Below are 55,838 nucleotides of genomic sequence, written 5' to 3' on the forward strand. Positions count from 1 at the left end.
AATCCCTCCCCGACGACCCACCCGCCCCCTCGCCCAGCGAGACGTCTGGCCCTTCGTCCAGTGAGGTGTTCGACTCCACACTGGCCGGGACGTCTACTCCTTCGCGTCCCGAGGCGTCCGATCCCGCATGCCCCACGACAACCGGCCGCTCGCCAGCCAAGACGCCCGACCCGACGCGATCCGAAGCGTCCGATCTCGCGCGCTCCAAGGCATCGGCCTCTGGGCACTCGAAGACATCCGGCCCTTCGCGCAGTGAGGTGTTCGACTCCACTCCGGCCGGAACGGCCACTCCTCCCCAAGGCGATGCATCCGATCCCGCGCGCTCCAAGACATCCGACCGTTCGCCAGCCGCAACGTCCACCTTCACGAGCGGTGAGGCGTCCGCCTCTTCGTCGGCCGACGCGTCCGGCTCACCGGAACGCGGGGCGTCGGGGCGGGGCGCCGGCGACAACAAAGGCGCTGTGGCGGAGCAGCGGAGACCGGGACGGGGACAGCGACATGGATGCGGTGCGGACTGGGCGACGCCCGGCGGGCTCGTCTCGGGACGCACGCTGCCCGGGCTGCTGCTGGCCACCGGACAGTTCCTCCCCGTCACCGACATCCACCGGCTCGCCCAGACCTCCGGCCTCACCCGCCTGGTCATGGACGCCGACGGATGCGTCCTCGACGTGGGACGCACCGCCCGCCGCGCCACCCGACGGCAACGCCGCGCCATCCTCGCCCGCTACACCCGATGCATGGTCGACCACTGCCCCATGCCCGCCCACCTCTGCCAGATCGACCACATCACCAACTGGTCCGACGGCGGCGCCACCGACCTGAACAACCTCGGCCCCACCTGCCAGTTCCACAACCGCGACCGCTACCGGAATCCCGAGCACTACCGGCTCCACCGCGTCGGCAAGAACCGCTGGGGCTTCACCTACCTCGGCCCCCGGAACAAGCGGAGGTGAGACCTCGCACGGCCGTGGTGAGCGGCGACGCCTCCCCGCCCACCCCCGCGCTTCGGCGGTTGTCGCCGGACGCCGGTGAGACGAAGCACCTGAGCACGGTCACCAGCGCGGCCCGATGATTGCTCCCGGCAAGCGCCGCCGGCCACGCGCTCGGCCTGGCGCTGGCTGCGCTGGGGCAACGATCTCGATCCATACGAAGCCGGAAGCGGAAGGGGGCGTCGTGCTCGCGCGGGGAGGCCGCCGAACGTGTCGTGGGTGGCCCAAAGCGTGATCACATCTGACGTGATCACGGCCTGTCCGCCGCCGGCGGATACTCAAACAGTGCGCGCCGCGGATCGGCGCGGGCCCCGTCGTGAACCCGCTCGGCGGCGTGCCGCGCCTCCCCCGGCCCGGACGACAGTGATCCGCTCAGGGGACCGCGCCGGTTTGCCCCCGTTCGCGAAACTCTTTGAAGGCAGCACCATGGCCCCCCATCCGCCTGGACGTCACGGGCACGACATCCAGGCCGAGGCCGCCCGCTTCCGGGCCGCTGTCCTTCGGACACGGCGTCCATTACTGCCTGGGAGCGCCGCCGGCGCGGGCTGGAGTCCGAGGTGGCGCTGGCGACTCTCTTCGACCGCCTGCCCGGCCTCGCCCTCGCCGTCCCCCGGCGGAGCCGGCTCCATCCCTCGTTCCTCAGCTACGGCTGCCGGACGCTGCCGGTCGTGACCGGTTGGCCGGGCCGGACATACGCCGGCCCCGGCCCCGTGAGGGGGCCGGGGCCGGCGAGGGGTCAGCGCAGGCAGGCGTCGAGTTTCTGCTCCAGCGCCCGCTTGGGCGCGGCGCCGACCCACGATCCCCTGGTCTCGCCGCCGGAGTAGACGACGAATGCGGGGACGGCGGTGACGCCGTGCCGGGCCGCCAGTTCGGGCTCCTGCTCGATGTCGACCTTGACCACGTCGAGCGTGTCCGCACGATCGGCGGCCAGCTCCTCCACGATCGGGGTGACCATGCGGCACGGATGGCACCACAGGGCCCAGAACTGGATCAGGACGGGCCGCTCCGCCCGCAGCACGCGGGCGGAGAAGGTCTCTTCGGTGACGCTGTCCACGGGGGTCGCGGGCATGCGGGGAATCTCCTTGTCCGAGGTACGGATGGGGTTGTCGCCGCCACGGTGTGACGGCGGGGCGGGGGCTCAGCCCGTCTGTCCGCCGAGCGCGACGACGTCGGCGAGCGGCCGAGGGAGGGCCGGGGACGCCGCATCCGCGACGCGGTGGTTCGCGACGTCCCGGGCGATCTCCTCCTCCACCAGGCTGTTGTTGACGGCGATCGCGGCCGCCGAGGCCATGCCGGCCGCGGTGATCACCTGCGCCCGGCGGTCGGCGACATTGCCCACCGCCCACACGCCGGGAACGCTCGTACGGCCCGACGGGTCGGTGATCGGCCAGCCGCTCTCGTCCCGGGCGCAGCCGAGGCCGGTCAGCAGGTCGTCGTGGGGCACCATGCGCGGGAAGAGGAACACCGCGCCGCGCGGCACCACGCTGCCCTCGGCCAGCTCGACCCCGCGCAGCCGGTCGTCGTCCACCACCAGCCGCTTGACCAGGCCGTCGATGACCCGCACCCCGCGCGCGGCCAGCCGCTCGCGCTCCTCACCTGTCACGTCCATGGTGTGCGGGAAGAAGACGATGTCGGCCGACCACTGCCGCAACAGCAGCGCGTGCCGCACCGCTTCCGGGTGGGTGCCCAGCACTCCGATCGGCTCGTCGCCGACCTCGTAGCCGTGGCAGTACGGGCAGTGCAGCACGTCCCTGCCCCACCGCTCACGCACTCCGGGGATGTCCGGCAGCTCGTCGCGCAGCCCGGTGGCCACCACGACCCGCCGGGCGGGGAGCGCCGGGCCGCCGGCCAGGTGCACCTGGAAACCGTGCTCGATGTGGTCGACCCGGCCCTCGATCACGTCCACGCCGTACCCGGCCAGCTCGGTCCGGCCCACCTCCAGCAGGGCCGCCGGAGGCATCCCGTCCCGGGACAGGAAGCCCTGCATGTGGGAGGCCGGGGCGTTGCGCGGACTCCCGGCGTCCACCACCGCCACCCGGCGGCGAGCCCGGGCGAGCACCAAGGCCGCGCTCAGGCCGGCCGCGCCCGCGCCGACCACCACCACGTCGTATCCGAAATCGTTCGTTGCCACGTTGTTCGTATCGCTCACGGCGACCACCTCCGCCCGTAGGCTGCGGCTGCCGGGCCTAAAGTGCCAACCTTTGTTGCCGATTCTGGGAACGCCGTCGTGCCGGCCCGCCTCAGTACGGCAGCCGCCGCCCGCCGGGCGTTCGCAGGTCCAGCGGGGCCATGGTGGACTTTCTGCCCTTGGCCTTCCTGATCCGCCGCATCGTGGCTCCTATCCCAGCTGCTCAGCTGTCCGGTCTCGGGCGTCCAGCTCGAACCAGACGGCCTTACCCTCGCCCGTATGCTCGACGCCCCAGTCGCGGGACAGGGCCTCGACGAGGAGCAGCCCGCGTCCGCACTCCTCCTCCTCGGACATGTGCCGCACCTGGGGGAGCACGGAGCCGGCGTCGGCGACCTCGGCGCGCAGGACGCCGTCCCAGGCCGAGAGTGTGACGACCGGCTCTCCCGAGCCGTGGCGCAGCGCGTTGGTGACCAGCTCGCTCACGAGGAGTTCCGCGGGCTCGATGTGCTCGCCGTACCCCCAGGCGGTGAGCTGGGCGCGGACGAGTCGCCGCACGGCGGGTGTCGAGGACACGTCGCGCGGGAGGGTCCACGAGGCGCGCCTGTCACACGTCACCGTGGCGACGTGGGCGGCTTCAGCGGCGGGTCCGGCGGGTCCGGCGTACGCGCCGTGTCCGCAGTGGGCCGGCGGCCGCACGCGATCACGCGGCCTGAGCATAGGAAACCCTGTGTACGGGAACGCTGCGCCCGTCGGGCAGCAGCTCGCCGGTGTCCTCGAAGACCACGACGCCGTTGCAGAGCAGACCCCAGCCCTGCTCGGGGTGGAAGGCCACGAGACAGGCGGCGCAGTGATCCGGAGCGTCCGCGGACGGACACGGCGGGTTATGCAGGCACATGACGGTCACCTCGCTCATCCGATGCCGGAGAAGCCGGAGAGTTCGTGGAAGGCCGACGGCCGGGCGACCCGGCGCAGCAACTCCCCGAGCGAGGAGTTGACGGTGCGCGGCCTTTCGAGCATCAGGTTGTGGCCGGTACGCGGGAGGACGACGAGATCGGCGCCCGGCAGCGTGTACGCGATCGCCTCGCTGTGCGCGACCGGGGTGACCATGTCGTCCCCGCCGACCAGGACCAGCGTGGGCACGTTCCGCAGCACCGCCAGGGCGGCCCGCCCGTCGTGTGCCAGCAGCGTCGCGTAGAAGTCCCCGATCACCTCGATCGGAGTGGAGTCGATGATCCGGACGGCGGCCGCCCACACCGCGGGCGACACGTTCGACGCGAACGAGTACCGCCGCACCAGCAGGTGCAGGAGGTCGGCGACGGCGCGGTACCCGTGCCCGCCCATGATCGACGTCCCCGCCAGCACCTTGAGCAGTCCGGGGACGAACGGCTGCAGCAGCCGCGCGCCGTACGCGGGCAGGCCCAGCGTGACGTGGTCCAGCCCGCCCGCCGAGGTCGCCAGCAGCGCGACCCCCGCGACGCGGTCCAGGAACAGGTCCGGGTGCGCCTCGGCCAGGGCCATGATCGCCATGCCGCCCATCGAGTGCCCGACCAGGACCACCGGCCCGGACGGGACGATCTCTTCCAGGACCCGGTACAGGTCCCGGCCGAGCTGCGCGATGGTCGCCGATCCGGCGGGGCCGCGGCCCGACCGGCCGTGCCCGCGCTGATCGTACAGAACGAGCCGGGCCTGGTCGGCGAACGCGATCCGCTGGTCGCTCCAGCAGTCAAGGTGGAGCGCCAGACCGTGGCAGAAGACCATGGTCAGCTCGGCGTCGGCCCGGCCGCCGACCTCCACGTACAGCTCCAGGCCGTCGTCGGCCGCGACGGTGCACACCGTGCGGGCGGCCGGAACGTCGGTCCCGCCGTCCCGCGGTGCGTCCGGCAGCACCTCGGCCAGGGCAGAGGTCAGGGCGTCCGTCAGGGGGCCGTCAGGCACGACATTCGGCAGGGCGCCATCCGGCACCGCATTCGGTACCGCACTCGGCACTGGATTCGGCACTGGATTCGGCACTGCTGGATTCGGCACTGCTGGATTCGACATTGCGTCCGACATGGCATCCGGCTCCGCGTAGGCGTCGTCCCGGCGCCCGATGTCGATCCCGTCCGCCGCCCGGGGGCCGAGCCCGCGGATGGTGGTGGGGTCGTACGTGTCCGACGACGGTCCGTGAAGGCGATCGCTGAGCATTGCCGCCTCCCTTCGCTTGCCGGTCGGGTCGCTGGGCGACGTCATCGATGGCCTGCTTTCGACTCCCACAATCGCGCCGTAGGTCCCGGCCGTCTGCGCTGGCAGCCGCCATCTTGCGGGCATGCCTGCGGCCATCCCGGCATTCCTGGTAGCTGCAATGACGGGGCGGCGACCGGCTGCCACCCTGGAGGTGTGTCGTTGAGTTGCCTCATCGTGGACGACAGCGATCACTTCAAGGAGGCCGCCCGCCGACTGCTCGAAGCGGACGGCGTCGTCGTGGTCGGCGTCGCGTCCACCTCAGCCGAAGCGCTGCGCCAGGCCGGCGAGTTCCGGCCGGACTGCGTGCTGGTCGACATCGACCTCGGCGAGGAGAGCGGGTTCGATCTGGCCCGGCTGCTCACCGACGCGACGGCCGGCGGTCCGCCGTACGTCATCCTGATCTCGACGTACGACGAAGGGGATTTCGCGGAGATGATCGCGGCCAGCCCGGCTGTCGCGTTCCTCCCGAAGCCGAACCTGTCGGGCTGGGCGATCGGCTCGATCCTGCGCGCGGCCGTCGGCGAAGGGGCGTGACCCCGGGGACTCCCGGTGCTACCGCGACTCAAGGAAGGCGAGCACCGCGAGGACACGGCGGTGGTCGTCCTCCGTCTCCGGCAAGCGCATCCGGGACATGATGCTGCGCACGTGCTTCTCGACGGTGCCCTCGGTGATCCAGAGCTTGTGCGCGATCCCGGCGTTGGAACGCCCCTCCGCCATCAGGGCGAGCACCTCGCGCTCGCGGTCGGTCAGCAACTCCAGCGGGTCGTGCCTGCGCCGCGCGGTGATGAGCTCCGTCACCAGGGCGGGATCGACGACCGAGCCTCCGTGGGCGATCCGTTCGAGCGTCTCGACGAAGTCGGCCACGTCGGTGACCCGGCTCTTGAGCAGATAGCCCACCCGGTGCCCGGCGGCGAGCAGCTCCATGGCCTGGTCGACCTCGACGTGCGCCGACAGCATGAGGACGCCCGTCTCGGGGAACTCCTCGCGGATCACGCGGGCGGCGTCGAGCCCCTCGGTCGTGTGCGTGGGGGGCATCCGGATGTCGACGACGGCCAGCACCGGGCGGCGTTCGCGCACCAGGGCGAGCAACTCGTCGGCGTTCCCCGCCTGACCGACGACCTCGAACCCCGACCTCTCCAGGAGGCTCGCCAGCCCCTCCCGCAACAGGACGTCGTCGTCCGCCAGGACCACCCGTGTCCGGTCCTCGTCCACCGCATCGCCGCCATTTCCGTGGTCGGCCGCGCCCGCGGGACGCAGTGGACGGAACGCCGCGCCGTACCGGCCGGCCACGGGCGCTCTGAGCTGCGTCAGCGTCGAACGTGCCTCCGGTTCCGTTCGGAGTAAAGTGGAGGCATGCGCGCGCGGCTGATGTCGTTGCTGCTACGCCCGACGCGCCTGCCCGTCCTGTGGGGCATCATCGTCAGCGCCTTGTTCGTAGCGGCGGAGACCTTCCTGACCGACCCGCTGGAGAGGTGGGCGCCGGGCAGTTCCCTGGGGATAGTTTACCTACTCGGCGTTCTCGTGGTCTCGTACGTCTGGGGGCTGCGGCTGGGAATCGTCACCGCCGTGGTCAGCGGCTTCGCGTTCGATTACTTCCACCTTCCACCTGAGCACACGATCACGCTCTTCACCAGCTGGTCGTGGATCGCGCTCCTCATCTTCATCGTCGTCGCCCTGCTGGCCGGCTGGGCCGCGGCGCTGATCCGCTCCCTCGTCATCGAGGCGGACAATCGGCGCCGCGAGGCCGACACCGACGCCAAGATGTCCCGGCTCCTCCTGCGCACCGAGCGTGTGCGCTCGGCGCTGCCGGCCGCCTCCCAGCGCCTGGCCAAGGGGCTCGGCCTGCCGTTCCTGACGATCGAGGCCGACGCGGTCCCGGGCGACGAGGAGCGCACGGCGCTGCCGCTGGTCGAAGGCACCACCAGGCTCGGCACGCTCCTCGTCCCCACCGGCCTGCCGGACACGACCATGCGCCGCCTGCGCGAGCGTGTCGTGCCGTCCCTCGAGGCGCTCCTGCACGCGGCCCGCGACCGCGAGGCGATCAGCCAGGCGCTGGAGACGAGCCGCGACCAACTACGCCGGATCGCCGACGTGCAGGCCGCGCTGCGCCGGGTCGCGACGCTGGTCGCACGCGGAGTCCCGCCGTCGGGCATCCTCGACGCCGTCGCCTGCGAGGCCGGCCTCCTCCTGCGTGCGGACTACACGGTGATCGAACGCTACGAGCCCGATGACACGGTCGTCATCGTGAGCTGGTGGAGCAAGGAGGGCTCCGCCTCGATGCCGCCCGTGGGGTCGCGCTGGCCGGTCAGGGAGCACAGCATCGCCGACCTGATACGGAGGACCCGGCGTCCGGGCCGGGTGATGGGGTACGAGGCCGCGACCGGGGAGCTGGCCGAGTGGGCCCACACGCAGCGGATCGTCTCCGCGGTCGGCAGCCCCATCGTCGTCGAGGCGCGGCTGTGGGGCGTCATGGTCACCCTCTTCCGCGCCCCGGAACCCCCGTCGCACGCGGACGAGCAGCACACGCTCGAGTTCACCGAGCTCATCGCGACCGCGATCTCCAACGCCCAGGCCCGCGACGAGCTTGCCGCCTCCCGCGCCCGCGTCGTCGCGGCCTCCGACGAGACCCGGCACCGCATCGAACGCGACCTGCACGACGGGGCCCAGCAACGTCTCGTCTCGCTCGGGCTGGAACTGCGGACCATGGAGTCCGGTGTGCCGGAGGAGCTGGTGGAGCTGAGACAGCAGCTGTCCCACGCCGTCGAGGGGCTGACCCTCGTGCTGGAGGACCTGCGGGAGCTGTCCCGGGGCATCCACCCGGCGATCCTGTCCAAGGGGGGCCTGGGGCCCGCGTTGAAGATGCTCGCGCGCCGCTCCCCCGTCCCGGTCGAGCTCGACGTACATGCCGACCGGCGGCTGCCGGAGCGGGTCGAGGTGGCCGCCTACTTCGTGGTGTCGGAGGCGCTGACGAACGTGGCCAAGCACGCCCAGGCGTCCATGGCCCGGGTCGAGGTGGACGCGGACGACGCGCGCATCAGGATCTCGGTCCGCGACGACGGGGTCGGCGGAGCGGACACCCGCGTCGGCTCCGGGCTCATCGGCCTGAGCGACCGCGTCCAGGCGCTCGACGGCACGCTGGAGATCGTCAGCCCCTCCGGTCAGGGCACCACGCTGATAGCGACGATCCCCCTCGACAACAGCGGCTGACGGCCGTCGAGCCCATGTTCAAGGGACGTCGGGACGGTCGGCGAGTGGCAGGCGGACGACGAAGCGCGCGCCGCCCGCCGCCGACTCCTCCACCGTGACGGTCCCGCCGTGGGCCTCGGCGATGTCGCGGACGATGGCGAGGCCGAGACCGGCGCCCCCGTGGCTCCGGCTGCGGGCCGTGTCCAGCCGGGCGAACCGTTCGAAGACCCATTCACGCTCGGCCGGGGGGATGCCGCAGCCGTCGTCGGCCACGACCAGCTCGGCGTGGCCGCCGGCCTCGCGCACGTCGACCTGGAGCACGTGCTTGCCGTGCCGCTGCGCGTTGTCCAGGAGATTGGCGACGAGTCGCCGGATCTCGCGGCAGACGACCTCGACCGTCGTTCCCGGCGTGAGCCGCGGCAGCACCGGCAGCGGGTCGGCGCGCGTGGCGATCTCGCTCTCGACCAGCTCCGCCAGATCCACCCGGGCCGTCTCACCGGACGCCCGCATCCCGACCTTGGCCAGCACGAGGAGGTCGGAGACGATCGCCTGGAGGCGGTCCACGTCCCGCAACGCGCGGCCGAGGAGCTTGTCCAGCTCCGTCGTGTCGGGGTGAAGCTGGGCCTCCTCGAGCTGCGTACGGAGGCCCGCGATCGGGGTGAGCAGCTCATGCGCGGCGTCGGACACGAACTGCCGCTGCTGGGCGAGCATCCGGTCCATCCGGTTCCGGGGGCTCTCCGCCTCGTCCGGCATCGCGCCGTTCACGGCCTGGGCCGGAGCGGCCACCGACGTGCCCTTCGTGCCGTCGACGGGGACGGGTCTCGGGTCGCACTGACACATGACGCTCATCCAGAATCCTTGTCACGTCCAAGAGCGGCACCGTCCGGACCGTGTCGAACCGGCGGTTCCATCGGTTCGCGCTGCGAGGCCCGTCCGCCCGCTCATCCGGGCCTGCTCATCCGGGCCTGTTCATCCGGGCCTGTTCGTCCGCTCGTCCGGCCCCGCTCGTCCGGGGTCCGGAGAGCCGAGGGTGCCTTTCTTCAACGATGACGTCCCGTCGCCGCGCTGTCTGTGCGGGCAGCCACCATTTCCGCCCCCATGCCAGCCGGGTTCCCGGCATTACCGCCAGCCGGTATGCCGGGACCGCCGCGCGCGAACGACGCGGGCCGGCCTAGCCGCTTCGCGGGCCTACGGCTCGTCCGTCCCGTGCGCCGGGACGGGCCGTGTGTTCGGGGCGGGCAGCACGCCGGTCCGGTGGAGGTGGTCGCGGGCGGCGGCGATGGCCTCGGGCGTGGTGGCGAAGACGTGGCCGGCCCGGTCGAGGTCGGCGATCACCCCCAGCGCGTGCAGGGGCTGGTGGTGGCCGTCCCTGATGCCGGAGATGTAGACGGTGATGCCGCGCCGTCGCAGCCGGGTGACGGCGTCGCCGAGGACGAGGGCACCGCTGGCGTCGATGGCGGTGACCCGGGACATGCGCAGGATGACCACGGACACGTCGGCGACGTTGGAGAGCTGCAGCAGGAAACGGTGGGCGGCGGCGAAGAACAGCGGCCCGTCCAGGCGGTAGGCGACGATGTGCTCGGCGAGCAGGGCGTGCTCCTCGTCGGTGTGGTCGCCGGGCAGGTCGGGGCGCAGCGGCATGGCGTCCAGGCGGACGTCCCGCGCGATGGCCCGGAGCGCGAGCGCCCCGGCCACGATCAGGCCGAGGACGACGGCCTGGACCAGGTCGAGCGCGACGGTGGCCAGCGCGGTCAGCACCAGGACGACGGCGTCGCCGCGGGTGGAGCGCAGCATCGCCTTGACCGAGCCTGCCTCGACCATACGGAAGGCGGTGGCCAGCAGCACACCGGCCAGCGCGGCCAGCGGGATCTTGGCGACCAGCCCGGAGGCGGTGAACACGATCACCGCGAGGATCGCGGCGTGGGCCAGCGCGGCCAGGCGCGACTGGGCCCCGGACCGGACGTTCACCGCCGTACGGGCGATGGCGCCGGTGGCGGGCACACCGCCGAACAGCGGCGTGACGAGGTTGGCCAGGCCCTGTCCGAACAGCTCCCGGTCGGGGTCGTGCTTGTGGTTGACGCTCATGCCGTCCGCGACGGCGGCCGACAGCAGTGACTCCAGTGCGGCCAGCGCGGCCACGGCGACGGCGGGGGCGATCAGCGAGCCGAGGGCGGAGACGTCGAGAAACGCCAGGGACGGCGCGGGCAGGCCGGCGGGCAGCTCGCCGATGCGGGGCACGTCCAGGCCGGCCAGCTCGGCGGCCAGGGTGGCGGCGGCCACGGCCAGCAGGGAGAAGGGCACGGTCGGGCGCAGCCGCGCGCCCGCGAGCATCAGCGTGGCCACGGCGCCGGCGATCGCCGGAGGCCACCAGTTCGGGTGGGCGAGGAAGTCACGAGCGGCCTGCCAGGCCACCGCGGTGACCTTGTCGCTGTGGGAGGCGGGCACGCCGAGCGCACCGGGGATCTGCTGCAAGCCGATCACGCAGGCGATGCCGAGGGTGAACCCCTCCACCACCGGGGCCGGGACCAACGCCATGTACTTGCCCGCGCGCGCCAGCGCCAGCGCGATCAGCAGCAGCCCGGCCAGCACGCCGACCGTCAGCACGCCGGAGGCGCCGTGCGCGTGCATGATCGGCACCAGCACGACCGTCATCGCACCGGTCGGTCCGGACACCTGCAGCCCCGAGCCGCCGAAGACCGCGGCGATCGCTCCCGCGACCACCGCCGTGGCCAGCCCGGCGGCCGCTCCCAGCCCGGACGAGATGCCGAACCCGAGCGCCAGCGGCAGCGCCACGATCGCCACGGTCAGCCCGGCCAGCAGGTCGCGGCGCGGACGGCGGGCGTAGGCGGCGATCTCGGCCCGCTCTGGCAGCAGCGAGCGCAGGCGGGCCCGGCCCGCCGACATCAGCGTGCTCACGAGGCGCCGCTGTTCGCTTCGTCCGCCAGCAGCTCGCTGAGCAGCTCGTTCTGTCCCGTCAGCTTCTCGGTGAGGAGGACGCGGGCAGCGCGCAGCAGCTCGGCCACCCGCCCGCCGGCCAGGGCGTACACCATGGTGTTGCCCTCGCGCTGCGCGGTGACCATGCTCGAACGGCGCAGCACGGCCAGGTGCTGCGACAGCCCGGTCGGCTCCACCTCGATGGCGGCGAGCAGCTCGCGCACCGACATCGGCCCGTCCTGGAGCAACTCCAGCACCCGGATCCGCACCGGGTGGCCCAGCAGCCGGAACAGCTCCGCCTTGGCCTCGTACAGCGGCACCGACATCACACGTCCGCCTTTCCGTCCGGCCCCGCGTCGCCGTCCCTGCCGGGGCGCGGCCGGGCCGCACCCTGTCTCCTCGCCGGCGGCTCCTGGCCGGCCGCGCCGGCGAATGCCCTGTTCACGTCACTCCCGTGGTCCCGTCATCGCATAAGCAACACAATGCAATTGCGCAGTTTCGCAATTACGATACATCTGAGCACCGCCCGCCCCACGAGCAGGGGCACGGCGACAACGGAAGCTCGCCCCGCGATATCGGATGCCAGCCGCGTACGGCGCTCAATAGGGTGATGTGATGACGATCTTCGGCTCGGCCATCGACGTGCGACCCCTGTTCCCGCGCGAGCGGCGGGCCATGCTCGACCTGCTGCGCGCCCTCGACCCGGCCGACTGGGCCAGGCCGACGGTCTGCCCGGGCTGGGATGTGCACGACGTCGCCGGCCATGTGCTCAACGACTACATGCGGCGCCTGTCCGGCAGTCGGGACGGGTATGGCGGCGCCGTCTTCGGAGACGATGAGACGCTTCCCGCCTATCTCGCGCGTGTCAACGAGGAGTTCGTCCGGGCGACCCGCCAGCTCAGCCCACGGCTGCTGATCGACCTGCTGGAGCACCTTGGACCGCGCCTGGACGCCGTCTGGGCGGCACACGATCCGGAGGCGCCCGCCTACCTGAACGTGTCATGGGCAGCGGAGGACGTCGACAGCCCCGCCTGGCTGGACATCGGACGCGAATACACCGAATTCTGGGTCCACCAGCAGCAGGTGCGCGACGCCGTCGCCCGTCCCGGCGCGACCGATCCGGAACTCATGGCACCCGTCCTGGATGTCTTCGCCCGCGCCTTGCCGTACGCCCTGCGAAGGCACGACCGCCCAGAGGGCACAGCCGCGCACCTGGAGGTGCTCGGACCGGCGGGGGGCCGATGGAGCACGGTGTGGCAGGGTGGCCGGTGGCGGATGGCGACGCCGGCAGATGAGCCGGCGGCGCGCGTCTCGATGAACCAGGACACCTTCTGGCGGCTCGCGACCAGGGGCATCACCGTCGAGGAGGCCCGTCGGCGCGCAGAGTCGAGCGGCGACCCGGAGCTCACCGCCGCCATGACGACCCTGCTCGCGGTCGTCGCGTAGAACGGCGATGGCCGAAGTGCCGCCGGGACCGCGGTTCGCGCTGCCGTGCCGGGACAGCGGGTCTCGGTGGGTCGGAGGTGGACCCAGCGGTGTGGTTCCGCAGCTCTGGCACTGCCCATGCGATCGCCGCCACGGTCACTGTCGTGAGCAGCCCACCGGCGCAGATCACCACTCGGGGACCGAGGAGTGACGCGGCGGCCCCATGCAGCAGGTTCGCGATGTTCGGGCCTCCGACGAGGACCACGGTGAGCGATCCCTGGATCCGGCCGCGCATGGCGTCGTGGGTGTGTGCCTGTGTGATGGCGTTGCGGAAGGTGCTCAGCACGAAGTTGACCGCACCGCCGAGGACGAGCGCTACCAGTGCGACCCACAGCTGTGCGGCCAGTCCGAGGAACACGACGGTGAGGCCCCACGCGGCGGCGGCCGCCGCCATGAGCGCTCCGTGACGTCGGGCGCGCGTGAACGTGCCCGACAACAGCCCGGCTGTGACGACCCCGGCCGGATAGGCGGCGTAGAGCAGTCCCAACTCCACGCCGCCTCCGGCGGCGCCGCCGTAGGTGTGGTGGGCGAGTTCCGGAAACACGGCCACCGGCATACCGAAGACCATCGCCGCGAGGTCCACCGCGAGCACCGCCACCAGCAGCCGGCCGGCCGCCAGGTACCGGAAACCGGCCACCACCTGGCCGATCGTGGGGCGACGCCGTCGGCACTGTACGGCCGGATCGTTCGGTGATCCGGCCGGGTGCGGCGGCAGCGGCGGCAGCTTGACGACCGCCCACACAACGGCCAGCAGTGCGACGGCATCGAACAGGTACAGCGCGCCGAGCCCGACAATCGGGATCAAGACCCCGGCCACCACCGGTCCGAGGATCGACCCGGCGTAGCGGGTCAGCGAGCTGAGGCCGTTCGCCGCCGGGAGAAGCTCAACGGGGACGAGGCGGGGCACCACGGCGCCCATCGTGGTCATGATCGCCGCGAAGGACAGGCCCTGGCAGGCGACCAACACCATCAGGACCGGGACGGAGCGCCCGCCCAGCACGGCTTGGATCCACAAGGCCGCGTACGTGAACGCGAGGCCGCAGTGGGCCGCCAGTAGCACTCTCCGCCGGTCCATGACATCGGCGACCGCGCCGATCCCCAGCGCCGCAACGACCAGCGCGACGAACGACACCGCCGCCGCCGCGCCCACCGTCGCCGAGGATCCGGTCATCGCGTACAGCTGCGTCGGCACGGCGACCACGCTGAAGGAACCGCCCACCGCGCAGACCGCCGATGCCGCCCACAGTCGCCGGTACGCCGCGACGGCCAGTGGGCGGCGGTCGACCGCGTAGGCGCCGAACGATCGGACCCCTGACATGGTCACAGCCCGGCGCCCGCGGCCGGTGTCTCCAGGCTCACCACGTCGGCGACGACGCAGGCGATGTTGTCGGGGGCGCCGGCGGCGTAGGCGTGCGCGACCAGTTCGTCGAGCACCTCCTGGGGTGCGCCGGGCCCGGTCAGAACCTCGCGCAGCGACTCGGCGGGGACGACGGTGGACAGCCCGTCGGAGCACAGCAGGTACCGGTCACCGGCCGCGGCCTCGTGCAGCGACAGGTGCGGCCGGGCCCCGCCCGTGCCGGTCAGCGCTCGCGCGAGCAGCGCGCGTCGCGGATGCGAGGCCGCTTCCTCCGGGGTCAGCCGGCCCTCGTCGACCAGCGACTGGACGTAGGTGTGGTCATGGGTGATCTGGAACAGCTCCCCATCACGTACGAGGTAGGCCCGGGTGTCACCGATGTGCACCAGCGCCAGCCGGGAACCCGACCACAGCAGTGCGGTCAACGTGGTGACCGCCTCGCCCGACGGCGTCGACGCGGCGATCTCCCCGATCGCCCGGTCGGCTTCACGGACCGCGTCGGAGAGAGCGCCGAGCAGGTCCTCGGCCGGGACGGCCATGGTCTCCAGCGGTTTGAGCGCGTCGACGGCCGCCGCACTCGCGAGGTCCCCGGCCGGGCCGCGGACCCCGTCGGCCACCGCCAGCAACCGGGGACCGGCGTACGCGGTGTCTTCGTTGCTCGTGCGCACCAGTCCCGACTCTGACCGGGCGGCGTAGCGGATCCCCAGTACGGTCGCCGTCTCTTCCACGGTGCTTCCTCTTCCCGACAGGTAGTCGATGAGGAACGTGGCCAACTGCCCGCGGGCGGCGGTTTCGGCCAGCACCTGCTCCCAGTAGCCGGCGATCTCTTCGGCCGCCGCGCTCGCCGGCAGGTCGCACACCTGCCGGATCCGGGCCAACGGCATGCCCAGCCGCCGCAGCCAGGCGATCAGCCGGGCCCGCTCCAGTTGCGTCGGATCGTAGAACCGGTATCCGGACTCTCCGTCCACCGCGGCCGGCCGTAGCAACCCGAGTTCGTCATACAGCCGCAACGCCTTCGGCGACAGCCGGGTCGCCCGGGCGAACGCTCCGATCGTCAGCAGCCGCACCGCTCCTCCTCGTCCCGGCCACGGTGGCCGGTACGGACGATGCTGCTGCTTCACCCAGGGGGAAGGTCAACACGCCGCCGTGTTCCCGGCCCGGCCGACGCTCTTGACATCGGCTAGGATTAGTGCAAATGTCCGACATCTACATACATGGGGAGGGTCAGTGTCGCGGATGACGTCGCCGGTACGGCAAGAACCGCTGGTCATACAACTCTGCGAGCAGTTCCGGCGGATGATCGACGACGGGACCTGGCCGGTGGGCACCCGGATCCCGGGCGAGAACCAGCTCGCCTCCGAGCTCGGCGTCAGCCGAGGCACTGTGCGGGAGGCCCTGCGCGCGCTGAGCGTGGCGGGCCTGCTGGAGCCGCGCGTCGGCGACGGCACGTACGTACGCACCAGGGACGAGCTGGCCGCCATCCTCACCCGCGACCGCCGCGGCGGCGACCTGGAGGACATCCTGGACGTCCGCTCCGTCCTGGAGACCGCCGCCGGTGTGCGGGCCGCCCGCCACCGCACCGAGGAGGACATCCGCGCGCTACGCCGCGCCCTCGCCGACCGCGCCGCGGCCGACGCCGCCCGGGACGTGGACGCCTACGTCGAGGCGGACGCGGCCTTCCATCGCACCCTGATCCGCGCCAGCGGCAACCCGCTGCTGCTGCGCCTGTACGAGGCGGTCAACGAGAGCATGGTCGCCTCCATCCGGCGGACCACGTCGCTCCCCGAGGACCCCCAGTTGGGCGGGCTGCACGAGGCGCTCGCGGACGCCGTCGAGGCGGGCGACGCCGAGCGGGCGCACGCCTGCGCCGCCGAGCTGTTCCGGGAGGTCGGGTTCCTCAGCGCCGTGTCGGGAGAGCCGTCGTGACGACCCGGCCCACCGCCGCGTCGACCACGTCCGCGACCCCGCGCACCGTCGGCGACACGCGCGGCGCGGCGCACCCGGCGGTGAAACTGCTGGCCGTCCTGCTCGTGGCCGGCTGCCTGCGTCCGGCGCTGACCTCCGTCGGCCCGGTCCTGGACCTGATCGGCGCCGACACCGGCCTCGGCACCACCGCCCTCGGCGCCCTCGGCGCGCTGCCGCTGCTCGCGTTCGCCGCCCTGTCCCCCTTCGTCCACGGGCCCGGCAGCCGGTTCGGGGCCGAACGCGTGGTCCTGTGGGCGATGGTCGCGCTGGCCGCCGGCATCGCCGTACGGTCGCTGCCGGGCAACGCCTGGCTGTGGTGCGGAGCCGCCGTGGCGGGCGCGTCGATCGCGGTCGGCAACGTGCTCGTCCCCTCGATCGTCAAACGCGACCATCCCGGCGCGGTCTCGCGGGTCACCGGCGTCTACACGTCCGTGATGACCGGCTTCGCGGCGCTCGCGTCGGGCGTCGCCGTCCCGATCGCCGCCGCGACCGGGAACGGCTGGCGGTGGTCGCTCGCGGTGTGGGCCGTCCCCGCGCTGCTGGCCGCCGGGGTCTGGGCGCTGCGGATGCGCGGCACGCGCTCCCGCGCGGCGGCCGCCGGGACGGCCGCGCCCACCGTCTCCGCTGTGCGGGAGAAGCCGGTCTGGAGGTCGGCCGTCGCCTGGCAGGTGACGTTCTTCATGGGCCTGCAGTCCACGACGTTCTATCTGCTGGTCAACTGGCTGCCCACGATGGAGACGGCGCGCGGGGTGCCGGCGAGCACGGCCGGCTGGTATCTCTTCCTCTTCCAGGCCGTCGGCATCGTCTCGGGGCTGGCGGTGACCGCGGTCATGGGCGCCCGCTCCGACCAGCGCGCGACCGGCGTGCTGGTCAGCGTGCCGATGGTCGCCGCGATGGCCGGCATGCTGTGGGCTCCCGGCTGGAGCCCGGTCTGGGTCGTCCTCGCGGGGATCAGCTCGGGGAGCACCATCGTGGTCGCCCTCGCCCTCATCGGCCTGCGTACCCGGACCTTCGCGCACACCGCCAAGCTGTCCGGCATGGCGCAGTCGGTGGGCTACCTGCTCGCCGCCGCCGGCCCGATCGCCGCGGGCCGGCTCGCCGACGGCACCGGCTCCTGGACCCCCGTCATCGTCCTCATCGCCGGGCTGGCGCTCGCGCAGACGTACGTCGTTCTGTGGGCGGGCCGTGACCGCTACACCCACCCCGAGCCGGCGAACGCCTGACCGGCGTACGCGGGCCCTCTCGCGGCGCGGTGGCGCCGTACCGCGAGAGGGCCCGCCTGGGGGCGCCGGTCAGGCGGCCGCGCGGGCGGCCAGCGCGACCGTGGCCTGGCGGGTGACGCCGTTGACCGTGACGGCGACCACGACCTGTCCCGGGCGCAGCGCCGTGATGGTCCCGGTCTCCGGGTCCAGCACCGCGACGTGCCAGGGCTTGGCGTCGGCGCGGTCGCCGACGTACAGGTTCGGAGAGCCGGACCAGTCGGCCGAGACGGGATGGGCGACGGGAACCGTACGGCCGTCCTGCGTCAGGGTCGCCGACACGCGGCCGGACCCGCCGACCTGCACGGAAGCGGGCGCGGTGAGGGTCAGCTCGTCCACGTGCGGACGGACCTGGGTGCCGATCCAGGTCGGCGCGTCCACGAACCAGTTGCGCCGGACGTGCTCGGCCTCCTTGGCCGTCACCGGGTCGACGCCCCACAGCGACCAGCCGGTGAACCCTCCGTCGTCGGCCGCCGTGGCCGGGTTCTTGCCGGAGTTGCCGTTGATGAAGTACGGCACGGCGTCGACGTGCGAGGCGTGGAACGTCCCGACGTGACCGCCGATGTAGGCCGCTCCCTTGCCGGTGGTGCGCTGGAAGTCGGCCAGCCAGCTCTCGACCAGCGCGGCCTCCTTGCGGTCGCCGAGCTGGCTGCCCTTGCCGGGCGTCGGGTCGCGCGGGGGCACGTGGAACAGCACGGCGACCGAGCCGATCGCGGGGTCCTTCGCGGCCGCGTCGAGCTGCTTCCTGAGCATGGCCACCTGCTCGAACCCTCCGCCGAGCAGGTTCAGCCGCGAGGTGTCGAGGGTGATGAAGCGGGTGCCCTTGTGGTCGAACGTGCCGTAGGTGTCGCCGAAGACCGTCTTGAAGTTGTCGATCTTGCCGCCCATCACCTCGTGGTTGCCGGGCACGTAGTGGAACGGCAGCTCGCCGCCGAGTTCCTCGTCCAGGATGCGCTTGGCCAGCGCGAAGTCCTCGGGGGACGCCTCGTCGACGAAGTCGCCGTCGATGATCAGGAAGTCGGGCTTGGCCGCCTTGATCTCCCGCAGGGTGCGGCGGACGTTGGCGACGATGTCGCTGCCGGGGTCGCGCGCCACGAACTGACCGTCGGACATGACCGCGAACCGCCACGGCATGCCGGCCACCGCGGCGCCGGTGCGGATGACCGGGTCGGCCACCTTGGCGGCGGGCGGGGCGCTCACCGGCGGCGGCACCTTGGCGACCAGCCCGTCGACGGCGATCTCACCGTTGTACAGCTGGTCGGCCCTGGTCTCCGCGACGTAGAAGCGCCGGAGCTTCAGCGGGTAGTTCACCCCGGGCGGAACGGCGAACTCGACGTACTTCCAGCCGGTCCAGGTGAGGTACGGGCCGCGCAGGATCTGCGACTGTCCCTGGGCGTCGTAGAACTCCAGGCTCGGCCACTCCCCGTTCCCGGACGAGCGGATCCACATCCCGAACGCCTGCGGCTGCCCCTCGATGGTGATCTGCTGGGGCGGGCTGGCGTAGGCCGCCCGCGTGGCCGTCGACTGGGTGAAGTCGTACGCGAGCCGCAGCCCGCCGCCGCTCTGGCCCGGCGTCGGCGACAGCGACCCGGTGGCGCGCGCCGCGGAGAACGTCCAGGAGGCGGCGTCCTCGAAGTCGGCGACCGAGACGTCCTGGTAGCCGACCGTCACCGGCACCGCGGTGGTGGCCTTGCCGACGGAGACGGTGATCGTGCCCGAGCCGGTCGCCTTCTTCGACGTCACCGTGAACAGGCCGTGCTCGGCGGGGGCGACGTCGAACAGGGCCGTGTCGTAGTCGAGACGCACGTCGCCGGGCTCGATGGGGGCGGAGTTGCCGTTGCGGTCGTAGCCCACCACGCCGAAGACGCCCGAGTCGTCCGCGCCGCCGAGGCCGACCAGGTCGGCCGTGGCGCCGAGCCGTACGAGGGGCTGCAGGACGGTGAGCTCGATCGTGCCCTTGGCGCCGCCGCGCGAGGCGGTGACGGTCGTCTGGCCCGAAACCGAGGCGTGGAAGACGCCGTCGCGGCCGACCTGCCCGTGCACGGCCGGCGTGGCCCGCCACGAGGGCGCGCCCTCCACCGGGCCGTACGTCTCGTCGTAGCCGTCGGCGGTGAGCCTGCGGGTGAGCCCGGGGAAGACGCGGTCGGTGCGTCCGCCCGTGGTCGGCCCGGTGCCCGGCGCCTTCACCGGATCGGCGGCCGTCTCGACCCAGAAGCCCTTGAGCTTGCCGCTGCCGGCGGGGGCGTAGAGGGCCAGGCCGTTGGGGACGTGCCGCTCCTCGCCGTCGGAGGGGCTGTTCTCCACGCGGGCGTCGGCGGAGCCGGGCTTGCGGGCGAGCATCGTGGAGGAGCCGCCGCCGTCGAGGTTGATCGCGTTGCGCGCGCCGAGTTCGGCCATCATGGCCCCGAGCTCGGTGAGGGTGACGCCCCGGCTGTCGGCCTGGCGGCCGTCGACGGTCAGCATGTACATCGTGCGGCCGTCGGCGGAGAAGCCGAGGGCGGTGCGCGGGTGGGCGGCGTTGTCGGAGAAGACCTGGGCGACGCCGTCCTTGACGACGATGTCACCGCCGCCGATCGCGGTCTTGACGGCGCCGCCGTCGGAGGCCTTCGGCTGGTACGCCACGTCGACGCGGTCGCCCGGCTTCAGCCGGGCCAGGGCCGCGGCTCCGGCTTCGCGGCCGAGGAGGATCGTCGTGCCCGCCGGGATCGGGCCGCTGCCGGCGGCGGAGCGTACCTCCGCGACGGCGCCGTCGCGGAGCACGACCTCGGTGACCGTGGCGGCGCCCGCGACCGCGCGACCGCGATCGTAGGAGCCCCACAGCGGGGTGAACACGCCGACGCCATTGGCCTGGATGAGCTGGTTGAACTGGGTCAGGGTGATCGGGTCGCCGCCCGCTGGAGTGGCGGTGCCGTCGAAGCGCATCTGCAGGACGCGCCCGATGCCGTCGGGCGTGAGCGCGACCGCGTTGCCGTGGCCGGCGACCGAGGACTGGACGAGCTCTCCGTCGCGGACGCCGACGCCCTGGGCCGCCCCCGAGTTGTTGATGTCGAAGAAGTCGCCGTTGACGGCGGCGATCGCGCGGCCGCGCTTCACCGGCCCGGACAACGGCTCGGTCTTCGACACCTCCCCGGAGAAGACGTAGCCGGCGCTCGCGCCGCCGGTGAGGTCGGCGGTGATCGCGTCGGCGCGTAACCAGCCGGCCGCGTCGTAGCGGTCGAACGAGGTGAGCGTGACGCCCGGCGCGACCGGCCGGGTCTGCTTCGCCGTCTCCAACTGCTGCGTGCCGGGGGTGGCGAGCAGCGTGGAGGCGGCCGGATAGGAGGACGCGGGGGCCGCGTCCTCGACGAGGGGATGCTGCGGCTGCGGGGGTGATGCGTCGGCCTTGGCGGGCCCGGTGGTCGCGCTGAACGCGAGCAGCGGGGCGAGGAGGGCCACGGCCAGCAAGCGGGGGTGGTGACGTTGTGACACGAGCGAACTCAATCGCGTTCTGGTTACAAGTTTCAAGACTTCGACGTGTCTTAAAAGAAAACTTCATCCGACCCCGGCGATCTTCCACCTGACCCTCGACCCGACCTCCACACGCGCGGATATCGCCTCAGACCTGGGTAAACGACAGCCACCGCCAACGCCGCCCGGTCACCGAATCCACCCCGGGAAACCCTCGCCTTCCTTTACAACGTAGATCACAACATCGGGTGCCGCGATCGCAGCCGGTATGCCCTCACGCAATCCGGCCATGGGCTCCCCCATCGAGTTCCAGCTCTCACCGATCCGAACGTCGGCATCGCCGCCGCTCTTGCGCGCCTCCCGATCAAAGCTGGGACACGCGCCGGATATACCGATCGGCGGGGAGGATCGAGTCATGAAAGCCACCCGTCTCCTCCCCTACCCAGCGCTGCTTGTCGCGGGCGTGTCCTACGTACACGGCGTATTGGCAGGACGTTTCCTCGAACTGCGTCCAACCAGCGAATACTGCGCGGACAAGCCGTTGGGGTCCCCGGCGACGAGTTGGACGTGGTTGCTGCTCACCCACCGATGCCGATGGAGCGACGGCACCACCACGGACCTGGTCCCGGCGTACGTCAACCCCGTCGTGTATGCCTGCTTGGCACTCGCGCTCACCTGCACAGTGGTGGCCGTCCGGACCGCCCGCCGCAACAGGTCGAATCGGCTACGATCTATCGCAAATTAGCCGCAATAGCAAGGAAGGTGCACATGGCCGATCGCAGCTCCTCCGTGCGGCGGTCGCTGTTCCTGCACGCGCCGATCCGGCGAAAGCCGCGCGCGATGCTGGAGCGGATGCTCGAACTGGTGGATGATGACACGCCGCCGGACGGCCCCGACGGCCCCGTCGCGGTGCTGGAACGGCGGCTGGCGGAGCTGCTCGGCAAGGAGACCGCGCTCTTCTTCCCCAGCGGGACCATGGCGCAGCAGGTGGCGCTGCGCGTCCACGCGGACCGGCGCGGACGCCGCGCGTTCGCCGCCCACTCGCAGTCGCATCTGGACATGTGGGAGAAACAGGGCTACAACGCCGTCCACGGCCTGTGGTTCCACCGCACGGGCGACCCCAACGAACTGATGACGGCCGACGACCTGGCGGCGATCGACGAGCCCCTCGCGGCGGCCGTCTGGGAGCTGCCGCAGCGCGACCTCGGCGGCCTCCTGCCGGAATGGGACGATCTCCGCGACCAGGTCGCCGTCGTACGAGCCTCGGGCGCCGCCGCCCACTTGGACGGCGCCCGGCTGTGGGAGGCCCAGACCTACTACCGGCGGCCGCTGGACGAGATCGCCGCGCTCTTCGACTCGGTGTACGTCTCGCTCTACAAGAGCCTCCAGGGAGTGCGCGGCGCGGTGCTCGCCGCGGACACCGCCACCGTACGCGCCGCGCGCGTGTGGCGGCAGCGTCTCGGCGGCGGCATCGACGACGCGTGGCCGCTCGCGCTGGCCGCCCTGGTCGGCCTCGACACCCGGGTCCCGCGGATGCCCGCCTACCGTGAGCACGCGATCGCCATCGCGGCGGCCGTCAACGCCGACGGCGCGGCCCGCGCGTACCCCGATCCTCCGCAGACGCCGCTGTTCCACGTCCATCTGCCGGCTTCCAAGCGGGCGGTCGAGCGGGCCGGCGCGGACATCCTCGCCGAGCACGGCGTCCAGCTCTGGGGGCGGGTGCGCTCCGGCCCGGATCCCTCCCGCTGCGGCTTCGAGATCAGCGTCGGCGAGAACGCCATGGAGTTCGCTCCGGACGAGGTGGTCTCCCTCGTCCGCGACCTGCTGGCCCGCGCCGCCCGCTACGAGAAGTGAACGGCCCGGCGGCCCGAGGCGTTCTCCGTCAGCACGTCACCGTGGCCGCCGTGGGCAGCGCGCCGTCGGTGAAATAGCGGTTGATGTGGGCGCGGGCGCAGGCGTTGACGCCGTAGAGCGTGTGGCCGGGGCCCTCGTGGCGGACGGTGACACTGCCCGGCACCTGCGCGAGCACCCGCTGGACGGCGTCCGACTCGCCCCAGGCGCCCGCGCCGAGCATCGGCGGCAGCCCCTTCGGCAGCGGGGCGGGCGGGTTGGTGACCGGCACCGGCCAGCCGACGCAGCCGAGGCTCCCGGTCGCCAGGGTGTTGGCGGCTCCGGCGTCCGGGGCGACCTTGCGCAGCCGGGCGACCAGCGACTCCAGTTCGGCGCGGCCGGAGGGACGGGGCCAGTCGAGGCATTCGGTGACGCCGGTCGACTGGTCGGGATAACGAAGGCCGCGTTCGGGGACGAAACCGGAGGCGTCACCGGCGACTGCCGCGCGGATGTCGCGCGCCAGCTTCGGCCACGCCTCGGCGCCCTGCTTGGCTGATCACATGGCGGCGAAGAGCTCGGGGTCCTTGGCGCGGCAGGCCTCGGCGTACCCGCGGTTGGCGTCGGCGAGCCGCCCGAATTCCGCGTCGTCCTCGGGGAACCTCGGCAGTGGGAGCCGGGTCCAGGTGCACGGCAGGCCGGTGCCGAGGCCGCCGAACTGCTCGCCGTACCCCCGGGTGTCCCACGTGACGATGTCCATGCGCTCGCGGAGCCCGGACCACCAGTCGAGGGACTGGGTGAGCGCGATCCGCGCCCGGCCCGCCGTACGCCACCAGGACGATGCCTTCGGAGCGGCCGGTGGCCTTGAGCCGGCCCAGTTTCAGCGTGATCGTGCGGCCGTCGGCCTTTCCCCGGTCGACCGGAACCTCGAGGTCGGCGCATTCCATCCCGACCTTGTCGCCGGGGCAGGGCTTCCAATCGAGCGGATCGGCGGCCTGCGGGGTGTGCGCGCCCGAACCCAGCAAGGTCAGGGCCACGGCGATTGATTTCAGCATGCCGATCACGATCGCGGAACCGGCGCCCCGGCCGCGTCGGACCGGGGGCTGGTTCGGGGGCAGGCGGATCAGACCGGGGGATGTCATCCCGCCGCGCCACGACGGCGCCCGTCAGCCGCCGGTTCGCGGGCGAAAGCTCACCCCTGTCACTCATCGGATCGGTGCCGCTCCGGGAGAAGCTCGGCCGGGACGCCGACCGCGACGAGGAACGCGGACGCCGCGGGCGTGAGGCTGAACCGGCTCCACACAAGGTGCTCGACCCGGGACGGCGCGTCGGACACCGGGACGGTGACCACGCCGGTGAGGTGAGGCGTGTAGGTGGACGCCAGCATGGCGATGCCGAGCCCCCGCCGGACGAGCCGGGCCATGAAATCCGCGGCGGTCACCTCGAAGGCGACCTCGCGGCCGAGGCCCGCGGCCGCGAAGGCCTGGTCGGACTGGATCCGCCCCGCCGTACCGGCCGGGAAGTCCACGAACACCTCGGACGAGAGCCGGTGGAGATCGACATGCGGCTCCCCCGCGAGCGGATGCCCCGGCGCGACCACGGCGACGAGCCGGTCACGGGCGAGTACGTGGGAGCGGACGCCCTGCGGGCGAGCCGTGGCCGGCAGGCCGAGGAAAGCGACGTCGACGGCTCCCTCCTTGACCTGTTCGACGAGGTCCTCGCTGGCGCCCACGCGCAAACCGACGCGCACGTTCGGGTACTTCCGGCGAAAGTCGTCCAATACGGCCGGGATGTCGACCGCGGCGACGGTGGGGATCACCCCCACGCTGAGCCGTCCGCGCACCTCCCCGACAGCGGCGGCGACCTCGGCCACGGCGCGCTCCGCGGCGTCCAGGCATTGGCGGGCGGCGGGGAGGAACGCCTCACCGGCCGGCGTCAGCCGCACCATGCGGCTGGTGCGGTCGAAGAGCCGCGCGCCGAGTTCACGTTCCAGACGCGCGATCTGGTGGCTGAGGGCGGACTGGACGACCAGGCACCGCTCGGCGGCGCGGGTGAAGCTGTTCGTCTCGGCCACCGCGAGGACGTAGCGGATCTGCTGGAGCTCCATGGATCTATCGTGTATCACGATAGATGATGTGAAAAACATGTGTTGGACTCATTGATGCCGCGAGCCCCAGACTCGTCGTGTGAGAAACACGGCGACACACACCATCTCGACTGGAACCACCGCAGGCCGCCCGTACGGGAACCTGGCCGGTACGGCGGCGACGGCGCTCGCGCCCGTGGTCTGGGGCACGACCTACATCATCACCACCGAGTTCCTTCCCCCGGGGCATCCGCTGTTCGCCGGGCTGCTGCGGTCGTTGCCCGCGGGCCTGATCGCGCTCGCGATCACGCGGACGTTCCCGCGCGGGACGTGGTGGTGGAAGGCCGCGGCGCTCGGTGTGCTGAACATCGGCCTGTTCTTCCCGTTCCTGTTCACGGCCGCGGAGCGTCTGCCGGGCGGCGTCGCCGCCACGCTGGGGGCGGCTCAGCCGATCATCGTCGCCGCCCTGGCCGTGATGGTCCTCCATGAGCGTCCGTCCCCGCGCCGCTTCGTCTGGGGTGCGGTCGGCGTCGTGGGCGTCGGCCTGGTGGTGATCGGCCCCGCCGCGGCCTTCGACGCGGTCGGGATCGGGGCCGGCCTCGCCGGAGCGGTGGTGATGGCGTTGGGCGTGACGCTCACCAAGCGCTGGGGACGGCCCGCCGGAGTCGGCCCCACGGCGTTCGCCGGATGGCAACTCACCTCCGGCGGCCTGTTCCTGGTGCCCGTCACGTTCCTCGTCGAAGGGCCGCCGCCCGCGATCGACGGCACCGCCGCCATCGGCTACCTCTGGCTGGGGCTGGTCGGCGGCCTGCTCGCCTACGTCCTGTGGTTCCGCGGCGTGACCGCGTTGCCCGTCACGTCGGTCGCGGTCCTCGGCCTGATCTCCCCGATGGTCGCCGCGCTTCTCGGCGCCCTCCTGCTCGGCCAGACGCTCGGCCCGATCCAGCTTCTCGGGTTCGCGCTGTCGCTCGCCTCGATCGTCGCGGGACAGCTTCCCCCGCGCACGCCCAGGCGCCGCCGCCCCGATGTCCTCGCGGCGTCCGAGCACCACGCCGCTGCATGACACTGTAAAAGCGCCAACGCCGTCCCCCGCTCCCCTTCATGTCCCCTCACTTCGCCGCCTTCGCGAGGTCAGGGGCGAGGAGCGACCGGGGCGGCGCTTCGGCCTTCTCCCGCCCGCCGAGCCGCTCGTGCAGGCGCCGGGCCGTACGGACGAATCCGCTCGTCCCCTTACGCGCGGCGATCTCGGCGACCTCCGGGAGCGTGCCGCGGGCGTCCGCCCGGCGGGCCGCCTCGACGGCGAAGGTGAGCGCCTGGGTGTGGGCGGAGTGCGCGCGCTCGCCCGGCCCCGGCAGGTAGACGGGCAGCAGGCCGGTCATGATCTCCCAGACCTCCCGATGGGCGCCCTTCCTCGCGCAGGCGTCCAGCGACGAGGTCACCTGGCTCAGCTTGACCGAGGCCCGCCGGAGGAGGAGGCCGAGTTGCCTGCCGCACTCCACCGCGGGCAGGCAGCCGGCGACGATCGCGCGCAGCAGCAGCTCCTGACCGCGCTCAGGCGTGTGGTACCAGCCGTGCTCCGTCAACAGGGAGGCGACCAGCAGCGCCAGCCCGTCACCCACTGGTCCGTCCTGGTGGAACAGCTCGGTCACGTGCTGCTGGAAGGAGAAGGGCCGCTCCCACAGGTGGAGCAGGTGGGGCACGAGGTACATGGCCACCGCTTCCCGGTTGGAGGGCAGGATGAGCCGCCAGTACGCCATGGCGACGCTGTCGTTCCGGCGCCAGGAGGGCGGATCGGCCAGGAGCGCGTCGACCAGTTCCATCCCCGTCGGCTCCAGCAGGATGCGGGGACGCAGCGTGGGACCGGGCTCTCCCGGCTCCCGGTCGTGGGTGTAGTCGCCGTCGGCGTGGGCCCAGTCGACGCGCGTCACGGGCTCGGGCCGTTCCTTCAGCCAGCGGGCCAGCGTGGCGCCCGCCTCCGAGGTCAGCCTCCCGGCGCGCTCCACAACGTCGGCATCCACCTCCCTCGGCAGGCGGAGCAGCGCCTGCTGCAGGTCGGAGGGCAGCGCCCGGACGCTCGCCCGTTCGTAGCCCTCCAGGCGGGCGACCAGCACCGCGGGGTCGATGTGCCCCGAGGTGAGGGTCGGGGTGGCCAGCAGGTACGGCGGGAGCTCCCCGGCTATCAGGGCGGCATGGATCTCGGCGCAGCGCAGGAGCACGGCCCACTGCGGCACGGAGAGGGTGTGCGCGCCGGGCAACCGGTCTCGCGACGTGGCCGGCGCGCGCTTCAGCCGGCGCCCGTGCTCCCTCGACCCGGGTGAGGTGCCGAGTCTCTCCCCTTCGGCCGGTTCCTCGCCGTTCTGGAGGGCGCCGGGTCCGACTTCGACCAGGTCGAAGGTGATGAAACTCCGCACCGGATCGACCAGGCCGTCGAGGTCGACCTCGACGTCACCGGCGGAGGTGCGCAGGTCGATGCCGCCGACGTAGGCGGGCGGGGTCACGGGCTCGGAGACGGGCGGCTCCTGGCCGGGGTCGGCGGCTTCGCGCAGCAGCGCCTCGGCCCAGTGCTCCGGCCGCGACCAGTGGCGCCGCCTGTACAGCTCGTCCCGGCCGGCCCGTGCGCGCTTGCCGCGTGGCGCCTTCCTGGCCGCCGGGTTGCGCACGAAGCCGTCGAGCCAGCGCTCGAACGCGACGCCGCTGTCGAGCTGGGCGTACGTGCCGGCCAGGTCGTCGCGGGCGGGCGGGAACGGCTTGCGGGCGGGCGCCTTGAACGACGGAAGCGGAACGGCCTGGAAGTCGTCGTCTTCCACCGGCGGGGAGTCCATCTCGCCGTACGCCTCGGCCAGCCGCGCCACCAGGTCCGCGGGCAGCACGGTCGCCGCCTCGCGAACGGCCTCGGCGCCGATCGGCGAGAAGCGTCCGGCGTGCTTGACGGCCAGCCGTACCGCCCGCTCCTGCACCTCGTACGACTCGCACAGGAAGGCGGACGCGAGCGCGGGCGCCAGATGGTCGAGGTCGTCGCCGGCGTCGCGGGCCGCCTGGTCGAGCCAGGTCAGCCCGGCGCGGACCAGCTTGCCCTCGGCGCGGCACAGCAGCGCCTCCACCGCCTCGTTGACCTCGTCGCCGCTCAGGCCGCCGGCGCGGCGCAGTTGTTTCAGGGCCAGCTCGGCCACCGGACCCGGTGCGGCGGGCAGCAGCCGCAGGTAGTCGCGGGAACGCTCCTGGCTGGGAGCGGGGTCGAGCAGGTCGTGCAGCCGGACGAAGAAGCGCAGGTCGGCGGCGTTGCCGCCGCCGAGCAGGAACCGCCGGACGCAGCCGTCGACCAGCAGGTCGCGGCTGACCCGGCCGGTGCCGACCAGGTCACGGAGCGAGCGCAGCCAGGAGCGCCGGTCCCGGGCCCATTCGGGCGCTCCGAGCCGCTCGTCGCGCAGCGCCCGGCCCACGCCCTCGGCCTCGAAGATCCGGTGGACCAGGTGCTCGGTCAGCGGATCGCGCTCCAGGTCGGGCGGGTTGGACACCCAGGCGACCACGAGCGGGTCGTGGTCGGGCGGGACCGCTCCGGTACGGCGCAGCAGTTCCAGCGCCAGCGCCGCGCTGTCGTCCCTCGCCTGTGCCCGGGTGCCGCGCAGGCGCAGGGCCAGCCGTACGGCGAGGTCGGCCTGCCACTCCGCCGGACGTGCCGCGATGACCCTGAGCAGCGGGCCGAGCTCGGTCTCCGTTTCCCAACGGGTGAAGTCCCGCCGGTACAGCCAGGTCGCGACGGCCGCCGCGCCGCCGAGCGTGCCCGCTCCGGCGACCCGCATCGGCTCGATCCAGGTGTCGCGCTCGCTCCAGTCCACCCAGAACTCCTGGTGACGGCGGCGCGCGATCGTCGTCCACCACTCCCCGTGCGCGTCCTCGCTGGAGGCGCCCCGGGCCATCGCGGTGCGGACGAACTCCTTCATGGCCCGCTCCTCGGCCTGGGACGCCTCGGCCTGGCGGCGCTCGTGGCGCTCATGGGCTTCCTGCCTGGCGACGCCGATGTGGCCGGGCAGCTCGCGGGCCACCTCGCGCCGTCCCGCGTCGTCGAGACCGAGCACCTCGGCCGCCGTCCGCACGGCGTCGCCGGTGGCGATGACCTTGCGCACCCTCTCCCAGGCGGTCACGCGGTCACCGCCTGTGCCGTGAAGAGACGCGGGTGGACGCGGGAGCCCGGCAGCACGCGGCCGCCATACGGGGACGGCCAGAGGAGGGCGCCGGCAAAAGATATAGGGGAACAGACGTCGAAGCACGCCTGCGTCGCAGTCGTCATGCCGCAGAGGCTAGAGATCACCTCCGACAAAACCCCCGCGAACGTGGGCCGCAGCGCTGCGACGCCCCAAAGCGTTGCCGGCCGGAGGCCGGCGGCTGGACGGAACCAGCCGCCGGCCCCTGTGCGCCGTTACGGGTTGACGGTGATGACGAAGTTCGTCAGGTTCCTTATGTTCGTGTGGTTGTCGGCCAGTTTGAGGTTGTTGAAGGTGGCGGATCCCACGGCCGGACCCTGGCCGGGCTCCGGCATCTCGTTCGCCCAGATGCCGAAGCCGGACTTGGCGTCGTAGGCGTCGCCGCTCTTGTGAGCCCCGGAGATCGAGACGTTGGTGAACACCGTGTCGGTCACCGGGTTGAGCGGCTGTCCTCCCACATAGGCGGTCTGGAACATGATCCCGCTGTACGTCGGATCGACGATGTCCACGTCGGTCACCCGGATCGCCTGGAACTTCTTCGACGCGGAGAAGACCCAGATCCCCGGGAACGTCTGCGCGCCCCAGAAGTGGCCGCCCGACCGGACCACCGAGATGTTCTCGAACTTGGTCTGCCCCGGGCCGAAGTCCCGCATCGGGATGCCGAAGTCGAGCGAGCTGATCGTGATGCCGGAGTAGACGAGCGTGTCGGCGATGTAGACGTTGCGGACGGTGTTGTTCTGTCCCCCGTACACCGCGATGCCTGCCGCCCGCCAGGTCAGGATCGACGTGAGGTTCTCCAGGACGTTGCCCTGCTGGTCGGCGTTGACCGTGTCGACGGCCGCGAACAGCGCGAAGCTGTCATCGCCGGTGGCGCGGGCCTCGACGTTGCTGACGAGGTTGTCCGAGCTGCCGTTGGTGAAGTTGCCGCCGTCGGCGAACGTGTCGCGTATCCGGGAGTTCTTGATCGTGATGTGGTCCACGTTCGCGCCCCAGTACATGCACACCTGGTGCTCCACCCAGATGTTGTCGATGGTGATTCCGGAGACGCGCGACATGTCGAAGACCTTGCCGGGACCGTCGATGCGAGAGGTGTAGTTGCCGAAGTAGGCGAAGTTCGCGAACGTCGAGCCGTTCGTCGACGCCTGGGTCGACCACCCGACGTCGGTGTTCTCCTGGTTCGCCGGGGAGACGAACCTCGTGTACCAGGGTCCCGCGCCGATCACCTTGACCGGCTTGCCGTACACCTGGAACTTGCCCGTGGTCTGGTAGGTGCCGGCGGGCAGGTAGACGCCGACCAGGTTGGTGTCCTGGCGCGCCCGGTCCAGGGCGTTCTGCACGTCCTGCTGCGTGAAGCCGGTCGGCACCGCGTAACGCGCCGGATCCGGGTTGTCGACCGGCGAGACCTGCTCCAGGCTGACGAAGTCGATCGCGTACGTCGAGGTGTTCGCCGGGTCCTTCTGCAGCCTGATCTTGCTCCCCTTCGGGATGGTCGTGTCGAGCATGATGTTGGCCTCGTCGTAGATGTGCCGCGGCGATCCGGCTCCGGGCGAGTTGCCCGGGCTCGCCTCGTCGCCGTACAGCCAGGCGTACTTCGAGGTCAGGTCGATGGCCTTGCGGAAGGTGCCGTCGACGTAGATGTTCAGCGTCGCGTTGGTCCCGCCGCCGCCCGGCGCGTCGGGGATGGAGAAGCGGGTGACCAGCGTGTTCGTGGGAGCCTTGGTGGTCCACTCCACGTAGGCGCCGGTCTGGTTCAGCTGCACCGCTCGTCGCCCCGACGCCTCGCCGGCGAGCGTGCCGACGTCCCTGCTCGGGCCGACGACCTGGGCGCCGCCGCCGACCACGCCGTCCTCCGCCTCGTACATGTCGTACGGCATGTTCGCGCCGCGGCCGACGAACAGCGGCTGCGTCGTGGTGTTGTTCGCCTGCTTGACCGGCGACTCGTTCGCGTCGTTCGCGATGACCGTCTTGACGGTGTACTTGCCGTTGGCCGCGGTCCACGTGCCCAGGGAGACCGGGGCGGTGGTGGCGCCGGCCGCGATCACGCCGTTGTAGGAGCCGGTGAGCGTCTTCACGACCGTGCCGCCGTCGTTGACGACGGTCAGCGTGACGCCGTGCGCGCCGGAGGCGGACGCGACCGTGCCCTGGTTCTTGATCGCCACGGAGAACGCGACCGAGCTGCCGTTCGCCGGGTTGCCCGGCGTCCAGGCCACCGGCGAGGCGATCAGGTCGGAGGAGTCCACCGGCTTGACCACGAGCGAGGTCGGGTGGGTGTAGGTGTTGTTCGTCTCGTTCTGCTCGATGACGGTCCCGGACTCGTCCACCTTGGCGCCGACGGCGTAGGTGCCCGCGTCCCGGGTGCCGATGTTCGCCGACACGGTGGCCGACGCGCCGGCGGCGAGCGCCCCGACGTCGGCCGTGCCGACCTTGGCGCCACCGAGGTAGAAGCCGACGTCGGTCGCGCCCGACGGCGCCGTGCCGATGTTCTTGACCACGGCCGACATCGTGACGGCGTCGGTCTCCACCGGAGCCGAGGGCGACCAGGACATGGAGGTGACGGTCAGGTCCGGGTTCGGCGCGGGGACGCCGATGACCTGGAACTCGGCGACCTGTCCCGCCGACGCTCCGCTGTTGGCGGTGAACGTCAGGCGGACGTCGGCCACCCTGGCGCTGACCGGGATCGTCACCGTGTTCCCCGAGGCGGGATTGAAGGTGTACGTCGCGGCCGGCACCAGACCGGTGAACCCGGAGGCGCTCTGCTCCCGGCCGAGCACCTGGATGGTCTGGGTGCGGGTGCTCCACGCGCTGGACGGGTCGAGTTTCAGCACCACGGAGGTGATGTCGGCGTTCGCGCCGAGCTGGACGGTCAGCGTGTTCGGGTAGGAGCCGCCCGCGCCCTCCCAGTACGTCTGCACGTTGTTGTCGTTGGCGTTGGCGGCCACGAACGTGAAGACGGACGAGGACGCGGTGATGGGCTTGCCCACGGCCATGTTCGAGCCGCCGCCGCTGCCGTTGCGGGTGACGGTGTTGCTGGCCGGAGACTGGTTGCCGGCCGCGTCCTTGGCCTTGACGTAGTAGGAGACGGTGGCCGTCACCGGCTGATTATCGGTATAACTCAGGACATTTCCGGCGACGCTATCCCGAAGGATGTTGTTGGCGTAGATGTCGTAGCCCGTGACGCCGACGTTGTCGGTGGAGGCGCTCCACGTGAGTTTGATCTGGCCGGAGGTCGGTTCGGTGTAGGCCAGGTTGCCCGGCGCGGTCGGCGCCTCGGTGTCGCCCCCGGACCCCTTGCGGGTGACCGTGTTGCTGGCCGGAGACTGGTTGCCGGCCGCGTCCCTCGCCTTGACGTAGTAGGAGACCGTCTCACTCCCGGGCCGACTATCCGTGTACGTCGTGATATTTCCGGCCACGCTGGTCAGCAGCTCGTTGTTGGCGTAGATGTCGTAGCCCGTGACGCCGACGTTGTCGGTGGAGGCGCTCCACGTGAGTTTGATCTGGCCGGTCGCCGGTTCGGTGTAGGCCAGGTTGCCCGGCGCGGTCGGCGGTTCCGTGTCGCCCGTGCCCGGGCCGTACACCTCGAACTCCGACAGCTGGCCGGCGGGCCAGCCGGTGTTGGCCGTGATGTTCAGCCGGATGTACCGCGTCGTCGTGGCGTTGAAGGTGATCGTCGCGGTCGGGTTGAACGTCTGCGCGGCGGAGGCCGCGACGGTGGTGAACGTCGTGCCGTTGGTGCTGCCCTGCACGGACAGCGTCTGCGTCCTGCTCTCCCAGCTCGACGGCAGCTTGAGGATCAGCTTGTTCACGCTGACCGCCGCCCCCAGGTCGACCTGGATCCACTGAGGGAAGGCGTTGTTCGCGCTCTCCCAGTACGTGGCCTGGTCGCCGTCGCCCGCGTTGCCCGCGACGTAGCCGTTGGCGGTGCTGCTCGAGGTCAGCGTCTTGCCCAGCGCGAGGTTTCCGGTGGACGAGGTCGTGCCGTAGACCTCCAGTTCGGACAGCTGGCCGGCGGGCCAGCCGGTGTTGGCCATCACGTGGATCCGGACGAAACGCGCGTTCGTGGCGGGAAAGTTGATCGTCACGGCGTTGCCGTTGGCCGGTCCGAAGGCGTACCCGGCCGAGGACACCATGGTGGCGAAGGTGTTCCCGTCGGCGCTGCCCTCCACGGAGAGCGTCTGGGTCCTGGGCTCCCAGCTCGCCGGCAGCTTGAGCACCACCTGGTCGATGGTCGTGGAACTGCCCAGATCGACCCGGGCCCATTGTGGAAAGGCGTTGTTCGCGCTCTCCCAGTAGGTGGCCTGGTTGCCGTCGTTGATGTTGCCGACGCCGTAGCCGTTGGTGGAGCTGCTGGCCGAGACCGCTTTGCCGGCGGCCAGGTTGGGGCCGCCGGCCGCGGAGGCGGGTAACGCGGGCCACCCGAGGACGGCCAGGGCGGTGGCGAGTATCGCCGCGATCACACGTAAGAGGGGAGGCTTGCGCTTCATGGGGGGTACCTCTCGTCGACCTCGGACGTGACAGAGCTGCGCCGTTGAACAGGGGGGCCTCACGAAGGGGAATCCGGCGCCGCTGCCCGAAACATAAGATGACGAACAGAAATCCGCAATGTTCCAACTTCATTTCGCAAAAACTCGACTGGTGAACGGAATCACCAGAACGGAATGCGATGCTGGTCGCAAAGGGTGCGCCTATCCACGAGTACCGAGATATGACACGCAACGCTTGCGGCAATTCTTACGCAAACGCTTGCGTCAATTTGCGTACGGCGGCGCGCGGTTTGCGTAAGCCAGGCGGGTGAGATCGTCGCGGAGCGACGTGCCAGCGACTCCGTCGGCTGCCGGTTGACAACGGGACGGCCCACCCGACCACGGCCGCGCCCGCCGCCCACATCGCACTCCGGACGCCGAACGCGCGGCGGCGCACCTTCGGCAGGACTTTCGCCAGAGTGGCGCTTCAGTCAAGTGGGGCTGAATGTGATGCCGACGAAGGATCCGGGGCCGGCGACGACCGGAGTGGGAGCCGCCAGGGCGGGCCGACATCTCCACGGCGATCCTCGCTCCGGAGACGTACCACCTGCTGGTCCACGAGCGCGGGTGGAGCGCGGACGACCGGCGGGAGTGGGCCGCCGACGTGCCCGGCAACTCCTGCCCGACGGACCTCTCCCCCATAGATTTTGACTGTGGTGGCACTCTAGTGAAGTCGCCGGCCCGCGCGCTCACCTGTCCCGATCCGAGAGCCGACCCGCCCGGAGGTCCGCGCGGACGGCGACGTGTCAGTACGCGTGGTCGGCCGTGACGTCGGCCGACAGCCGCAGTGCCTGTTCGGCGGTGGCGCCGCGCAGGGAGAGCAGGGTCAGGGTCAGCGCGTCGACCACGGCGAGGTGGGCCAGGCGGCTCGCGACGGTTTCGAGCCCGAAGACGAGGTCCTGCCCGCCGGCGACAAGTGTGACGGTGCTGGTCTCGCTCAGGGGAGAGCGGGCGTAGCTGGTGAGAGCGATGACGCTCGCACCTCCCTGGCGGGCGCGGCGGGCGGCGTCCACCGTGCTGCGGGTCGCGCCGGTGTGGCTGACGGCCAGACAGGCGGCGGACGCCGGGAGCTGGCCGGCGGCCAACTGGGCGGTGATCGGGTCAAGCGGGGCGTCCACGACGGAGCCCAGGGCCCGCAGGCGATACGCGGCGTCCGCGACCACGGCGCCGGACAGCCCGGCTCCGACGACGAGAACGCGTGTCGCCGCGTGCAGTGTCTGCGCCGCCTCACGCAGGCGGTCCACGGGGAGGGTGGCGGCCAGCCCGTCGAGGGCGTCCCGCGCGGCGCGCACCGTGTCGGCGAGCGCACGGGACGCGGGGTCCCGATCACGGGAAGGACGGGGAGGCGGAGCCTCGCGGGCTGCGGCGATCTTCACCTCCTGGAACCCTCGAAAGCCGAGGCGCTGGCAGGCGCGTACGACGGATGACGGCGCGGTGCGGGCGAGCGCGGCGACGTCGCTGACGCTGAGATGCACCAGGTCCGCGCCCTTGTCGAGGATGACCTGCGCGACGCGGGCCTCGGTGTCGCGCAGCTCGGACAGGTGTGCGCGCACATGGGCCGCGAGGGCTACGGAACGTTCTTCCATAGAGTTAGAGTACTTTGGAAATCTGTTCCGCGATTGGGGGCGTTCCATGCCTGGCGTCGTGCCGTCGTCGGAGGGCGCGCGTACCGTAACCGCCGTGGTGCTGGCGGCGGCGATGCTGCACGCCGTGTGGAACGCGCTGGCACACGGTATGAAGGACAAGCTGGTCGCGTTCACCCTGATCAACCTCGCCTACACCGGGTGCGCCGCCGTGATGGTCTGCCTCACGCCGGTGCCGAACGCCGCGGCGTGGCCGTTCATCGCCGCCTCGGCCGTGCTGCAGGTCGGGTACCAGGTCCTGCTGCTGCGGTCGTACCAGCTCGGCGACTTCGGGCAGATGTACCCGGTGGCGCGCGGCGCGTCGCCCCTGCTGGTCGCCGTGCTGTCCGTGACCGTGCTCGATCGGTCCCTACCGCCCGAGGACGTCGTCGGGGTGGTGGTGATCTCGTGTGGGCTGGCCGGACTGGCGCTCGCGGACGGCATACCCGGCCGGGCCCAACTGCCGGCGCTGGCCGCCGCGCTCGGCACCGGAGCGATGATCGCCCTCTACACGGTCGTCGACGGCACCGGCGTTCGGCAGTCGGAAACGGTCGCCGGGTACATCGCCCGGATGTTCCTCTGCCAGGGACCGATACTGCCGTTGATCGCCTGGATGCGGCGGGGCCGCTCCCTCATCGACCAGGTGCGCCCCGTGTACGGGCGCGGGCTGGCGGGAGGGGTGCTCTCCCTGCTGGCGTACGGGCTGGTCGTGTGGGCGCAGTCCCGCGGCGACCTGGCCACCGTCGCGGCCCTGCGCGAGACGAGCATCGTCGTCGCCGCCCTGATCGGCACGCTGATCTTCCGCGAACGCTTCGGTGTCCTCCGGGTCACCGCCGCCGTCACCGTCCTGGCCGGCATCGCCGTACTGGAGCTGGCCCACGGGTGAGGCGGAACGTCGCGCCTTCGGCGTCACCCGAAGTCGCGGCGACTCTACTGCCAGGTCGCGGTGTCGGGGTCGATGCCGTGGGCGCGCGCGCCGGCGTCGATGATTCGACGGAACCACGTGGCAAGGCCGGCGCGGATGCCGTCGTAGTGGGCGGCGAATGCCGGATCGGCCTCGAACCTGCGGCCGAGACAGACCTGCATCTGCCTGGTGAGGGGAAAGTACGAAGCAAAAACTTCGCGGTGCCGCTCGACGAGTTGATTCGCTTCTGGGCTCCCAGGTGTGACGCCGGCGTCCATCGCATCCCCGAGGGCGCGGTCGAGGCCGGCGATGGCGTCGGCGATGGCCTGCCATTCCTCCGGACCGCGAGAGGCTGAGCGTTCGGCGTACTGCAGCCATTGCGTCGTGTCTCCGTAGCGCTGACGGGCTTGGGCGGGCCAGTCCGGGTTCCACTGGGGGCCGAAGATCGCGGCCTGCTGCTCGACGGTCAGCAGCAGGCCGCGCTCGTGGGCGTCGATCATCCGATCCAGTCCGGCGCTGAGCTGCTGGAGGCGGTCGATCCGTTCAGCGACCTGGGCGCGCTGCACGCGCAATGCGCCGGGCACGTCTGCGGTCGAGTCGTCCAAGATGGCCTGAATCCTGTCCAGGCCGAGACCGATCTCACGGTAGACGGCGATGCGGTGGAGGCGTTCCAGATCACCGGCGGTGTAGAGCCGGTATCCGGCAGCCGTGCGCAGCGACGGTCGCGCCAGACCGATCTCATCCCAGTGGTGCAGCGCGCGGACTGTCACGCCCAGACGCGTCGAGACCTGACCGACGGTCAGGCCATCGGCGTCAGTGGCATCAGGCATGCTCCTCATTGTCGCCGGGACCGACCCCCGGTGGAGTGATCCCGATGGCTTCAAGGTTCCGGGCCTCCTGACTCGCCGGATCAAAGGGCTTCGCCGCAGTGAAAACGATCCGTGCGTTCTCGGGGGTGATCACCTCCACATCGCGGGTGTTCCACGGAGTATCCCGTGGACCGTCGACCGAGTTCGGGCGCAACGCACGACAGGCCTCGACAAGGGAATCGACCTGGCTGAGCACGCACGCGAAACTGAAGCTCATCGCTGGTGCCTGCTCCGGAACGCTCGGCGCCAGGAGGAGAAGTACGTCCTGGAACGCCCACCGGCGCAGATGCACAAGCCTGCCGGGGATGCTGAACAGCTCGAAGAACCCGAGCCCACGAATCCAGAAGTCCATCGACGCCGCCAAATCGCTCGTGGGGATCGTCACGAACGCGGGCATTCCATAGATGCCACGGAACGGCTCCGGCGGAACCGCGTCCGGGCCGGGAGCGGGCACGGGACTCATCTCAAACGCGTTGTAGTAGTCGCTCATGCACCCCACCCTCCAGCCTCACGCTACGTGAGGGTCAAGCCGGGTCCGCGAATCTCGCCCTACCCCAACGATGCGACCAACCTTGGACTTGAGCGTCCAGTCGTCGCCCTCGGCCGCCAGCTCGATGCCGATGCCCGCCGCGATCGGCTCGTGCATCTCCCGCAGGTTGCCCCTGAGAAAGCCCGTCACGCGGACTCCGGCTGCGCGCCTTCCGGCCAGACCACGATCAGACCGTGATCCGGGCCCCAGTTGATCAATAACACGACAAGAGCTGCCTAAGAACGGAATGGCGGTGTTTGTCGTCTCACGGCGCCGGAGATCCACACGATGCGGAAATAGCCCCATCGGGGGCTATCCGGGGCATTCTCCGGCATGGATGGCGGAGATGCTCGAGCGTCTAGAGGAATCGATTCCTTTTCGGAGGAGAATCGCCATGTCCAAGTTCAAGAGTCTCGTCGGGCTGCTCTCCGTGGGCGCCGCGTTGACCGGTGGGGCAGTCGCGCTGGGTGCCGCTACCACCGTCACTGCGGCGAGCGCCGCCATCGTCCAGGCCGGCGGCTACATCCCCCCGCCGGCCCCGAAGCCGGTCACGGTGGTGAAGCCGGTCACGGTGTCGAAGCCGGTCACGGTGTCGAGGCCGGTCAGCGTCACCTGCTGGCGCCCCAGCTCCAGCCACAACCGCAACTGGAACCGCAACCACAACCGCAACCACCAGCAGCAGCGCGACGAGCAGCGCCAGCACCAGCGTCAGCGCCAGTTCGTGATCAACAACATCCGGGTCAGCCAGCCGGAGGTGCGGCGGGAGCGTGAGGTCAGGGATGACCGGGGCTTCGACGTCCCGTTCAACGGGCTCATCGGGGACACAGTGCTGAGATAGTCGGTCTCACTCAATTAAAAATCGGTGGCATGCGCCGTTGCCGCACTCAAAGCCGGTAGGAGGAACGGCGGAGGGACGCGTATCGATCCGCAGGACCTGAACGTCCACGAATCGGTTCGGCTCTTGCCATCCAGTGGAGGACCGCGAACGAAGCTGCCGGCTCATATGGGAGCCGGCCGGCTGATCTACAGCAGAGCGCCCCGCCACCCTTCGTCAGGGTGGCGGGGCGCTCGACTGTGTGCGAGGCCCTACCGCTGGGGCCGGCCGGGCTGTGGTGCGCACCGGCAGGATCCCACTCGACGAACTCCAGGCGCGCCTCTTCGTGGCGGTCCAGCGTTGCGGCGAACGCCCGCTTTCCGCACAGAGAGGCCGGACGGACCCGTCGGTCTGGACGGTGACGACGTGGCCGGTCAGCCCTCCACCGAGCGGACGCCCTCGTCCGCGCCTCCCGGGATCTCCTCCTGGCCGAAGGTGATCACCATGTACCTGCCGTTGGCGTAGCTGACCACCGGCCGGCCGAGCATGTCCCCCACCCTGCGGGCGACCGTCTGGAACACCCCCACCAACTCCGGGGTGTCGGCGCTCACCCTGAACCGACCGCTGGCGGCGAGGTGCTCGGCGACCAAGGTAGTGAAGCCCGCCACGGCTCGGGCCCTCTCGTCCGCGGCGAGCGGGGTGCGCCGAAGGGCGACCTGCGTGTCGAGAGGGTGCGCCATCACTGATCTCCTCGTGATCGTCGGCTCTCCAGGATGCCATCGGAGACGCGCCACATGAGCGACAACCGGAGCAAATACCGCTTATTGGGATGAGGTGGCGACGAGCCGGAACGGAACGCGGCCAGGATCGGTAATATCCTATACGATATGGTGTCGCATGCATTATATTGATCGCGTGTCCACTACCGACTCGACCGCAGGAGCGGCACAGGCGCCCACAGCCGCGCGGGCATCGCGGGAGACGGTCGTCACCGTCACCGGCGAGGTCCCCGCGAACTCCCTCGGCGCGGTCCTCTCCCACGAGCACCTCCTGAGCGATTTCGCCATGCCCGGCGACACCCCCGAATCCTGGGCGGCGGTCGGCCGCACCCGCCCCGCCACCGCGAGCCGGCAGTGGCTCTACCGCGCGCCGCTCACCATGGAGCTGCTGGGCGAGATCGCCATGGGCTCGCCGAACAGGGACGACTGGCTGCTCGGCGACGAGCAGCTCGCGGTGAACGAGGCCGCCGCGTTCGCGGCCGCCGGCGGGAGCACGCTGGTGGACGTCACGACCGTCGGTCTCGGCCGCGATCCGGCCGGCCTGCGCCGGATCTCCGAGGCGACCGGGCTCACCGTCGTCATGGGCGCGGGCTGGTACCACCCGGCGTGGGTCGGCGGACTCGCCGGACGCGACGTCGGAAGCCTCACCGACGAGATCGTCCGGGACCTCACCGACGGCGTCGACGGGGTGCGGGCGGGCATCATCGGCGAGCTCGCGGCGCTCGATCCGGACGAGCCCGCCGAGCGCGCCGTCCTCGTCGCGGCGGCTCGGGCGTCGGCGGCCACGGGCGCCGCGATCTCGCTCGCCCGTTCCGGCGACCCCGCTGCCCAGCAGCGGGTCCTCGACCTGCTCGCCGAGGAGGGCGCGGACCTCGCGCGGGTCGCCGTCGGGCACTGCGACGCCCTCTCTCCCCACCCGGACGAGCTGGAACCGCTCCTGCGGCGCGGCGTGTTCGTGCAGTTCGACCAGCTCGGCCGGCTGCCGTCGGTGCTGAGCGTGTCCGACGACCAGGACGTCGCCGCGGCCGTGATCGAGCTCGCCCGCCGCGGCCACGCCGGCCGGATCCTGCTGTCGCAGGACGTCTCGGCCAAGTCGCGGCTCCTCGCCTACGGCGGTGGCGGCTACGGCTTCCTCCTCCAGCAGTTCGTCCCGTACCTGAGGATGCTGGGGGCGGACGACGCCCTCATCGAGGCCGTCACCGTGCGGAACCCTCAGCGACTCCTCGGCGTCCCGACCACGAAGGCAGACTCGTGAGCCGCCACCCCTTCGAGATCCCGAACATCGCCGGCAAGGCGCTCACCGTCGCGGGTCCGGTCGATCCGGCGACTCTCGGGGAGACGCTCATGCACGAGCACGTCTTCGTCGACCTGCGGCGGCCGCCGCGCTTCCACCGTCCGGGCGAGGACTCCCCCGAGGCCGCCGAGCCGCTCACCCTCGCCAACCTCGCCCGCGTACGCCACGGGGCCCCGAACGCCGACAACGACGTGATGGGCGACTTCGACGAGATGCTCGCGGAGGTGCTCGCCTTCGCCCACTGCGGAGGACGAACGCTGGTCGAGGTCTCCCCCATCGGCCTGGGGCGGGACCCCGAGTCGCTGCTGCGGCTCTCCCACGCGAGCGGTCTCAACGTCGTCATGGGCGGTGGCTGGTACACCCCGACCTTCCACCCGGCGGACATGGACGAGCGCACCGTCGACGAGCTCACCGACGTCATCGTGCGCGACATCGTGATCGGGGCGGACGGCACCGGCGTCCGTTCGGGCGTCATCGGCGAGGTCGGGGCGGAGTCGGCGCCGCTGACCGGCAACGAGCTGAAGAGCGTGCGGGCGAGCGGCCGCGCGAGCAGGATCACGGGCGCTCCCATCACCTTCCACGTCGGCGGCGTCGGCGAGGAGAAGTTCCGGGTGCTGGACATCCTGGAGGAGGAGGGCGTCGCGCCGTCGAACGTCGTCTTCGGCCACGGCATGGACGTCCTCGCGGACCCCGCGTTCGGCGACCGTCTCCTCGCGCGCGGCGTCTTCGTCGAGTTCGACTTCATGGCCTCGCCCGGCAGCCCGTGGGGCCACCTCGTCCTGGCCAGCGACCACAAGGTGATCCGCGGCATCGCGGACCTGGTCGAACGGGGCTACGCGCGCCAGATCGTGCTCGGCCACGACGTGTGCCAGAAGATCCAGCTCAAAAAGTACGGCGGCAAGGGCTACGACTACATCCCGCGGTACTTCCTGCCCGCCCTGCGCCGCCTCGGCGTGAGCGAGGACGCCATCCACCTGATCATGGTCGAGAACCCGGCGCGCGCGCTCACCTTCGCGGAACCGCGGTGATCCGGACCCTCCGTCCGCCCTGCTCCGATCACTCCATGAGGGGAGAACCATGCCCGTCGTCCCAGTCCCCTTCGACCCGGCCCTGAACGCGGTGCTCGACCGGATGCCGCGGATGGAGGGGCCCGCGCCGTCCCTCGAGACCATCCCGCTGATCCGTGAAGCGGGCGGGGCCGTCCCCACGCTTACGGTCGCCGAGGCCATCGGCGCGCGGGAGATCGACGCCGAGGAGCGGAGGATCCCCGGACCCGACGGCGCTCCGGACCTCGAGATCACCGTGCTGCGTCCGCGCGGCCTGACGGCTCCGGTCCCGGGGCTCTACAACATCCACGGCGGCGGCATGATCAGCGGCCACCGCGACCAGGACGCCCCGCGCCTCGTCGCCCTCGTCGAGGAGCTCGGCGTCGTCGCCGTCAACGTCGAATATCGCCTCGCCCCGGAGAACCCCGACCCCGCCCCGGTCGAGGACTGCTACGCCGGGCTGGCGTGGATGTCGGAGAACGCCGCCGAGCTCGGTGTCGATTCCCGGCGGGTCGTCGTCATGGGCGGCAGCGCCGGAGGCGGCCTCTCGGCCGGGGTCGCCCTGCTGGCCCGCGACCGCGGGGGACCGCGTCTCGCTGGGCAGATGCTGCTGTGCCCGATGCTCGACGACGGCAACACGACGGTGTCGAGCCGCCAGTACGACGGCCTCGGCACCTGGCAGCGCGCGCTGAACCTGGTCGCGTGGCGGGCGTTGCTCGGCGAGAAGGCGGGCGACCCCGCCGCCGACGTGTCGATCTACGCCGCGCCCGCGCGGGCGACCGACCTGTCCGGCCTGCCGCCCGCGTTCGTCGAGGCGGGCAGCGCCGAGCTGTTCCGCGACGAGGACGTGGCGTACGCGTCCCGCATCTGGGCCGCGGGCGGACAGGCGGAGCTGCACATCTGGAACGGCGCCTTCCACGGCTTCGACATCTTCGCCCCCGATCACGAGGTGACCCGGGCCGCCGTCGCGACGCGGCTGTCGTGGCTGTGCCGCGTGCTCGACCTCTGAACAGCGGCACCCGAAGGAGCCCCCGGGTCTGAGCCGCTGATCCCCGAATCGGAGCGTCGCGCGGCGGAGAGGTGCCTCCCGTGCCTCTCCCGAGATCGCCGTCCCCGTGCAGGGGGAACGGCTCGCCCCGCGGCCGGGCTGAAAATCGACCGCCACGCCGCCATTCCGGCATTCCTGAATTCGTCCGGCGGCGGGGCCGGACCCCGGATCCGGAATTCACGCACCCCGCCGTTTTCCTGTTTCCGCTCGACGACGTACATGCCGAGGCCCGCCGGTCCCGTGCCGGTCAGGCCGAGGCCGTGCCCCGCCGAGCTCCGCCGTCGTCGCCGTTCAGGCGGAGCGGACGGGCTTCCTCGGCGCCCGGCGGGCGAAGACGGGGGCGCGCTCGGGGCGGACGCCCACCCCGATGACGTACGCGGGCACGGCCGACAGAGCCGGCACGGCGGTGAGCAGGGCCACGAGCGGCTTGGGCGGAGCGAGGCGCCTGCCGGCGAGGACCGGCTCCATCATGCCCCTGTGCAGGAGCCTCTGCAGGCCCTGGGTCACCGCGGTGGGCAGGAGGCGCCTGCGGCGCACCGCGTCCAGGTCGCGCCCGGTGACGCGGTGCCGCCTGAGCGGGGCGGCGAGCAGCCGGGCGGCGGCCACGGCGTCCTGGACGGCCAGGTTGATGCCGACCCCGCCGATCGGGGACATGGCGTGGGCGGCGTCCCCGATGCACAGCAGCCCGTCGGTGTGCCAGCGCCGCAGCCGGTTCAGCCGCACGTCCAGGTGCTTGACGTCGTCCATCGACTCCAGGGCGCCGATGCCGCCGGCGAGCTCGGGCGCGATCTCTACGATGTCGCGGCGGAACGCCTCGAGACCGCGTGCGCGCAGTGCCGCGTCGCCGCCTTTGCGGCCGAGGTAGGCGATCTGCAGGTAGCCCTCGCGGGGGATCACGGCGATGGCCTTGCCGTGGCCGAAGCGCGGAGTCAGGGCCGGAGGGACCGTTCCCTGGACCGGGACCCGGAACCACCAGACGTCGATGCCGACCGGGAACTCCCGCACCGGCAGCCCGGAGTCGCGGCGGGCGAGCGACCAGCGGCCGTCGCAGGCCACGGTGAGGTCGGCGCGCAGCTCGCCGGGGCCGTCCGGGCCGGAGTAGCGGACGCCGGTCACCCTGCCGTTCTCGCGGAGCAGGCCGGTGACCTCGGTGCTCATGCGCAGGGTGAACGCGCGCTCCTCCTGTCCGGCCTGGGCCAGCAGGTTGAGCAGGTCCCATTGCGGGACCATGGCGACGTAGGGGTGCGCGACGCGCAGGCGGCTGAAGTCGCCCAGCGGCAGCCGGCGGCCGCCCGGCAGCTCGAACGCCAGCCGCTCCACCCGGCTGTGCGGCAGCGCGGCGAAGCGCTCGCCCAGGCCGAGCTCGTCCAGCAGGGCGAGGGTGGTCGGGTGAACGGTGTCGCCGCGGAAGTCGCGCAGGAAGTCGGCGTGCTTCTCCAGGACGGTGACCTCCACTCCGGCCCGGGCCAGTAACAGGCCCAGCACCATCCCGGCGGGCCCTCCGCCGATGATCACACACGTCGTGGTCTCGCTCATCGAAGCTCCTCTCGATGCGGTAGGGGATGTCCGTCCGCCCCGGCCGGTGGCTCGGGAAGGGCGACGGCACGCAGGAACGTCTCGGCGAACACCTCGCAGGCCTCCTCAACGCTGGGCAGGACCACGTCCGGAACGCGCTCGCCGATCGGGCGCAGCAGGAAGTGGAACACCAGCGGGCCGGCCATCTGGTGGATGAGCAGCAGGAGCGGCAGGTCGCGGACGCGGCCCGCGGCCACTTCGGCGGCCAGCCACCGCCCGAGCCCGCCGAGCAGGCGCGGCGCGAAGTGCTGGGCCAGGATGCCCGCGCCCTCGTCGTGCGGCCTGGCCAGGGCCTGGGCGAGAACGGCCGGCAGCACCCGGGGCGGGCGGGTGAGCCCGTCGACCAGCAGGCGGTAGACCCGGCGGACCGTCTCGGCCAGGTCGGCCGGCGGCCCGGACAGCGTCTCCTCAAGGTCCAGGATCGGGCTGTAGCGCTCGAAGACCGCGCGCAGCAGTTCGTCCCGGCCGCCGAAGGTCGCATACAGGCTGTGCACCGAGCACTGGGCGGCGGCGGCGACCGCCTCCAGGGTGGCCGCGGCGAGGCCCTGCTCGCCGATCAGGTGCGCCGCGGCCTCGACGGCGCGGTCGCGCACCGGCCGCTGCCCGCCGGGGTCCACCCCGGCGGCGCGCACCGCCTCGTCCAGCGCCTGGCGGGTGCCCCCCAGGCGGCGCAGCAGCGTGCTGCGCGAGATCCCGGCCTCCTGGGCGATCGCGAGTATCGGCACGTCGGCCACGTCCCTGCGCAGCCTGGCTGCGGCGTGGAGCGCGGCCCGGACCAACTCGGAGGGGACCTCCGCACGCTCGGCGTCCTGCCGACGATCGAATTCATCTCTCGGTGACATAGCTATAAGCGTACGCCTTAATCGAGTTTCATCAAGAGATGAATTATTTGAGCCATGTGCGGACACGCGGGTAGGAGCGCCCTATCCGACGACCGGCCGTCGCGCCGGCCGAGGTCACGAAGGCGGGGCAACACCTCCGCGCGCAGCCGGGGCGATGTTCTCCAGGACCCGGTCGCGACAGCCCGCGCCCTCCACCATGAGGATCGGACACCGCAGCGGCGGTGGCCCGGGTCGTCCCGTCGGCGAGGCGAACGGGGTCAGTGGTCGTCCCAGTGCCCGTTGTGCCCGGCATGGCGGTGACCGTCATGGACGTAGTCCACGTGGTCGCCGTGCGGGACGGCCACGTGTCCGCACCCCGGCCCATGCTGGTGGTCGTGATCGCCGTGCGGCACGTGGCCGGACGGCTCGCACTCGTCGACGTGGCCCTCGTGCACCCGGTGCATGCAGCCGTCGTGGACGTAGTCCACGTGGTCACCGTGCGGGACGGCGACATGCCCGCAATCGGCTCCGTGGACATGGTCGTGATTCCGATGCTGACGGTGCTCGGCAGATGTGGTCACTGGTCTCCACCCCACTGCTGGTCATGGCGGTGCTCCCGCCGCCGGTCAGCGACCTCGTACCCGTGAGTCGTTCACGGGCAACGCCGTTTCTCCTCAGAAGCACACAGAAGCGGTAAAAACCGACAAATCACGGCGACCGGGTCACCCAGTACAGGTCCGCGCGCCCCCCGAATGGGCGACCCGGTGCGCCGCCGTCTCACCGAGACGTGATGAGCCCCCGCCGGTACGCGCGGACGAGGCGGCGTGGGACCAGCAGCTCCTGCCCGTTCACGGTGATCGGGACGAGGCCGGGCACGGTCGCCTTCCACTGGCTGCGGCGATGCCGCGTGTTGCTGCGCGAGGTCCTGCGCTTGGGCACGGCCACGGCTACCAGCTCGCCTTTGTGACGCCGGGGAGCTCGCCCCGGTGGGCCATCTCGCGGAAGCGGACGCGAGACAGCCCGAACCTGGTCAGATGGCCGCGCGGACGGCCGTCGACGGAATCGCGGTTGCGGACGCGGGTCGCACTGGCGTCGCGCGGCTGCCGGTTCAGCTCCCGCACGGCGTCCGCCCGCTCCTCGGGCGTACCGGTGCGGACGAGTTCCTTCAACCGGGCGCGCCGCTCGGCGTAGCGGGCCACGACGGCCTTGCGCCGCTCGTTGGCGGCGATCTTGCTCTTCTTGGCCATCAGATCCTCTCTCCTCGGGCGCGGATCAGTGCGACGGCCTTCTCGATGCCGATCCGGTCGACCGTCTTGATCGCCCGCGCGCTGAGCGTCAGCCGGACGAAGCGGCCCTCGCTCGGCACCCAGTAGCGGCGCCGCTGGATGTTGGGGTTCCACCTCCGGCGGGTGCGCCGGTGGGAGTGGGAGACGTTGTTGCCGAAGACCGGCATGACACCGGTGAGCTGACAGTGGGCGGACATCAGCCCCTCCCGTAGCGCTGGTTGAACCGCTCGACACGGCCGGCCGTGTCGAGGACTCGGCTGCGGCCGGTGTAGAAGGGGTGGCTCGCGGAGGACACGTCGACGTCGACCACCGGGTAGGTGTTGCCGTCGGTCCACTCGATGGTCTTGTCGCTGGTGATCGTGGAACGGGTGAGGAACGCGACGTGCGCACCCGGATCCCGGAAGACGACGGGGTGATAGTCGGGGTGGATGCCCTTCTTCATCGTTCCTCCCGGAACTCCACGTGGCGGCGGATGGTCGGGTCGTACTTGCGGAGCGTGAGCCTGCCCGGGTCGTTGCGCCGGTTCTTCGTGGTCACGTACGTGTAGCCGGTCCCGGCGGTCGAGCGGATCTTGATCACCGGGCGGAGTTCGTTTCTGGCCAAGTCGGGTCCTTTCTGATCGCCAGACTGTGCAATGATAACGATAACCGTTTTTATTCCTGCAACTGGAGGACCCGTGTCCACCCCCGTCGTCCTCGTCGCCGGCCTGCACTCCTCGGCCCGCACGGCGACCGTCGACCGACTGTTGAGCGAGCACCCCGGATCCGTCGCGATCCACCACGACCTGCACGCGGTCACCGCCGACCGCGTCCAGCGGGTCGTCCGCGACGCGACGGAGGTGCTCGACCTGACCGAGGTGCGGCTCGCGCACGGCTGCGTCACCTGCACCGTCCGCGAGGACCTCCTCCCCCAGCTCGTACGGCTGGCGGACGCGGCCTCGCTGCTGATCGTCGACCTGTGGGACTCGGTCGAACCACGGTCCGTGGCCGAGGCGATCGACTGCGACGAGGCCGCGGACATCCTGCGCCTGACCTCGGTGCTCACCGCGCTGGACGCCGAACGCATGCCAGTCGACATCACCCTCGGCGACCGGCTGTCCGAGATCGGCAAGCAGGCGGCCAGAGGCGACCGGCGCTACCTGGCCGAGGTGCTCGCCCGGCAGATCGAGTACGCCACGGGGCTGGTGCTGCACGGCGGCGACGAGGAGGACGGCGACCTCTCCCGGGCGGTGCTCGCCCACCTCGCCCCGGTCACGCCGGTGCACGAGATCACCGCGCTGCCCCGCCCCACGGGCGCCGCCCTGTGCACCGCCGTACTGGCCGAACGCGTCGATCCGGCCACCGCCCAGCTCCCCTGCGACGCCCAGGACGACGAGATCACCACGGTGGTGTGGCACGACGTGCGCCCGCTGCACCCCGCCCGGCTGTTCGACGCCGTGGACGAGCTGGTCACCTCATCGGTCCGCTCGCGCGGCCGCTTCTGGCTGGCGACCCGGCACGACCGGCTGCTCGCCTGGGACGCCGTCGCGGGGGTCGTCTCGGTGGAGGACGCCGGCCCCTGGCTGGCCGCGCTGCCCGCGGCCGCCTGGGAGACGGCCTCCCCCGCCCGCCGCGTGGCCGCCACCCTGGACTGGCACCCGGTCAGCGGCGACCGCGTCCAGCACCTGGTCTTCACCGGCCCGGACCTCGACCGCGAGCGCATCCACGAGCTGCTCGGCTCCTGCCTGCTCACCCGCGACGAGGAGCGGGCCGGCCCCGCCGCCTGGACCCGCTACGACGACCCATTCGCCCCCATCCTCAACCTGAAGGAGATCGCGTGAAGCCCCGCCGTACCCCGCGTAAGAAGAGCAACCCGCTGCACGGTGTCGGTTACATCGACTACAAGGACACCGACCTGCTGCGGAAGTTCGTCTCCGACCGCGGCAAGATCCGCAGCCGCCGCGTCACCGGCGTCACCGTCCAGCAGCAACGACAGCTCGCCCGCGCGATCAAGAACGCCCGTGAGATGGCGCTGCTCCCCTACGTCTCCCGGACCCGCGGGTGACCCCGCTTCCCGTGCCGGCGCCGCCCGGGTTCCCCGCCGTCCCCTGACGGCGGCCCGCTCGTGCGTGCCGGCCGTCAGTCCAACGGGCAGACGTGGGTGGTCAGCGGGCCGCCGTTCCAGGTCACCGCGTCGTGCAGGGCCGCCATCAGGTCCAGCTCGCCCCCATCGGCGTCCGCGTAGGCGCGGTGCAGGTTCAGCACCAGCCGCTCGGCGTCCGCCCAGTCACGGAACTCTCCGAGATCGCACTCCCGCGCCGCGGCCAGCGGCGTGCGCCCCCGCTCACGTCCGCCCCGGGCGACGTCGAGGATGAACCGGTAGTAGCGCTCGTGCGCGGCCAGCACGTCGGCCAGGCCGTCCCGTCCCACCAGGGGGCCGTGACCGGGCACGACGTGGTCGGGGTCGAACGCGGCGACCCAGTCGAGCGCGCGCAGGGCGCCCTCGACCGAGCCCATGAACACCAGCGGGGTGAGCCCGTGGAAGATCAGGTCGCCGGTGAAGAGGACCCGCTCCTCGGGGAGCCAGGCGACGAGATCGCCCGGGGTGTGGGCGGCGAAGCCGGGGTGCCGCAGCTCGACCCGGCGCCCGCCGGTGAACAAGGTCGTCTCGGCGTGTACGGCGACGCCCGGGAGACGTTTGGTGACGTTCCCCCAGTCGGGCACCGGCGCCCAGAACGCGGGGCAACGGTCGATGATCACGTCCTCGCCGAGCCCCCTGCGCATGGCCTCGTGGCCGAAGATCACGGCGGTCTCGGGGAGCACGCTGTTGCCGTACGTGTGGTCGCCGTGCTGGTGCGTGTTGACCGCCATCACGACGGACAGGCCGCCGGTGGCGGCGTCGACGGCGCCCAGGAAGCGGCGGGTGCGCTCCTCGGTGGCGCAGGTGTCGACCACGATGACGCCGTCGGCCCCGGTCACCGCGCCCGCGTTGTTGACCCACCACGTCCCGTCCGGCTGGACCCAGGCGAAGACGCCCGGCACCACCTCGTGCAGCGCCGCCCCCGTGGGCCCCCTGTCGACCACGCTCACCGCTCTCCGCCCCTCCGGACCCGCTTCCCGGCGTTCTTGGCGAAACCCTACCGGCGGACGGGTCGCGCCGAGCGGGCGTCCGCGTTGGCCGGGGACGTCCCGCACGGACGTCCCCGGCCAGCGCGCTACCGGGTCGCGCAGACGGTTCCGTTGAGGGTGAAGACGGCGGGCAGGACGTTCGGGCCGCTGTAATTGCCGACGAAGCCGATCGTGGTCGACGCGCCGGTGGGAAGCGAGCCGTTGCCGGGCTCGTTGACGACCTTCACCTCGGAGCCGCTCTGCGTCCAGACGGCGCTCCAGCCGCTTCCCAGGCTCTGCCACGTCCGGGGCCAGCGGAAATGCAGGGTCCAGCCGTTGATCGGGGCGCCGTTGTTGGTGATGTCGATCGCGCCGACGTAGCCGTTGCCCCAGTCGGACTGGTCGGTCAGCCGCACGGTGCAGGAGCCGGTGGCGGGCGTGCCGGTCGTGAACGTCACCGGCGAGGAGGCCGGCGAGACGCCGCCGCCGCTGTCCCGCGCGATCACGTTGACCGTGTAGCGCGTGCCCGGCGTGAGGTTGCGCGCGGTGAAGGAGGTGCCGGAGGTCTCGCCGAGCTGCTCCGCGACCGCTCCGTTGTTGCGGTAGACCTCGTACTTCGCGATCGGACGCGTTCCGGCGGAGGCGGCCGGCCAGGAGATCGCGGCGGTCGTGTCCGTCACGTTCGAGGCCGTCGGCTGCCCCGGCGCGCCGGGCAGCCCGGCCGGGGCCGAGGCGGGACGCACGACGATCGTGGTCATGGACAGCGGCGGCAGCGTCCGGCCGGTCGCGCTCCCCGAGGTCGAGCGGGCGATGTCGGTGGCGCCGTTGGTGTGGGTCAGCACGGTGGGCGCGCCGGAGGCCGGGCTGAAGCCGGAGTAGCCGATCGTTACCGGGTACGACGTGTCGGACGAGGTGTTGATCAGCAGGACCGCCAGGTCGCCGTCGGCGCGGCGGACGGCGTGCGCGCTGACCTTGGCGTGGTCGGTGGCGGCCTGGACGAACCGATCGCCGGGCCGGGCGAACGCGCTCACCATCCGCAGGGCGTAGTACGGGGCGAAGGGTGTGTTCGCCGGTGGCTCGCAGACGCTGCCGTCGGAGGTGCAGGCCGCCGACGACAACAGGCCGAAGTCGCCGTAGTCGGTGTGCCCGGCGACCTGCGTGACCGCGCCGATGCCGTTGTGCACGTTCCACCAGTCCACGGTGAACACGCCGTTCGCGAGCAGCGTCGCGTACGCGTCGGCGGCGGCGAGCGCGCCGGGCTGGGTGTTCGTGCCGTTGCTGCTGCTCCCGGTGTTGAACTCGGTCATCGCGATGCCGATCCGCTCCGCCCCGGACCCCGCGTACGCGGCGATCTGCCGGCGGGTGAGGTCGATCATGTCGGGGACGTGGGCGGCCTTGTCGAGGGCGCCGGGGTACCAGTGCAGGATCACGAAGTCGATCTTCGGTCCGGCGAGCGACAGGACGACCTTGTTCCAGGTCCCGTCGTCGCCGTCGGCGGTCAGCCCGTCGGGCCAGTTGGCCGGCGTGGTCAGCACCGCCCCGATCTTGACGGTCGGGTCCACCGCCTTCATCGCGTCGGCGTAGGCGACGACGGTGCGGGCGTACTCGGCGGGGCTCTTGTCGGCGTGGTCGTCCGCCTCCCAGGCGGAGCCGTAGTGGCCGTTGCCGTAGTTCTCGTTGCCGATCTCCCAGTACCTGACGCCGTACCCCTTGGTGACGTTGGCGTAGCGGACCCAGGCGGCGGCCTCCTCGGCGGTGCCGGTGCCGTAGTTGGCGGTCACCATCGCCTGCGCCCCCGTGCGCCGGGCGCCGCCCATGAAGGTGTCGAAGTCGGTGCCGGGAGCGACGTAACCGCCCGGGGCGGAGTGGTCGGCCCAGTGGTAGATGTCGGAGTACGAGCCGCCGGGATAGCGCAGCAGCGTCACGCCCGCGTCCTTCAGCAGGTCCGCGGTCTCGTCGGCGCCGAGCCGGCTGTCCCAGATCGCATGGTTCGTGCCGACGCCGGTCTCGGGGACGGCGGCGAGGGCGGCGCGGGCGTCCACGGTCACCGCGACCGGGGTGACCTCGCCGGCGTGCGCGGCGGGGACGTTCAGGGCGGCCAGCGTGAGCAGGACCGCGGACGCGAGTCGTAACGGGGTTCTCGTGATCAAGGGGGTTTTCGGCATCGGCACACCTCGTCATGGACAGCGGCATTCACTCGACGCCCCCTCCTGACCAGGTGGCACCATGATCCTGTGGGCTCGCGCGACGCGCGTCAACCGTCCGTGAAAGTTTCAGGCCGCGGGCCGGCGGAGGCCCCGCCGAGAGCGGTCACCGCCCGCCGTTGTCGCCGTTCAGGATGAGCAGCGCGATGAGAGCGACGACCGCCACGCCCGCGAGGACGGCGGCGAGGATCCGCACGGTGCTGTACGGCCGCTGCCCGATGACCTCGCCGGTGCTGGCGTTCACCATCACCTGCCAGGTCTTGCCGCCGTGCAGGTAGCCGAGGAACCAGACCGGCAGCAGCACCAGCTTGTAGGTGAGGTCCGAGTACCGCGTGTCGACCGAGCTCACCCGCTGCTCGTCACCGCCGATGTCGTGCCGGCAGTCCGACTCGATGACCTGGGCCATGCGCCGCTTGGCCGCTTCCAGGCCGTCCTCCGGCTCGATGTCGTAGCGCACGGTCTGGAAGCCCGCCAGGTATCTCTCCTCGTACGGCACCGCCCGGTCCAGGAGCCACGGGGTGAGCTTGTCCAGCCGCTCGGAGGCGACCCGGCTCGTTCCGGGGACGAGCACGTCGTCGAAGTCGCGCGACACCCTGCCGGAGGCGTGCGACCAGCGGGTCCGCCTCACCTGCCGGGTCTCGGTGCGGGTCGAGCCGTTCTCCGTGACCGTGTAGGTCTCGGTCTCCCAGTAGTAATCGCCCCGCCGGCCGGTGTAGTCGGAGACCGTGCGGGCGTCGTACGTCCAGTACGGCAGGTAGCTCCCCTTGAAGGTCTCCGCCTCGGTCACCTTCTTCAGGCTGGAGGGGGCGAACCAGCGGGAGGACGTCCACTTCCGCAGCGCGTCGCGGGCGCCGCCCCGGTCGATGCCGAAGGGAAGGATCGCCTCGGGCACGACCCGCTCGGTGGACGCCGCGTCGGCCACGAGGGGCGTGCCGCAGAACTGGCACCGTTCGGACAGCGTGTCGCTCTCCGTGCGCGCGCCGCACCCCGGGCAGGCGAACAGGTGCGCCGCACCGGCGATCCCCCTCGGCTTGGACGGCATCCGGGCCAGCTCGGCGTAGTCGTGCTCGCGGACGGGCCGCCCGGCGGGCGCGATCGGGTGCTCACGCCCGCAGTACGGGCAGCGCATGGACCCGGTGCCCGGGGCGTACTCCAGGCCGGCGCCGCAGGACTGGCACGCGTAGGAGCGGGACCCGGCCTGCGCGCCGGCGACGTTGGGATCGGACACGACCGGTCCTCCGGGAAGACGGACAGGGGGGAAGGGGGACGCGCCGTTCAGGCCGGCGGCAGCGGCGGCGGGACGCTGGACAGCAGCGGAGCCAGCTCGCGCACCTGGTCGGCCGGTGCCCAGGCGGCCATGCCCGCGCGCCACACCAGGCTGGCGCGGGTCAGCTCACCGCTTCGGACGAGACCGGGCAGCGCGTTCGCGTCATAGGGGCCCTGCTGCCGGCCGTCCACGGCGACGTACCACTGCTCCTGCGGCGGCAGCGGCGGCGGGCCGCCCGCCGCGTCGGCCGGAGCCGCCTGCGGGGCCAGGCCGGCGGCGATGCGCTGCCCGACGGCCATCCCCATGCCCAGGCCGATGCCCTCGCCCGCGCCGCCGGGGTTGCGGGCGGCGTCGCCGATCGCGTTCGCGGTCTGGAACCGGGTGTACTGGTCGAGGTCGCCCACGACGCCCATCCGGGTGCGCGCGTCGACCGCCGCCTCGACCTCCGGCGGCAGGGAGATGTTCTCGATGATGAACGTGGGCACCGCGACGCCGACGGGGGCCAGTTCGTCGCTGAGGACGGCCGCGAGGCGCGCGCCGAGCGCGTCCTGATGCGCCGCCAGGTCGAGGACGGGGACGTCCGCGGTGGCCAGCGCGTTCGCCAGCCGTCCCACGATCATCTGGCGCAGGTACTCGCGCACCTCCTCGGTGCGGAACTGCGGGTCGGTTCCGGCCAGCTCGCGCAGGAGCGCGGCGGCGTCCGTGATCCGGGTCGCGAACGTCCCGAACGCGCGCAGCCGCACCATGCCGAACTCCGCGTCGCGGACGATGATCGGGTTCTGCGTGCCCCACTTCATGTCCGTGAACAGGCGGGTGTTCACGAAGTAGACCTCGGCCTTGAACGGCGAGTGGAAGCCGTACTTCCAGCCCTTCAGCGTGGCCAGCAGGGGGAGGTTCTGCGTCTCCAGGACGTACGTGCCGGGGGGAAACACGTCGGCGATGCGGCCCTCGTTGACGAAGACGGCGATCTGGGACTCCCGGACCACCAGCCGGGCGCCCATCTTGATCTCGTTCTCGTAGCGCGGGAAGCGCCAGACGATCGTGTCTCTGCTGTCGTCCGTCCACTCGACGATGTCGACGAACTCACCGCGGATGCGGTCCATCAAGCTCACGTTTCCCCGCCGTTCTGCTACTCCCCGTACGTCAGTGCCGGGCGGCCCGTGCACGGCACCGCCGACGACGATAACAAGCCCGGCAATCTACCAACAGACCCACAACTATTGGGCGGACCCGTGGTTTTCCTCCCCACCGCCGCGCTGAGATCGGCGATCACCGTCCGTGTTATGTTCTGCGGCATGCCAAGGGGGACCGACGAAGTCAGCGAGCCCATGTACTACGTGCTCACCGCGCTGCTCGACGGCCCGCTGCACGGTCACGCGATCATGAAGGTCATCGGCGAGCTCTCGGGTGGCCGGGTGAGACCGTCCGTCGGCACCCTCTACGGCATCCTGGAGCGCCTCGGCGACCGCGGCCTGATCGCGGTGGACCGGGAGGAGACGGTGAACGGCCGGAGCCGGCGTTACTTCCGCATCTCCGACTCCGGCCAGTCCGTGGTGGAGGCGGAGGCGCGCCGGATGCACGAGGCCGCCGCGCTGGTGATGAAGCGCACCAGCTTCGCATGACGCCGCTCGAACGCCGTTACCGGCTGCTGTTGCTGGCCTATCCGCCCGCCTATCGCGCCGCGCACGGCGCGGAGCTCGTCGGCGTCCTGCTCGACTGCGCCGCGCCGGACCGCACGACCCCGGAGCTCAGGGAGGCGGCCGGCCTCCTCGCCGGCGGCCTGCGTGAGCGCGTGCGGCACGCGGCCCGCGGGAGCGCCTGGCGGGACGGCCTGCACCTGGGCGCCACCGCGGTGATGGCCGTGCAGCTCGCGGCGATGCTGCCCTATGCCGGGTCGATCCCGTTGTGGATGGTGCTGTCCGCGCTGGCGCTGCTCGCCGTCGTCCGCGGCCGCGTACGGCTCGCGCTCCCGCTCGTGCTGCTGACCGGCGTCAAGGCGGTGGCGATCGCGAGCGGATGGCAGGTCGTCGATGTGACCATGCTGCCGGTCTATCCGAGTTTCCTCACGGACCGGCCGATGTTCGTGGCGAGCGCTCCGGCGACCGTCGCGGTCGGCTACGGGCTCGTCTGCTGCTGCCTGCTGGCCCTCGCCGTCGGGGAGGCGCCGCGCACCAGGTCCTGGTGGTGGTTGGCCGCCGTGCCGTTCGCCGCCTGGGCGGGGCCGCAGTGGATGGCCCAGGAGACGCCCGCCCCGATCAGCCTCAGCCGGATGATCCTGGAGGTGGCCGTGCTCGGCCTGGCCGTCTGGGCGGCGCGCGTGGCCGGCGATCAGCGGTGGGGGCTCGCGGCGGCGCTGTACCTGCTGGTCGTCTCCGACCAGCTCGGCGAGCATCTCGACGTCCTGACGCGGCAGCACCTGGCCTACTGGGGACTGCTGGCGCTGCTGACCGCGCTGGCGGCCTTCGTCCGATATGGCGGGCGGCGTCGCGTCCTTCTCGATTGACCATACTTCGTTTAACAGAGTATGGTCCTCCGCATGCCCAGAAGATCGTTTCTGCCTCTGGCCGTTCTCGCGCTGCTCGCCGGATGCGGCACCGGCACCGCCGCGTCGCCGTCGGCCGCCCCCTCGCCCACACAGGACAACGCCCACATGATCCAGGCGGCCACGGCGGACTGCATGAAGACGAAAGGCTTCCGATACGTCCCGTACGTGTACCAGCCGAAGATCAGCGAGCAGGACATGAAGCCCTTCGACTACGCGGAGGAAAAGGCCTCGCGCTCGAAGCGCGGCCTCGGCGTCTTCAGCTCGTACGTCCACCCCGACAAGAGCCTGGACGACGACGCCGATCCCAATACCGCCATCATCAACGACCTGTCGCCCGCACAGCTGGGCGCCTACAAGAAGGCCCGGGAGAACTGCGACGTCCAGGCGATCAGGCAGGTCACCGGCAAGAACGTGAAGTCCTCCGGGGACTGGGCCGGCCAGGCCAGCGAGACGCTCCAACGACTCTGGAAACGGGAGCTCGACGGCGACCCGACGCTCGTCGAACTCGCCTCGGCCATGGCCGACTGCCTCAGCGGCAAGGGCT

At 71.7% G+C, this 55,838-nt stretch carries 54 protein-coding genes and 1 pseudogene (1 of these 55 running past the window's edge); 19 read left to right on the forward strand and 36 right to left on the reverse strand.

The window, feature by feature from the left end:
• Positions 1–461 precede the first annotated feature (461 nt).
• Positions 462–953 carry an HNH endonuclease signature motif containing protein gene (locus AWQ68_RS43145; protein WP_066949879.1) on the forward strand — a complete coding sequence of 164 codons (492 nt, stop codon included), beginning with the start codon at positions 462–464 and terminating at the stop codon, positions 951–953.
• Positions 954–1,725: 772 nt separating this feature from the next.
• Here the strand turns inward: AWQ68_RS43145 and AWQ68_RS36045 are convergent.
• The 5 genes from AWQ68_RS36045 to AWQ68_RS36065 all read right to left on the reverse strand — a co-directional run bounded on the left by AWQ68_RS36045 (position 1,726) and on the right by AWQ68_RS36065 (position 5,052).
• Entirely contained in the window at positions 1,726–2,058 is a 333-nt protein-coding gene (locus AWQ68_RS36045) for a thioredoxin family protein (RefSeq protein ID WP_066949881.1), read from the reverse strand.
• Between the two features lie 69 nt (positions 2,059–2,127).
• Complete coding sequence (locus tag AWQ68_RS36050; protein ID WP_218007193.1) at positions 2,128–3,120, reverse strand: NAD(P)/FAD-dependent oxidoreductase; 993 nt, start codon at positions 3,118–3,120, stop codon at positions 2,128–2,130.
• A gap of 207 nt (positions 3,121–3,327) precedes the next feature.
• A complete protein-coding gene (locus tag AWQ68_RS36055) occupies positions 3,328–3,690 on the reverse strand; it encodes an ATP-binding protein (RefSeq protein ID WP_169809054.1) in 363 nt (120 codons plus the stop codon).
• A gap of 127 nt (positions 3,691–3,817) precedes the next feature.
• Complete coding sequence (locus AWQ68_RS36060; RefSeq protein ID WP_066950018.1) at positions 3,818–4,012, reverse strand: DUF5999 family protein; 195 nt, start codon at positions 4,010–4,012, stop codon at positions 3,818–3,820.
• A 14-nt stretch (positions 4,013–4,026) separates the two neighbouring features.
• Entirely contained in the window at positions 4,027–5,052 is a 1,026-nt protein-coding gene (locus AWQ68_RS36065; protein WP_169809055.1) for an alpha/beta hydrolase, read from the reverse strand.
• Between the two features lie 447 nt (positions 5,053–5,499).
• Between AWQ68_RS36065 and AWQ68_RS36070 the strand changes: the two genes are divergently transcribed.
• A complete protein-coding gene (locus AWQ68_RS36070; protein WP_066950021.1) occupies positions 5,500–5,874 on the forward strand; it encodes a response regulator in 375 nt (124 codons plus the stop codon).
• Positions 5,875–5,892: 18 nt separating this feature from the next.
• Here AWQ68_RS36070 and AWQ68_RS36075 read toward each other — a convergent pair whose 3' ends face one another.
• Positions 5,893–6,630: a response regulator transcription factor gene (locus AWQ68_RS36075; protein WP_444543178.1), complete on the reverse strand. Its 738-nt coding sequence runs from the start codon at positions 6,628–6,630 to the stop codon at positions 5,893–5,895.
• A gap of 63 nt (positions 6,631–6,693) precedes the next feature.
• On the opposite strand from AWQ68_RS36075, the gene AWQ68_RS36080 reads away from it, so the two are divergent.
• Positions 6,694–8,547 carry a sensor histidine kinase gene (locus AWQ68_RS36080; protein ID WP_084464793.1) on the forward strand — a complete coding sequence of 618 codons (1,854 nt, stop codon included), beginning with the start codon at positions 6,694–6,696 and terminating at the stop codon, positions 8,545–8,547.
• 18 nt (positions 8,548–8,565) lie between these two features.
• Here the strand turns inward: AWQ68_RS36080 and AWQ68_RS46405 are convergent, their stop codons facing one another.
• The 4 genes and pseudogenes from AWQ68_RS46405 to AWQ68_RS36095 form a co-directional block, all read right to left on the reverse strand.
• Complete coding sequence (locus AWQ68_RS46405; protein WP_444543179.1) at positions 8,566–9,036, reverse strand: sensor histidine kinase; 471 nt, start codon at positions 9,034–9,036, stop codon at positions 8,566–8,568.
• A gap of 15 nt (positions 9,037–9,051) precedes the next feature.
• Positions 9,052–9,375: pseudogene (locus AWQ68_RS46410) on the reverse strand (histidine kinase dimerization/phospho-acceptor domain-containing protein); the annotation flags it as partial.
• A 339-nt stretch (positions 9,376–9,714) separates the two neighbouring features.
• Entirely contained in the window at positions 9,715–11,430 is a 1,716-nt protein-coding gene (locus AWQ68_RS36090) for a SulP family inorganic anion transporter (RefSeq protein WP_066950030.1), read from the reverse strand.
• Between the two features lie 8 nt (positions 11,431–11,438).
• Positions 11,439–11,786 carry an ArsR/SmtB family transcription factor gene (locus AWQ68_RS36095; RefSeq protein WP_066949889.1) on the reverse strand — a complete coding sequence of 116 codons (348 nt, stop codon included), beginning with the start codon at positions 11,784–11,786 and terminating at the stop codon, positions 11,439–11,441.
• Between the two features lie 289 nt (positions 11,787–12,075).
• Here AWQ68_RS36095 and AWQ68_RS36100 point away from each other — a divergent pair, with 289 nt between their 5' ends.
• Positions 12,076–12,906, forward strand: coding sequence for a maleylpyruvate isomerase family mycothiol-dependent enzyme (locus AWQ68_RS36100; RefSeq protein WP_066949891.1), 831 nt, complete (start codon positions 12,076–12,078; stop codon positions 12,904–12,906).
• On the opposite strand, the gene AWQ68_RS36105 is transcribed toward AWQ68_RS36100, so the two are convergent.
• The gene (locus AWQ68_RS36105) at positions 12,866–14,263 is read right to left on the reverse strand and encodes an MFS transporter (RefSeq protein WP_066949893.1); all 1,398 of its coding nucleotides are present in this window, start codon (positions 14,261–14,263) and stop codon (positions 12,866–12,868) included. The two genes, AWQ68_RS36100 and AWQ68_RS36105, sit on opposite strands and share 41 nt — an antisense overlap.
• 2 nt (positions 14,264–14,265) lie before the next feature.
• Positions 14,266–15,366: a MerR family transcriptional regulator gene (locus AWQ68_RS36110; protein ID WP_066949894.1), complete on the reverse strand. Its 1,101-nt coding sequence runs from the start codon at positions 15,364–15,366 to the stop codon at positions 14,266–14,268.
• Positions 15,367–15,535: 169 nt separating this feature from the next.
• On the opposite strand from AWQ68_RS36110, the gene AWQ68_RS36115 reads away from it, so the two are divergent.
• Both AWQ68_RS36115 and AWQ68_RS36120 read left to right on the forward strand, forming a co-directional pair.
• Positions 15,536–16,225, forward strand: a complete 690-nt coding sequence (locus AWQ68_RS36115; RefSeq protein ID WP_066949896.1) for a FadR/GntR family transcriptional regulator — start codon at positions 15,536–15,538, stop codon at positions 16,223–16,225.
• A complete protein-coding gene (locus tag AWQ68_RS36120; protein WP_084464794.1) occupies positions 16,222–17,487 on the forward strand; it encodes a CynX/NimT family MFS transporter in 1,266 nt (421 codons plus the stop codon). The genes AWQ68_RS36115 and AWQ68_RS36120 overlap by 4 nt, the downstream gene beginning before the upstream one ends.
• 69 nt (positions 17,488–17,556) lie before the next feature.
• Here the strand turns inward: AWQ68_RS36120 and AWQ68_RS36125 are convergent, their stop codons facing one another.
• Positions 17,557–20,991, reverse strand: coding sequence for a phosphodiester glycosidase family protein (locus tag AWQ68_RS36125; protein ID WP_066949900.1), 3,435 nt, complete (start codon positions 20,989–20,991; stop codon positions 17,557–17,559).
• Between the two features lie 747 nt (positions 20,992–21,738).
• Between AWQ68_RS36125 and AWQ68_RS36130 the strand changes: the two genes are divergently transcribed.
• Positions 21,739–22,824 carry a threonine aldolase family protein gene (locus tag AWQ68_RS36130; protein ID WP_066949902.1) on the forward strand — a complete coding sequence of 362 codons (1,086 nt, stop codon included), beginning with the start codon at positions 21,739–21,741 and terminating at the stop codon, positions 22,822–22,824.
• Between the two features lie 28 nt (positions 22,825–22,852).
• On the opposite strand, the gene AWQ68_RS46020 is transcribed toward AWQ68_RS36130, so the two are convergent.
• Both AWQ68_RS46020 and AWQ68_RS36140 read right to left on the reverse strand, forming a co-directional pair.
• Positions 22,853–23,323, reverse strand: coding sequence for an alpha/beta hydrolase (locus AWQ68_RS46020; protein WP_084464795.1), 471 nt, complete (start codon positions 23,321–23,323; stop codon positions 22,853–22,855).
• Positions 23,324–23,356: 33 nt separating this feature from the next.
• Entirely contained in the window at positions 23,357–23,557 is a 201-nt protein-coding gene (locus AWQ68_RS36140) for a hypothetical protein (protein WP_066949909.1), read from the reverse strand.
• A gap of 37 nt (positions 23,558–23,594) precedes the next feature.
• Here AWQ68_RS36140 and AWQ68_RS36145 point away from each other — a divergent pair, with 37 nt between their 5' ends.
• Positions 23,595–23,843, forward strand: coding sequence for a hypothetical protein (locus AWQ68_RS36145; RefSeq protein WP_157546291.1), 249 nt, complete (start codon positions 23,595–23,597; stop codon positions 23,841–23,843).
• Positions 23,844–23,998: 155 nt separating this feature from the next.
• Here AWQ68_RS36145 and AWQ68_RS36150 read toward each other — a convergent pair whose 3' ends face one another.
• Complete coding sequence (locus AWQ68_RS36150; RefSeq protein ID WP_066949916.1) at positions 23,999–24,904, reverse strand: LysR family transcriptional regulator; 906 nt, start codon at positions 24,902–24,904, stop codon at positions 23,999–24,001.
• A gap of 79 nt (positions 24,905–24,983) precedes the next feature.
• Between AWQ68_RS36150 and AWQ68_RS36155 the strand changes: the two genes are divergently transcribed.
• Entirely contained in the window at positions 24,984–25,946 is a 963-nt protein-coding gene (locus AWQ68_RS36155; RefSeq protein ID WP_174554184.1) for an EamA family transporter, read from the forward strand.
• 46 nt (positions 25,947–25,992) lie between these two features.
• Here the strand turns inward: AWQ68_RS36155 and AWQ68_RS36160 are convergent, their stop codons facing one another.
• The 4 genes from AWQ68_RS36160 to AWQ68_RS36170 all read right to left on the reverse strand — a co-directional run bounded on the left by AWQ68_RS36160 (position 25,993) and on the right by AWQ68_RS36170 (position 35,191).
• A complete protein-coding gene (locus AWQ68_RS36160; RefSeq protein WP_066949919.1) occupies positions 25,993–29,025 on the reverse strand; it encodes a DUF7824 domain-containing protein in 3,033 nt (1,010 codons plus the stop codon).
• Entirely contained in the window at positions 29,022–29,171 is a 150-nt protein-coding gene (locus AWQ68_RS43150) for a hypothetical protein (protein ID WP_157546294.1), read from the reverse strand. The genes AWQ68_RS36160 and AWQ68_RS43150 overlap by 4 nt, the downstream gene beginning before the upstream one ends.
• 129 nt (positions 29,172–29,300) lie before the next feature.
• Positions 29,301–33,566, reverse strand: a complete 4,266-nt coding sequence (locus AWQ68_RS36165) for a discoidin domain-containing protein (protein ID WP_066949922.1) — start codon at positions 33,564–33,566, stop codon at positions 29,301–29,303.
• 785 nt (positions 33,567–34,351) lie between these two features.
• The gene (locus AWQ68_RS36170) at positions 34,352–35,191 is read right to left on the reverse strand and encodes a MurR/RpiR family transcriptional regulator (RefSeq protein WP_066949925.1); all 840 of its coding nucleotides are present in this window, start codon (positions 35,189–35,191) and stop codon (positions 34,352–34,354) included.
• A 46-nt stretch (positions 35,192–35,237) separates the two neighbouring features.
• On the opposite strand from AWQ68_RS36170, the gene AWQ68_RS36175 reads away from it, so the two are divergent.
• Positions 35,238–36,113 carry an EamA family transporter gene (locus AWQ68_RS36175; RefSeq protein ID WP_066949928.1) on the forward strand — a complete coding sequence of 292 codons (876 nt, stop codon included), beginning with the start codon at positions 35,238–35,240 and terminating at the stop codon, positions 36,111–36,113.
• Positions 36,114–36,157: 44 nt separating this feature from the next.
• Here the strand turns inward: AWQ68_RS36175 and AWQ68_RS36180 are convergent, their stop codons facing one another.
• From AWQ68_RS36180 to AWQ68_RS43155, 3 genes are read right to left on the reverse strand one after another with little or no spacing between them, the layout of a single operon-like run.
• Complete coding sequence (locus AWQ68_RS36180) at positions 36,158–36,961, reverse strand: MerR family transcriptional regulator (RefSeq protein WP_157546298.1); 804 nt, start codon at positions 36,959–36,961, stop codon at positions 36,158–36,160.
• Positions 36,954–37,490, reverse strand: a complete 537-nt coding sequence (locus tag AWQ68_RS36185) for a VOC family protein (protein WP_066949934.1) — start codon at positions 37,488–37,490, stop codon at positions 36,954–36,956. The genes AWQ68_RS36180 and AWQ68_RS36185 overlap by 8 nt, the downstream gene beginning before the upstream one ends.
• An 18-nt stretch (positions 37,491–37,508) precedes the next feature.
• A complete protein-coding gene (locus AWQ68_RS43155) occupies positions 37,509–37,679 on the reverse strand; it encodes a hypothetical protein (RefSeq protein ID WP_157546301.1) in 171 nt (56 codons plus the stop codon).
• 244 nt (positions 37,680–37,923) lie between these two features.
• Here AWQ68_RS43155 and AWQ68_RS36190 point away from each other — a divergent pair, with 244 nt between their 5' ends.
• Positions 37,924–38,367 carry a hypothetical protein gene (locus AWQ68_RS36190; protein ID WP_066949937.1) on the forward strand — a complete coding sequence of 148 codons (444 nt, stop codon included), beginning with the start codon at positions 37,924–37,926 and terminating at the stop codon, positions 38,365–38,367.
• A 410-nt stretch (positions 38,368–38,777) separates the two neighbouring features.
• Here AWQ68_RS36190 and AWQ68_RS43160 read toward each other — a convergent pair whose 3' ends face one another.
• Positions 38,778–39,083, reverse strand: coding sequence for a hypothetical protein (locus tag AWQ68_RS43160; protein ID WP_066949939.1), 306 nt, complete (start codon positions 39,081–39,083; stop codon positions 38,778–38,780).
• Between the two features lie 175 nt (positions 39,084–39,258).
• On the opposite strand from AWQ68_RS43160, the gene AWQ68_RS36200 reads away from it, so the two are divergent.
• Genes AWQ68_RS36200 through AWQ68_RS36210 form a run of 3 tightly spaced genes read left to right on the forward strand, consistent with a single transcriptional unit; the run spans position 39,259 to position 42,471 of the window.
• On the forward strand, positions 39,259–40,377 hold the full coding sequence (locus tag AWQ68_RS36200; protein WP_066949942.1) for a phosphotriesterase family protein: 1,119 nt from the start codon (positions 39,259–39,261) through the stop codon (positions 40,375–40,377).
• Entirely contained in the window at positions 40,374–41,444 is a 1,071-nt protein-coding gene (locus AWQ68_RS36205; RefSeq protein ID WP_066949943.1) for a phosphotriesterase family protein, read from the forward strand. The genes AWQ68_RS36200 and AWQ68_RS36205 overlap by 4 nt, the downstream gene beginning before the upstream one ends.
• 49 nt (positions 41,445–41,493) lie before the next feature.
• Complete coding sequence (locus AWQ68_RS36210) at positions 41,494–42,471, forward strand: alpha/beta hydrolase (protein ID WP_066949946.1); 978 nt, start codon at positions 41,494–41,496, stop codon at positions 42,469–42,471.
• A 330-nt stretch (positions 42,472–42,801) separates the two neighbouring features.
• Here the strand turns inward: AWQ68_RS36210 and AWQ68_RS36215 are convergent, their stop codons facing one another.
• The 8 genes from AWQ68_RS36215 to rpmG form a co-directional block, all read right to left on the reverse strand.
• Positions 42,802–44,046 (reverse strand): FAD-dependent oxidoreductase, encoded by a 1,245-nt coding sequence (locus AWQ68_RS36215; RefSeq protein WP_066949949.1) that lies wholly within the window; start codon positions 44,044–44,046, stop codon positions 42,802–42,804.
• On the reverse strand, positions 44,043–44,927 hold the full coding sequence (locus AWQ68_RS36220) for a TetR/AcrR family transcriptional regulator (RefSeq protein WP_066949952.1): 885 nt from the start codon (positions 44,925–44,927) through the stop codon (positions 44,043–44,045). The genes AWQ68_RS36215 and AWQ68_RS36220 overlap by 4 nt, the downstream gene beginning before the upstream one ends.
• 257 nt (positions 44,928–45,184) lie before the next feature.
• Positions 45,185–45,394 (reverse strand): threonine dehydratase, encoded by a 210-nt coding sequence (locus tag AWQ68_RS41680; protein ID WP_245656446.1) that lies wholly within the window; start codon positions 45,392–45,394, stop codon positions 45,185–45,187.
• Between the two features lie 289 nt (positions 45,395–45,683).
• Positions 45,684–45,851 carry a 50S ribosomal protein L32 gene (gene rpmF / locus AWQ68_RS36230; protein ID WP_066949959.1) on the reverse strand — a complete coding sequence of 56 codons (168 nt, stop codon included), beginning with the start codon at positions 45,849–45,851 and terminating at the stop codon, positions 45,684–45,686.
• A gap of 2 nt (positions 45,852–45,853) precedes the next feature.
• A complete protein-coding gene (gene rpsN, locus AWQ68_RS36235) occupies positions 45,854–46,153 on the reverse strand; it encodes a 30S ribosomal protein S14 (RefSeq protein ID WP_066949962.1) in 300 nt (99 codons plus the stop codon).
• On the reverse strand, positions 46,153–46,389 hold the full coding sequence (gene rpmB / locus AWQ68_RS36240; RefSeq protein ID WP_066949965.1) for a 50S ribosomal protein L28: 237 nt from the start codon (positions 46,387–46,389) through the stop codon (positions 46,153–46,155). Before rpmB ends, rpsN begins: the two co-directional genes overlap by 1 nt.
• Positions 46,389–46,634, reverse strand: a complete 246-nt coding sequence (locus AWQ68_RS36245; protein WP_066949968.1) for a type B 50S ribosomal protein L31 — start codon at positions 46,632–46,634, stop codon at positions 46,389–46,391. Before AWQ68_RS36245 ends, rpmB begins: the two co-directional genes overlap by 1 nt.
• Positions 46,631–46,795, reverse strand: a complete 165-nt coding sequence (gene rpmG / locus AWQ68_RS36250; protein WP_066949972.1) for a 50S ribosomal protein L33 — start codon at positions 46,793–46,795, stop codon at positions 46,631–46,633. Before rpmG ends, AWQ68_RS36245 begins: the two co-directional genes overlap by 4 nt.
• A 73-nt stretch (positions 46,796–46,868) precedes the next feature.
• Between rpmG and AWQ68_RS36255 the strand changes: the two genes are divergently transcribed.
• On the forward strand, positions 46,869–48,011 hold the full coding sequence (locus AWQ68_RS36255; RefSeq protein ID WP_245656448.1) for a CobW family GTP-binding protein: 1,143 nt from the start codon (positions 46,869–46,871) through the stop codon (positions 48,009–48,011).
• A complete protein-coding gene (gene rpsR, locus AWQ68_RS36260) occupies positions 48,008–48,235 on the forward strand; it encodes a 30S ribosomal protein S18 (RefSeq protein ID WP_066949978.1) in 228 nt (75 codons plus the stop codon). Before AWQ68_RS36255 ends, rpsR begins: the two co-directional genes overlap by 4 nt.
• 74 nt (positions 48,236–48,309) lie before the next feature.
• Here the strand turns inward: rpsR and AWQ68_RS36265 are convergent, their stop codons facing one another.
• From AWQ68_RS36265 to AWQ68_RS36280, 4 genes are all read right to left on the reverse strand, one after another.
• Positions 48,310–49,260, reverse strand: coding sequence for an MBL fold metallo-hydrolase (locus AWQ68_RS36265; protein WP_066949981.1), 951 nt, complete (start codon positions 49,258–49,260; stop codon positions 48,310–48,312).
• Between the two features lie 125 nt (positions 49,261–49,385).
• A complete protein-coding gene (locus tag AWQ68_RS36270; RefSeq protein ID WP_066949983.1) occupies positions 49,386–51,443 on the reverse strand; it encodes a cellulose binding domain-containing protein in 2,058 nt (685 codons plus the stop codon).
• 145 nt (positions 51,444–51,588) lie between these two features.
• Entirely contained in the window at positions 51,589–52,710 is a 1,122-nt protein-coding gene (locus AWQ68_RS36275; RefSeq protein ID WP_066949986.1) for a TFIIB-type zinc ribbon-containing protein, read from the reverse strand.
• A gap of 47 nt (positions 52,711–52,757) precedes the next feature.
• Entirely contained in the window at positions 52,758–53,852 is a 1,095-nt protein-coding gene (locus AWQ68_RS36280) for an SPFH domain-containing protein (protein ID WP_245656450.1), read from the reverse strand.
• Positions 53,853–54,044: 192 nt separating this feature from the next.
• Between AWQ68_RS36280 and AWQ68_RS36285 the strand changes: the two genes are divergently transcribed.
• The 3 genes in view from AWQ68_RS36285 to AWQ68_RS36295 are tightly spaced (at most 33 nt apart) and all read left to right on the forward strand, a layout consistent with a single transcriptional unit that may run on beyond the window.
• Positions 54,045–54,371 carry a PadR family transcriptional regulator gene (locus tag AWQ68_RS36285; protein ID WP_066950037.1) on the forward strand — a complete coding sequence of 109 codons (327 nt, stop codon included), beginning with the start codon at positions 54,045–54,047 and terminating at the stop codon, positions 54,369–54,371.
• Complete coding sequence (locus tag AWQ68_RS36290) at positions 54,368–55,252, forward strand: hypothetical protein (protein ID WP_066949992.1); 885 nt, start codon at positions 54,368–54,370, stop codon at positions 55,250–55,252. Before AWQ68_RS36285 ends, AWQ68_RS36290 begins: the two co-directional genes overlap by 4 nt.
• 33 nt (positions 55,253–55,285) lie before the next feature.
• Positions 55,286–55,838 carry the 5' portion of a hypothetical protein gene (locus AWQ68_RS36295; RefSeq protein ID WP_157546304.1) on the forward strand. Its footprint extends 269 nt past the window's final position, so only the first 553 of its 822 coding nucleotides appear in the window; it begins with the start codon at positions 55,286–55,288; the stop codon falls past the right edge of the window.

Source organism: Microtetraspora fusca (assembly GCF_001570365.1).
Lineage (GTDB): Bacteria > Actinomycetota > Actinomycetes > Streptosporangiales > Streptosporangiaceae > Microtetraspora > Microtetraspora fusca.

Excerpts from the sequence above, each read along its gene's own strand:
- rpmB (WP_066949965.1), bottom strand. The coding sequence starts at position 46,389 with ATGTCCGCCCACTGTCAGCTCACCGGTGTCATGCCGGTCTTCGGCAAC.
- AWQ68_RS36060 (WP_066950018.1), bottom strand. The coding sequence starts at position 4,012 with ATGTGCCTGCATAACCCGCCGTGTCCGTCCGCGGACGCTCCGGATCAC.
- AWQ68_RS36270 (WP_066949983.1), bottom strand. The coding sequence starts at position 51,443 with ATGCCGAAAACCCCCTTGATCACGAGAACCCCGTTACGACTCGCGTCC.
- AWQ68_RS36285 (WP_066950037.1), top strand. The coding sequence starts at position 54,045 with ATGCCAAGGGGGACCGACGAAGTCAGCGAGCCCATGTACTACGTGCTC.
- AWQ68_RS36105 (WP_066949893.1), bottom strand. The coding sequence starts at position 14,263 with ATGTCAGGGGTCCGATCGTTCGGCGCCTACGCGGTCGACCGCCGCCCA.
- AWQ68_RS36220 (WP_066949952.1), bottom strand. The coding sequence starts at position 44,927 with ATGTCACCGAGAGATGAATTCGATCGTCGGCAGGACGCCGAGCGTGCG.
- AWQ68_RS36150 (WP_066949916.1), bottom strand. The coding sequence starts at position 24,904 with ATGGAGCTCCAGCAGATCCGCTACGTCCTCGCGGTGGCCGAGACGAAC.
- rpsN (WP_066949962.1), bottom strand. The coding sequence starts at position 46,153 with ATGGCCAAGAAGAGCAAGATCGCCGCCAACGAGCGGCGCAAGGCCGTC.
- AWQ68_RS36140 (WP_066949909.1), bottom strand. The coding sequence starts at position 23,557 with ATGGACATCGTCACGTGGGACACCCGGGGGTACGGCGAGCAGTTCGGC.
- AWQ68_RS36290 (WP_066949992.1), top strand. The coding sequence starts at position 54,368 with ATGACGCCGCTCGAACGCCGTTACCGGCTGCTGTTGCTGGCCTATCCG.
- AWQ68_RS36165 (WP_066949922.1), bottom strand. The coding sequence starts at position 33,566 with ATGAAGCGCAAGCCTCCCCTCTTACGTGTGATCGCGGCGATACTCGCC.
- AWQ68_RS36045 (WP_066949881.1), bottom strand. The coding sequence starts at position 2,058 with ATGCCCGCGACCCCCGTGGACAGCGTCACCGAAGAGACCTTCTCCGCC.
- AWQ68_RS36100 (WP_066949891.1), top strand. The coding sequence starts at position 12,076 with ATGACGATCTTCGGCTCGGCCATCGACGTGCGACCCCTGTTCCCGCGC.
- AWQ68_RS36170 (WP_066949925.1), bottom strand. The coding sequence starts at position 35,191 with ATGGAAGAACGTTCCGTAGCCCTCGCGGCCCATGTGCGCGCACACCTG.
- AWQ68_RS36280 (WP_245656450.1), bottom strand. The coding sequence starts at position 53,852 with ATGGACCGCATCCGCGGTGAGTTCGTCGACATCGTCGAGTGGACGGAC.
- AWQ68_RS36080 (WP_084464793.1), top strand. The coding sequence starts at position 6,694 with ATGCGCGCGCGGCTGATGTCGTTGCTGCTACGCCCGACGCGCCTGCCC.
- AWQ68_RS36095 (WP_066949889.1), bottom strand. The coding sequence starts at position 11,786 with ATGTCGGTGCCGCTGTACGAGGCCAAGGCGGAGCTGTTCCGGCTGCTG.
- AWQ68_RS46405 (WP_444543179.1), bottom strand. The coding sequence starts at position 9,036 with ATGCGGGCGTCCGGTGAGACGGCCCGGGTGGATCTGGCGGAGCTGGTC.
- AWQ68_RS43150 (WP_157546294.1), bottom strand. The coding sequence starts at position 29,171 with ATGACGACTGCGACGCAGGCGTGCTTCGACGTCTGTTCCCCTATATCT.
- AWQ68_RS36130 (WP_066949902.1), top strand. The coding sequence starts at position 21,739 with ATGGCCGATCGCAGCTCCTCCGTGCGGCGGTCGCTGTTCCTGCACGCG.
- AWQ68_RS36090 (WP_066950030.1), bottom strand. The coding sequence starts at position 11,430 with ATGTCGGCGGGCCGGGCCCGCCTGCGCTCGCTGCTGCCAGAGCGGGCC.
- AWQ68_RS36115 (WP_066949896.1), top strand. The coding sequence starts at position 15,536 with ATGACGTCGCCGGTACGGCAAGAACCGCTGGTCATACAACTCTGCGAG.
- AWQ68_RS36210 (WP_066949946.1), top strand. The coding sequence starts at position 41,494 with ATGCCCGTCGTCCCAGTCCCCTTCGACCCGGCCCTGAACGCGGTGCTC.
- AWQ68_RS36245 (WP_066949968.1), bottom strand. The coding sequence starts at position 46,634 with ATGAAGAAGGGCATCCACCCCGACTATCACCCCGTCGTCTTCCGGGAT.
- AWQ68_RS36175 (WP_066949928.1), top strand. The coding sequence starts at position 35,238 with ATGCCTGGCGTCGTGCCGTCGTCGGAGGGCGCGCGTACCGTAACCGCC.
- AWQ68_RS36185 (WP_066949934.1), bottom strand. The coding sequence starts at position 37,490 with ATGAGCGACTACTACAACGCGTTTGAGATGAGTCCCGTGCCCGCTCCC.
- AWQ68_RS36190 (WP_066949937.1), top strand. The coding sequence starts at position 37,924 with ATGTCCAAGTTCAAGAGTCTCGTCGGGCTGCTCTCCGTGGGCGCCGCG.
- AWQ68_RS36215 (WP_066949949.1), bottom strand. The coding sequence starts at position 44,046 with ATGAGCGAGACCACGACGTGTGTGATCATCGGCGGAGGGCCCGCCGGG.
- AWQ68_RS36180 (WP_157546298.1), bottom strand. The coding sequence starts at position 36,961 with ATGCCTGATGCCACTGACGCCGATGGCCTGACCGTCGGTCAGGTCTCG.
- AWQ68_RS43160 (WP_066949939.1), bottom strand. The coding sequence starts at position 39,083 with ATGGCGCACCCTCTCGACACGCAGGTCGCCCTTCGGCGCACCCCGCTC.